Origin of the sequence: Phenylobacterium sp., from assembly GCF_013822795.1 — a bacterium.
GTDB lineage: Bacteria > Pseudomonadota > Alphaproteobacteria > Caulobacterales > Caulobacteraceae > Phenylobacterium.
This window is the reverse complement of record NZ_PNLB01000003.1, coordinates 223,144-276,269: the sequence shown is the minus strand read 5'-3', so window position 1 is coordinate 276,269 and position 53,126 is coordinate 223,144. Positions and strand designations below refer to the sequence as shown.

The window sequence follows — 53,126 nt, the reverse complement described above, 5'->3', positions numbered from 1 at the left end:
GAGCTCGACATAGGTCGCCGGACCGGTGTCGCCGAAGAAGTTGTCCGAGTAGTAGACGGCGGCGCCGAGGGTCGCCGGTCCCACTGGCGTCGAGCCGGCGGCCTTGAACTCGACGAAGTCCTGGTCCGAGCCCGTCGGTGCGTTGATGTAGCCGTAGTAGATGATGCCGAAGTCGAGGTTCACCGGGCCAAGCTGCGGCTTGACGCCGGCGTAGAGGTCGAGCTCGAAGTCCGTATCGTCGCCGAAGTCGACGTTCGATAGCCAGGCGCCGCCGTAGACCATGCCGCCGACAGTCGCGTCGACGCCGCCCGAGATCTGCGGGTTCTCGTCGGTCTGGCTGACGCCGCGCCAGACATAGTCGGTGGCGGCTCCGACGTTGAACGAAAGGTCGAGCGGGCCACTGTCATCCTGGGCGAAGGCGGGGAGGGAGAACAGCGACGCGGCGGACAGGCTGGCGGCGGCGAGGCTGAGGCGGAACGAAAACATTAAGCGGGTCCTAGATTGGATTTCTGAAGGGGCGTTCAGATGACCGCGCCCAGGAAGGCGCAGGCGAAGAGCAGGGCGATCAGCCCGAGCGAGACGAGGGTTTCGCGCATGACCATCAGGCGAGCCCCAGGCCGGAGATGGCGAGGTCGATCAGCTTGATGCCGACGAACGGGGCGACGAGGCCGCCCAGGCCGTAGAGCAGCAGGTTGCGCGACAGCAGCTTGGCTGCGCCGATCGCCTGGTATCGCACGCCGCGAAGCGCGAGCGGGATCAGCGCCACGATGATCAGGGCGTTGAAGATCACCGCTGACAGGATGGCGCTCTCCGGGCTCGACAGGCCCATGATGTTAAGGGCTCCCAACGCGGGTAGAGCGGCCACAAACATCGCCGGGATGATCGCGAAGTACTTGGCCACGTCGTTGGCGATCGAGAAGGTGGTCAGCGCGCCACGGGTGATCAGCATCTGCTTCCCGACCTCGACGATCTCGATGACCTTGGTCGGGTCGCTGTCCAGGTCGACCATGTTGCCGGCCTCGCGGGCAGCCTGGGCCCCGGTTTGCATGGCCACGCCGACGTCGGATTGCGCCAGGGCGGGGGCGTCGTTGGCGCCGTCGCCGCACATGGCGACCAGCCGGCCTTTGGCCTGCTCCTCGCGGATCAGCCGCAGCTTGTCCTCCGGCGTGGCCTCGGCCAGGAAATCGTCGACCCCGGCTTCGGAGGCGATGGCCGCGGCGGTGACTGGATTGTCGCCGGTGATCATCACCGTCCGCAGGCCCATGCGGCGGAGGTCGGCGAACCGCTCCTTCACGTTGGGCTTCACCACGTCCTTGAGGTGGATCACCCCGACCAGGACGCCGTTCTCGCTGACCGCGAGCGGCGTGCCGCCCGAGCGGGCGATGCGGTCGACGCTCGCCGACAGTTCGGCCGGAACCTGCTCGGGGGCGAGGTCCAGGCTGCGGATCACCGCGTCCACCGCGCCCTTGCGCCACGACTGACCGTCGGCGTCGAGCCCAGATTGGCGGGTCGTGGCGCTGAACGGGATGATCGTGCCGTGCGCGGGCGCTTCGTGGTCAAAGCCCTCGGCGCGGGCCAGCTCGACGATCGAGCGGCCTTCCGGGGTCTCGTCGCCGAGCGAGGCCATCAGGGTGGCGCGCATGGCGACTTCCGGGCGCACGCCGGGGGCGGGGATGACCTCGGTGGCCATGCGGTTGCCGAAGGTGATCGTGCCGGTCTTGTCGAGCAGCAGGGTGTCGACGTCGCCGGCCGCCTCGACGGCCCGACCCGACGTGGCCAGCACGTTGACCTTCAGCAGCCGGTCCATGCCGGCGATGCCGACGGCCGACAGCAGCCCGCCGATGGTCGTGGGGATCAAGGTGATGAAGAGGGCGCCCAGCACCATCGGCGACAGCACCACGCCGGAGTACTTGCCCAGGCCCAGCAGGGTCGCCACCGCGATCAGGAAGATCAGGGTCAGGCCGGCCAGCAGCACGGCCAGGGCGACCTCGTTGGGCGTCTTGCGGCGGTCGGCGCCCTCGACCATCGCGATCATGCGGTCGAGGAAGGTCTGGCCGGCCTCCGAGGTGATGCGGACCTTGATCCAGTCCGAGACGACAGTGGTGCCGCCGGTGACGGCCGAGCGGTCACCGCCGCTTTCCCGGATCACCGGCGCGGACTCGCCGGTGATGGCGGCCTCATTGACCGAGGCGACGCCCTCGATGATCTCGCCGTCGGCGGGGATCACGTCGCCGGCCTCGACCAGCACCACCTCGCCGACGCCCAGCTTGTGGGCCGGGGTGGGAACGACCGTGCCGGTCGTCGGGTCGACGATCAGCTTGGCCTTGGTGGTGACGCGGGCGGCGCGCAGGGAGTCGGCCGCCGCCTTGCCCCGGCCCTCGGCGACGCTCTCGGCCAGGTTGGCGAAGAGCACGGTGGCCCAGAGCCAGAGCGCGATCTGGATCTCGAAGCCGAAGTCCCGGCCAGCGGCGATCTCGTTGATCGTCGAGGCGGTGGCCAGCAGGGCCACGATCCAGGTGGCGAAGATCACCGGGTTGCCGGTCAACTTGCGGGGGTCGAGCTTGACCACCGCATCGCGCGCGGCGCGGGCGATCATCGGACCCGAAAGGCTGGTGGCGAGGGTCGAGGCCTTGCGGCGGCTCTCGCCTTGCGGTGCGTAGGACGCGGTCATTTTCTGACGCCTTGCGAAGATTAGCGGCCGGCCACGGCGCCGAGCACTTGGAAGTGCTCGACGATCGGGCCGAGGGCGAGGGCCGGGAAGAACTGCAGCCCGCCGAGGATGAGGATCACGCCGATCAGCAGGCCGACGAACTGGCCGCTGTCGGTGGGCAGGGTGCCGGCGGACGGGGCCAGCTTGGGCTTGGCGACCAGCGAGCCGGCGATGGCCAGCACCGCCACGATCGGCACGAAGCGGCCCATCAGCATGGCCAGGCCGAGCGTGGTGTTCCACCAGGGCGCATTGGCCGTCAGGCCGGCGAAGGCCGAGCCGTTGTTGGCCGTGGTCGAGACGTAGGCGTAGAGGATCTCCGACAGGCCGTGGGGGCCTTGGTTCAGCAAACCCTTGAGCGCCTCCGGCAGCACCGCGGCGATGGCCGAGAAGCCGAGCATCGACAGCGGCACGACCAGCACCGCCAGCATGGCCAGCTTGATCTCCTTGGCCTCGACCTTCTTGCCCAGATACTCGGGCGTGCGGCCGACCATCAGCCCGGCGATGAACACCGCCAGCAAGGCCATCACCACCATGATGGCGATGCCCGAACCGATGCCGCCGGGCAAGATCTCGCCCAGCATCATCAGGAACATCGCGATGCCGCCGCCCAGCGGCATGTAGCTGCCGTGCATGGCGTTGACCGAGCCGTTCGAGGCGCCGGTGGTCTGGGCGGTCCAGGCGGCCGAGGCGGCAGGACCAAAGCGGACCTCCTTGCCTTCCATGTTGGCGCTGGCGTCGACGTGGGCGGCGACCAGAGCTGGCGGGGCCTGGGTCTCGGCGGCATAGATTCCGGACGCGCCGAGCGAGAGCAGCACGGCTGCGGCGGCGACTAGGGCGCGGATGTCCTTGAAGGCGCGGGCTGAGCGGCCGAAGGCGAAGAACGCGGCCCAGCCGAGGACGTTGATCGAAACCGCGGTCAGGAAGTTGGTGAGCGGGGTCGGGTTCTCGAACGGGTGGGCCGAGTTGACGTTGAAGATGCCGCCGCCGTTGATGCCGAGCTGCTTGATCGCCAGTTGGCTGGCGACGGCGAACAGCGACAGCTTCTGCTCGCCGCCTTCGACCGTCGAAGCGATGGCCGAGGCTTGCAGGGTCTGCGGCACGCCCAGGGCGACCAGCGTCAGGGCCAGCACGATCGAGCAGGGCAGCAGGACGTAGAGCGTGGTGCGGACGAGGTCGGCCCAGAAGTTGCCGACGCCCTCGGCGCGATGGCCGATGAAGGCGCGGGCCAGGGCCGCGGCGATCGCCGCGCCGGTGGCGGCGGAGACGAAGTTCTGCACTGTCAGGGCGGCCATCTGGCTGAACTGAGACATGGTCGTCTCGCCGCCATAGGACTGCCAGTTGGTGTTGGTGACGAAACTCACCGCGGTGTTAAAGGCCAGGTGCTCGCTGACGCCCGAGAACCCCTGCGGGTTCAGCGGCAGTCCGCCCTGCAGCCGCAGGATCGCGTACACCAGGAAGAAGCCGGCAGCGTTGAACGCCAGCAGCGCGGCGGCATATCCGAACCAGGTCTGGCTCTTGTTCGCATCCACGCCGCAGCCGGCATAGACCAGCCGCTCGACGGGACGCAGCACCGGGTCGAGCCAGGTGCGTTCCCCATTCCAGACCCGGGACATATAGACGCCGAGAGGCCAGCCGAGCCCAATGGCCACGGCCAGCGTCAGGGCGATCTCCGCCCATCCTTGCCAAGTCATGTCAGTGATCCGTCAGAAGCGCTCGGGGCGCAGCAGCGCGGCGAGCATGTAGACGGCCACGGCGATCGCGCCGCCCGCCCAGAGAAGATCGACGAGCATCTTCAGATGCGCCTCAATCCGACGACGAACAGCGCGAACAGGGCGAACGCCCCCGCGCCGACGCCGAGAAAAATGAGATCCGCCAAGGCAGAAGCCTCCATAGCCAGGTTCAGGCCAGGAGGATGCGCCCCTCAAGCGTCAGGGTTCGAGACGGGACCCGCCCGCCGCGCATAAGGGAAACGTAAAGGTCGGGTGCTCAGCCGTTGCGCGCGAAGGTGAAGCGGCGGTGGCCGATCCAGCTGGTCGCCACCGGCACGGCGATCGCCATGGCGTGGCCGATGGTCTCTGCGTGCCAGGTGAAGCCGATCATCGGGAACACTCCGCGCACCAGCAGCGTGGCGGTCAGGAAGGTCAGGGTCGCGCCGATCGCGTTGACGATCAGGAAGTTGCGCGCCTGCACGGCGATTGGCAGCGGCGAGCCGGGGAACACCAGGACCCGGAACAGCACGAAGGCGAGCGCCATGCCGGTGGCGTAGGCGCAGATCACAGCCGCCTCGAACGGCAGCACCAGGCTCCAGGCGAAGCGCGAGGTGAAGTTCGTGCCCGCAGCCAGGCCACCGACGCCCAGGAACCGCGCAAAGCGCAGCAGGTCGAAGCTCGCCAGCTTCCAGCTGGGGGCCGCTGTCAGAACGTCTTGATGGTCGTTTTGGGACGCCATGACGCAATCCTGGCGCGTAGAGGTTGAGAAATCGCTCACGCCCGCACAGATTTTCACTCAAGGCATTACTACGCGTCGCGCCGCCCGCCGCCCAGCTCCAGGCCGGTTAGACTGGATCGGCGCGGAAGTAGCGCTCGGCCTGCTCGCTCCATCCGTAGGCGGTGTCGTTCAACTGCTCGCGGTCGTAGGCCGGGCTGTTCTTCAGCAGGTCCTTGGTCAGGTCGGTGAGATAGCTGTCCGACGGCTCGTCGTAGCGCAACGCCCGCCAGGGGATCGGGTGGAACTTGCCGCTCGTCCCGAACAGCCCGCCGAACTCCAGCGCCACGAAGCGCGCCTTGCCGGTGTCGCGCTCGAAGTAGATCTCGCGGATCGTGCCTAGCTTCTTGCCGGAAGCGTCCTTCAACGGCGCGCCCAGCAGGTTGGCGCTACGGATCATCAGGCTGTCCAGGCTCATGGCGTCCCTCCATTTCGCGTGGGGAACGCCTAGCTAGGCTGTTCGATCCCGCGGCGCGCTAGGCCGCGCTGGCCTTGCGGTCCTTGGTTCGACGCTCGGTCACCGTCTCGGGGGTGAGCGGGTGACGGCACTCGCTGCAGATGACCACGCTGTCGACGGGGTGGCCGCACTGGTTGTGGGTGACTATGACCGGCGGCTGATCGTCTTCCAGCAGCCACTTGTCGGCCCAGACCAGCAGGGCCAGGGCGTGCGGATAGAGGTCCTTGCCCTTCTTGGTCAGCCAGTACTCGTAGCGCGGCGGCGACATCTCGTAGAGCCGCCGCTCGAACACGCCATTGGTCACCAACACGCGCAGCCGGTCGGTCAGGATGTTGGTGGCGATGTCCAGCATCGACTGGATGTCATCGAACCGGTGAATGCCGAAGTACTGGGTCGAGATGACCAGGCCCGTCCAGCGGTCGCCGGTCATGTCGACGACGTCGGCCACCGGTCGAGCGGCGTCCTCCGCGCCTGACTGGCGGCGGCGGTGCAGGCGAGCGATCTCGACCTCTTCGTAGCCGGCTCCCGGTCCCGGATGATGGCTGCAGGTATGCAGCGAGATGTCGCCGCCGCAGTGGCGGCAGACCATCATCGGCAGCATCGACTTGCCGCACTCTGTGTGGACCAGCCCGGCCGGGCCATTGGGCGCGGTGGCGTCCCAGCGAATGCCCCAGCACCAGGCGATCAGCACCGAGTCGAACAGGTCCAGGCCCATCGGCGTCAGGTGGTACGACTGACGGGCCGCGCCCTCGCGATGGGCGCGTTGTTCGAAGATGCCGCTGGCGACCAGGCCACGCAGGCGGTTGGACAGGGTGTTGCGCGGCGCGCCGGTGCGGGCGCGGAATTCCTCATAGCGGGTCGCCCCGCGGAACGCCTCCTGGATGATCAGCTGACTCCAGCGGTCGCCGATCGTGTTCAGCGCTCGGTGGACGGAGTTCTTGATGATCTTGCGGGTGCGGGCCATGGGTCTCCTGCATCCAGGCGTATAGCCGCACAACCCCTATGTCCAGTTGGGATTGGCCGCCGCGAGGCCCCAACTGGACACTGAAAGTCCATTTTTGAAAGCAAATCCGGCGGGCCCGTAGGCTGGCGACCTCGAGGCCCGCCGACGCCTCAGAACCCGAGCTGCCGTCCGGCCAGATCGCGCAGAATCTCTTCCGAGCCCCCGCCGATCACGAAGATGCGGGCCTCGCGATAGATCCGCTCGACGCGGTTGTCGCCGGTATAGGCGCGACCGCCCAGCACCTGCAGGCTCTCGCGGGCGACGAACTCCAGGGTCGTCGTCGCCTGGACTTTCATCATGGCCAGTTCGGCCACTGGGGTCTCGCCGCGGTGGAAGCGCCAGACCAGGATGTCGAGGAAGGCGTAGCAGGCGTTCACCCGCTGGATCATCTCGACGATCTTGTGGCGGATGGCCTGGTGGTCGATCAGCCGTTGGCCGAAGGTGTGACGTTGGCGGGACCAGTCGATGGCCTCGGCGATGGCGGTGCGGGCCATGGCCAGGGTGGCGGCGATGCCGCTGAAGCGCTCGATGTTGAACTGATTGGCCAGCCCCGCGAAGCCGCGGTTCTCGACGCCGATCAGGTTGGCGGCCGGCACCTCGACATTGTCGAAGGTGAGCGTTCCGTTGTTGCCGTTGTACCAGCCGAGGCCCTTGACCGGGGCGCTGGAGACGCCAGGGCGGTCAGCCTCGATCATCAGCAGCGACAGCCCGCCGACGCCAGGACCGCCGGTACGCACTGCTGTCAGTAGGAAGTCGGCGCGGGTGGCGCCCGAGATCAGTGTCTTGCCGCCGTTGACGATGTAGGTGTCGCCGCGCTTCTCGGCGGTGGTCTGGAAGGCGCCAACGTCCGATCCGCCGGACGGCTCGGTGACCGCGAAGGCGATCTTCTTCTCGCCGCGCAGGATCGGCTTGGCGACGCGCTCGCGCATCTCTTCGGGGCCGAAGGCGATGATCGGCGGCAGGGCGATCCAGTGGGTGGCCAGGTCGGCGAACACCACGCCCGAGCCGGCCCGGAAGAACTCTTCGGCGAAGATGATGCGATGGTAGAGGTCGATGTCCTCGCCTGTGCCGCCCAGGTCCTCGGAGAAGCCCATGCCCAGGACCCCGGCCTTGGCGGCCTTCACGTAGAGCTCGTCGGGGAAAGTCGCCGCCGCGTCCCAGGCGTCGAGGTTCGGGTTGATCTCCGCCTCGATGAAGGTGCGCAGCTGCTGGCGCCAGGCGTCGTGCTTCTCAGTCAGGAACGGGCTCGGCGGGCGCAGCCCATCGAAATCCAGGCGAGGTTTGTCCGCCGCAGCCATCAGTTCGTCCTCCCGACTTGTTACTTGCGAAATGATACTAATGGCGCGCACGGGGTGGGGCAATGGGTGAGGCCCCTCGCTGGCGACATTTCTAAGGGTGTCATCCCGGAAAGCGCGCAGCGCTTGTCCGGGACCCATTCGCTCATGTGTGGGCCGGCCGTGGCGCGGTCGTGCTGCTGACTGCCAGTACGGTGTTCATGGGTCCCGGTCTTGCTTCGCAAACCGGGATGGCACATGGCGCTAGACCAGCGTCGCCCGCAGGTCGCGCTTCAGCACCTTGCCGACCGGATTGCGGGGCAGGGCGGGCAGAATCTCCAGCCGCTCGATCTGCTTGAACACCGCAACCTTGCGCTCGTCGGTCAGGAAGGCGTTGATCGCCTCGCGGTCCAGGGCCTTGCCCGGCCGCGGCACGACGAAGGCGCAGACCCGCTCGCCCAGCCGCGCGTCGGGCGAACCGACCACCGCGGCGTCGGCCACCTCCGGGTGGGCCATCAGGTGGCTCTCGATCTCCTCGGACGAGATGTTCATCCCGCCCCGAATGATGATGTCCTTCAACCGCCCGACGAAGCGGTAGTACTGCGCCTGGTCGCCGGCGATCTCGAACAGGTCGCCGGTGCGGAACCAGCCGTCGGCGTCGAACGCCTTGGCGGTCAGCTCTGGCGCGCGCCAGTAGCCGGCGAAGACGGTCGGCCCCTTGATCCGCATCTCGCTGTGACGGCCGGGCTGCGTGATCTCTTCCTCGGTGTCCGGATCGACGAGACGGGTGAAGAACCGGTCGTTGAGCGGGTAGGCCCAGTCGAAGCCCGGCGCGCCGACCCGCGGGAAGAACGTCGCCCGCTCGCCGTGCCCGGGAATGTCGTCGGACGTGCCGCACAGCGACATGCCCTCGTTGGAGCCGAAGTAATTGACGATCTCGACGTCGTAGCGGTCATGGAAGGCGCGGATCATCGCTTCCGACAGCGGCGCTGAGCCTGAGCCGATCGCGCGCAGACGGCCGAAGTCCACGCCCTCCAGCAGCTTGGGGTCGTGCGCCAGCAGGTTCAGCACCGCCGGCGGCGCCACAGTGTAGTCGATGGCGTGCTCGCGCATCTGCTGCAGCATCACGGCCAGGTCGAACGGATGGTGCTGGATCAGGGTCCCGCCGATCAGCAGCCAGCCGGCCAGCGCCGTCGAGACGCCGCCCATATTGACCATCGGAAACGGGTTCAGCAGCCGCGCGCCTGTCGACAGGCGGCCGGCGGCGACCACGCCCTGCGCCATGATCAGCCACTCGTTGTGGCTGCGCGGCACGCCCTTGGGCTCGGCCTCGGTGCCGGAGGTCCAGCAGATGGTCGCCACGTCGTCGGCGGTGATCGCGGCGGCTGAGGCGGCGGCCTGGGCCGCGGCAAGCAGTTCAGGGGGCGCGCCGGCCATGGCCGCGCCGAGCTCCTGCGCGCCGGGCGCCGCGCCGACGCTGAAGATATGGTCCAGCGGCAGGCCGCGAAGCTGGGCGACGTGGTCGTGCCCGCCGATAACGGCGCCGGTGATCGCTGCCTTGGCCGCGGTGCGGCGCACGATGCTGGAGAGCTCGTTCTCGCGGTATTGCACCGGGGCAGGGGTGACGATGACCCCCAGCTTGAAGGCGGCGAGGTAGGCGAGGGTCAGTTCGACCACGTTGGGCAACTGGACCAGTAGGATATCGTCCTTGGCCAGCCCCGCGCAGTGCAACACAGCGGACAGACGATCGACTTCGGCGCCGAGCTCGCGCCAGGTCAGGCGGCGCGGAGGTCGGCCGATAATGGCCCCGGTGTTCGGCGGATCGATCAGCGCGTCGTCGCCGGGCCGTTCGGCTACGTGGCGGTCCAGCAGGTCAACCATCGTGGTCTCGCCCCACCAGCCCTTGGCGCGGTACGCGGCGATGTGGTCGGCAGGAACAAGGATCATCGTCGGCTCCGATCAGGCGAGGCGTTCGACCACCATGGCCGCGCCGACCCCGGCCGCGCCGGTGGCGACGACAAGGCCCAGGCGGCCCTCGGCGGCGTCCAGGGCGTCCAGTAGCGACGACAGCAGGATCGCGCCGGTCGCCCCCATCGGGTGGCCCTTGGCCAGGTGGCCGCCGCCGACATTGACCTTGGCCGGGTCAGCGGGGCGATCGCGTAGGAACTTGGCGATGGTGACGGCGAAGGCCTCCATGAACTCGATGCGGTCCATGTCGCCCAGGTTCAGACCGGCTCTCTCCAGCGCCTTGTCCATCGCCGAGAACCCGGCCAGCAGCGAGGCCTGCGGGTCGCCGCCGGATTCGGCGTAGGCGAGGATGCGGGCGCGGGCCTTGCGGCCGCCGCTCGGTGCGCCGCCGACGAGCGCCAGTCCAGCGCCGTCGCAGACCGGTGGGGCGTGGGCGATGGTGTGGCGGTGGTCGATCGGGCCTTCCAGCGCCTGCGCATAGGTCGCCGCCAGCGGGGCGAAGGCGGCGGGCATGGCGGCGAGGGACACGGCGGTCGTCTGCGGCCGAGCGCACTCCTCGACGCCGGCCGCGCCGACGGCGATGCGCGAGGCGATCAGGGCCGGGTTCGCCTCCGCCTGGCCGGTGCGGACCTGGGAGGCGAGGGCGACGGCGTCCAATGCCTCGCGTGTGACGCCCTCGGCCTGGGCCAGCCGGTCCGCGGCGACCACCACCGGGATGTAGCGCGAGCGCTTCGGGAAGCTGTCGTCGGTATAGTAGCCGGCGTTGTCGCCCATGAACGGCACGCGCGACATCATCTCGACGCCGCCGGCCAACGCGCGGTCGATCGCGCCGCCGGCGACCATGGTCGCCGCATGGCCGATCGCGGTCAGGCCCGAGACGCAGTAGTTGTTGAGCGTGAAGGCGTAAGCGTCCTCGGAGACGCCGGAATGCAGCTTGGACACCAGGGCGATATTGGCCCCCTGGTCGCCGACCTGGCCGACGCAGCCCAGCACCATGGCCTGGCTGGCGCGGGGATCGTGGCCGCGGGCCTCCAGGGCATCGACAAGCGCTCCTACCAGTTCCTGCGGCTTGTTGGCGGCCAGCGATCCGTCCGGGCGGGCCTTGCCGCGCGGGGTGCGGACGGCGTCGTAGATCCAGGCGTCCACGTGCGTGTTTCCTCCCGGCCGCGCCCTTGATCGGGCGTCTGGCCATGCTCCGGCTTGCCACGATAAGTCTTGGAATGCAAGCTAACGAAAGGTGAGCGGGGAGCGGGCATGGCGCGCAAGGCTAGGGTCGTGCAGTGGGCGACCGGATCGATGGGGAAGACCTGCCTGCGGGCCGTGCTGGACGCGCCCGATCTGGAGCTTGTCGGGCTCTATGTCTATTCGCCCGCGAAGGCGGGCGTCGACGCCGGCGAGATCGCCCGACGGCCGGCGACGGGCGTCGTGGCGACTAGCTCGATCGACGAGATCCTCGCCCTCGACGCCGACGTCGTGCTGCACTGTCCGATGTTGGCCAGCCCTTATGACGGCCACGACGCCGACGTGAAGCGGCTGCTGGAAAGCGGCAAGAACGTCATCTCGATCAACAACTACTTCCACCCCTGGGCGCTGGGCGCGGCCTATGCGCAGGACCTGGAGACTAGCGCGCGCAGGGGCGGGGCGACCCTGGCCGGCGTCGGCGTCAATCCCGGCTGGGCGGCCGAAAAGGTCGCCGCGGCGGTGGCTGGGATCTCGCTGCGGATGGACCACGTCACGACGAGCGAAGTCATCGACTGCTCGGGCATCCCCAACGCCGCCTATGTGTTCGGCGCGCTGGGCATGGGCGCCGATCCCGCTGGCCTGGACCTCAAGGACGGTCCGCTCGCCCGGACCTTCACCGACATGTACGCCCAGTCGGTCGCGGCCCTGGCTCAGAGGCTCGGGATCGAACTCGACGCCATCGAGGCCGACCACGCCGTCACCCTGGCTGACCACGACCTCGACGTCCGCGCCGGGGTCGTGCGGGCCGGGACGGTGGCGGCGACCACCTGGCGCATGCACGGTCTAGTCGGCGGCGTGCGACGCATCACCCATGCGGTCAACTGGGTGATGGACATGAGCCTGCCGGCCTTCGCCAGCAAACCGCACTGGGCGATCGAAGTGACTGGCTTGCCCGGCGTGCGTCTCTCCATGGATCTGACCGAGACTCCGGATCCAGGCGTCCGCACCAAACCCGAGCAGTACGCCGTTGCCGGCATGGTCCTGGCCGCGATCCCCCAGGTGATCGCCGCGCCGCCGGGGCTGTGGCGGGGCTAGGCCAAAATTGCTCCCCCGCTGGGGGAGCTGTCAGCGAAGCTGACTGAGGGGGCTTGATGACTCAGCAGTCCCCCTCCGTCGCGCTTTGCGCGCCACCTCCCCCAGCGGGGGAGGAATTGGGAGCTACCCCGCCCGCCCGACGACGAAGCTGACCACGGTGCCCAGCGAGCCGCCGATGTTCAGGGTCTGGTAGGTGCGCGCGCCCTCGACCTGGTAGTCGCCGGCGGTGCCGGTGACCTGGCGGCCGGCGTCCAGCAGCATCCGGGCGCCGGTGGCCCCGACCGGGTGGCCGACGCCGATCAGCCCACCGGAGGCGTTGACCGGGCACTTGCCGCCCAGCTCGATCAGGCCGCTCTCCACCGCCTGCCAGGATTGCCCGGGCGCGGTCAGGCCCAGGTGGTCGATGGCCATGTACTCGGTCGAGGTGAAGCAGTCGTGGGTCTCGACGCCCGACAGATCCTGCGGCCCGGCGATGCCGGCCCGGCCCCAGGCGTCGGTGATCGCCTTGCGCACGTGCGGGAAGATGTAGTCCTGGCCCTTCGAGCGCTCGATCTTGTCGAGGAAGCGGATGCCGGCGTTGGTGTGGCCCCAGCCGAGGATCTGCGGGAAGTCGCTCGCCTTCACCCCGCGGCGGGCCGCGTAGCGCTCCATGAAGCGGTCCGAGCACAGCACGATGGCGCTGGTCCCGTCGGTGATCTGGCCGCAGTCCATGCGCCGGGTGCCCGGCTCGATGATCGGGTTGGCCGCATCGTCGTCGGTGAAGTTCTCGGGCGTGAACGCCCACTTGCGGGTCTGCGACAGCGGATTGCGCTTGGCGTTGGTCAGGTTGATCTCGGCGATCCGGTTCAGGTGCCGCCGGTCCAGGCCGTAGCGCTCGCCGTACTCCTGGGAGAGGCGACCGAACACCGCCGGCCACATGAAGCGGCAGTCGATGCCTTCGCGGCCCTGCCAGGAGGCGGCGTTCTGGACCTTGGAGGCCTCGTCGCCCGGCAGGTTCTTCTCTTCCTCGGCGCCGACGATCAGCACGCAGTCGTAGCGGCCGGCTTCGATCTCGGCGGTGGCGGTCAGCACGGCGATGGAGGCCGAGGCGCAGGCCGCTTCGTGGCGCATGGCCGGAACGCCGTGCAACTCGGGAACCACCTGAGCGACCATCGCCGCCAGGTGGCCCTGGCCGCGATAGAGCTCGCCGAAGGCGTTGCCGACGTGGACGGCGTCGATGTCGGAGGCGTCCAGCTTACAGGCGTCCAGCGCGCCCAGGATGCCGTCGCGCAGGATGTCCGACAGGTCGAGGCCCTCGCGCGACCAGGCGCGGGCGAAGTCGCTCTGATGACCGCCCAGAAGATAGATCGCCATGGCTTCCTCCAACCTGATCTTTCGTGATCTTGCCGGCGAGCCTAAGGTATCGGTTCGTAAATGCAAGTTATAGGGAGGCCGGCATGCGGGATTTCGAGGGCAGGACAGGCGTGGTCACCGGGGCGGCCGGCGGCATGGGCGCGGCGGCGGTGCGGCTGTTCGCGCAGCGCGGGGCCAAGGTCGTGGCCCTCGACCGGCGGCTGGAGGACCTGAGCGAGCTGGCCGAAACTTGGCGCGGGGAGGGGCTCTCCGTCGAGATCGCCGGCTACGACCAGGGCGATCCGGACAGCATCGCGGCGGTGTTCGAGCAGGTGGACGGCTTCACCGGCGCGCGGCTCGACTTCTGCTTCGCCAACGCCGGCTACGGCCGCTATCGCCCGGTCATGGAGATCGAGGCCAAGGAGTGGAAGCGGCACACCGCGATCAACCTCGACGGCACGTTCCTGGTCGTCCAGGCGGCGGCGCGGCGGATGCGCCAGAGCGGCGGCGCCATCGTCATCAACGCCTCGTCCGGGGCGGCGTTTCCGACCGATCTGCTCTCAGCATACTGCGCCTCCAAGGCCGGGCTGGTGATGCTGGCCAAGATCCTGGCTTCCGAGCTCGGGGCCTATGGAATCAGGGTCAACGCCGTGCTGCCCGGCGTTATCGAGACCCCGATGACCGAGAGCCTGCTGGCCGAGCCCGGCGTCTCCGAGACCCTGGCCAAGGCCACGCCGCTCGGTCGCGCCGGCCGCCCGGAGGAGGTGGCGCAGGCCTCCGCCTTCCTGTGCAGTTCGGCGTCCGGCTACGTCACCGGGACCAGCCTGCTGGTCGACGGCGGCCAGACCCTGCACGGCTTCCCGCGCTGGTTCAGCACCGACCACCGCGACCCGGCCGCGCCGTGGACCGCGTACGTGGATCGCTAGCCCAAGCCCCTTGCACCGCAGCATCGTTCGTGTAGCTTTCATATAAAGACTAAAAACGGCGCGGGGAGGAAACGCGCGCTCATGCAGCTTGAGGGGCCTTCATGCAGGTCAAGGATTCCGTCGCCCTGGTCACCGGGGCTAACCGCGGCATCGGCGAGGCGTTCGTGCGCGAATTGGTCGCCGCCGGCGCTGCCCACGTCTACGCCGCCGCGCGCGACCCGGCCTCGGCCAAGCATCTGGAGGCCGACTACCCCGGCAAGGTGACGGCGGTCGGGCTCGACGTCAGCCAGCCTGACCAGATCGCGGCGATCGCCGCCGCGCGGCCCGACGTTTCGTTGATCGTCAACAACGCCGGGGCCTTCACTCACGGTCTGCTGATCGGCTCCGACACCCTGGCCGGCGCGCGCGAGGAGATGGAGGTCAACTACTTCGGCCCCGTCGCCATGTGCCGCGCTTTCGCGCCTGCGCTCGCCAAGCACGGCGGCGGCGGGATCATCAACGTGCTGTCGGTCGGCGGCATTCTGGCGGCCCCGAACATGGGCGGCTACAGCCCCTCGAAGTTCGCCATGCGCGCCGCCACCCAGTGCATCCGCGCCGAGCTGGCCGACCAGGGCACCACCGTCTCGGCGCTGATCGTCGGCTCGGTCGACACCCGCATGGCCGAGCACGTGAAGGGCGCCAAGGAGCCGCCCTCGGTGATCGCCAAGGCCGGCATCAAGGCCGTCGAGCGCGGCCAGGACGAGGTCGACACCGACCGCATGGCCATTGAGACGCGCGCCGCCCAGGCCCGCGATCCGAAGGGCCTGGAGCGCCAGATGGCCAAGATGCTCAAGGCGACTGAAATTTCGACCGGCCGGTAGGGGGAAACGCCGATGCCTGAACTCACTCAGATCGCGACCTTGCTCGCGGTCAACTTCGGCCTTCTGGTCGCCGGCTTCCTGATCCTCTGGATGATCGGGACGGCGATCAAGGATGTCACCTTCGTCGACGCCTGCTGGGGCCTGGGTCTGGCCAGCATGGCGGTGGCGAGCTTCTTCCAGACGCCGGACGGTGCGCAGACGCGCCGCTATCTGCTGACTGGCCTGGCGCTGCTCTGGGGCCTGCGGCTGGGCCTGCACATCCTCGGCCGCTGGCGCCACGAGGGGCCGGACCGCCGCTATGTGAAGATGATGGACCGGGCCAAGGCCGACAAAGGCTGGAGCTACGCCCACGCCTCGCTGCGCATGGTCTTCGCCTTCCAGGCGCCGCTGCTCTGGGTGGTCAGCCTGCCGGTCCAGCTCGGCCAGATCTCGGCCCAGCCGGCCGCCATTGGCGCCCTCGGCTGGATCGGCGCGGGGCTGTCGCTGTTCGGCATCGCCTTCGAAACCACCGCCGACTCCCAGCTCAAGCGCTTCAAGGCGAACCCGGCCAACAAGGGCCAGGTGCTCGCCTCCGGCCTCTGGCGCTACACCCGTCACCCCAACTACTTCGGCGACATCTGCACCTGGGTGGGCTTCTACCTGATCGCCGCGGAGACGCAGCTCGGCCTGTGGGCGCTGCCCGGTCCGCTGCTGCTGATCTTCCTGCTGACCCGCTGGAGCGGGGGCCCGTCGTACGAGAAGCGCCTGACCCACCAGCGGCCGGGCTATGACGACTACATCCGCCGCACCAGCTCCCTGATCCCCTGGCCGCCGAAGCGCCTCGACGGGAGCGCCTCGTGAGGACTCTGCTGTCGCCCACCATCGCCCCGCCGGCCCCACGTCCGATCGGGACCCTGCCGGGCCTGCATGCGGCCCGCGACCCGGACGCCCCGGCTATCACCTGCGAGGGCAAGACCCTGACCCGCGCGCAGTTCGCCGCACGGGTGAACCGCCGCGCCCGCGGGCTGGCCGCTCACGGCGTGCGGGAAGGGGACTTTGTCGCCATCGCCCTGCCCAACGGCCCGGCCTTCCTGGAACTGGCCTTCGCGGCCTGGACCCTGGGCGCGACGCCGGCGCCGGTCTCCTACCGCCTGCCGGCGCCCGAGCTGAAGGCGATCATCGAGCTGATGCAGCCGCGCGTCGTCATCGGCGGTGAGGCCACCCGCGCCGCGGGCGTCGACTTCCTGGACGAGGCGACGACCCACGACGAGGCGACCTCCGCCGATCCGCTGCCCGAGCTGACCGCCAAGCACGTCAAAGCGATCGCCAGCGGCGGCAGCACCGGCCGCCCCAAGGTCATCGTCGACCACGCCCCCTCGATCATCGACCCGGACGCCGCCTCGCTCGGCATGCAGCTCGGCGACACGGTGATCATCCCCGGGCCGCTCTATCACGCCGCCCCGTTCGGCCTGGCCTACATGGCGCTGTGTTGGGGCTGCCATCTGGTGGTCACCAAGCGCTTTGAGCCCTCCGAGACCCTGCGCCTGATTGGCGAGCACAAGGTCCAGTGGGCCTATCTGGTCCCGACCATGATGCACCGCATCTGGCGGCTGCCGGACGCCGAGCGCGCCGCCGCCGACGTCTCCAGCCTGGAGATGATCGTCCACATCGCCTCGGCCTGTCCGGTCTGGCTCAAGGAGAAGTGGATCGAGTGGCTGGGCCCCGACGCGGTCTGGGAGGTCTATTCCGGCACCGAGGCCATGGGCGGCACCTCGATCGGCGGCCGTGAATGGCTGACCCATAAGGGCTCGGTCGGCCGACTGATGCCCGGCAGCGAGATCCGCATCCTGCGCGAGGACGGGACCCAGGCTCCAGCGGGCGAAGTCGGTGAGGTGTTCTTCCTACCGGCCGGCGGCCGCGGCGCGACCTACCACTACATCGGCGCCGAACCGCGGGCGAAGGGCGAGTGGGAGACCTTCGGCGACATGGGCCACATCGACGAGGAGGGCTACCTCTACCTCGCCGACCGGCGCACTGACCTGATCATCTCCGGCGGGGCGAACATCTACCCGGCTGAGGTCGAGGCCGCTGTCGACGCCTATCCGGGCGTGCTCTCCAGCGTCGTCGTCGGCCTGCCGCATGACGACCTGGGCCAGGCTGTCCACGCGATCCTCGAGATGGCGCCTGGCGGCCCGCCGCTGGACGAGGCGCAGGTCAAGGCGTTCCTGGCCGAGCGCATCGCCCCCTACAAGATCCCGCGCAGCCTGGAGGTCACCCACGAGCGCCTGCGCGACGACGCCGGCAAGGTCCGCCGCAGCGCCCTGCGTGACCAGCGCGCCAAGACCGAGGCCTGATTGCGCGTTCGGCCATGACCTCGCAGGTCATGGCCGCGGCGAGGGCCCGCGCCTAGCCTGCTCCAAACTCAACGGAGCAGGCGATGAACGGGTTCTGGCGGAAGTGGTTGAACGGGTGGTGCGCGGTGGTGGCGCTGTTCGGGGTCGTGCTGGCCGGCGGCGCAGCGGAGGCGACCAGCGGTCCGGTTCGTGCCTTGCTCGACCTGCTCAATGGGCCTGAGCCCCTGCAGATCGAAGGCCCAATGCGCTTTGGCCTGGCCGTGCTCGGCGCGGTGACCATCGGCTGGAGCCTGACGCTCTTCGCCGCCATCGACGCCGCGATGCGGCTGGGGCCCCTGGGTGCGCCGGTCTGGCGGATGATCCTGGCGAGCGGTCTCGTCTGGTTCGTCATCGACAGCGCGCTGTCGCTCGCCACCGGCTTTGGCCTCAACCTGATCCCCAACACGATCTTCATCGCCGGCCTGATCGCGCCGTTGGCGGCGAGCGGGGCGCTGGACCGGGGCGCCGTTCAAGCTCTGCCATAATTCCACCTTCAGCCGTCGCGAGCATCCGGGCGTAAGTTCGCGAGAGGGTGGAAATGGCGCGCGCGCAGCAACGGCTTCTGCTGCTGGCCGTGTCGGTCGGCGCGCATGCTGTCGTTCTGGGCTGGCTGATGGTCCAGCGCCATGTGCCGACGCCCCGGGAAACGCCCGCCATGGAAGTGCTGCTCGCGCCGCCGATCTTCCGTCGTCTGCCACACGAGCCCCAGCGACGCGCTGAGCCGCCGCCGCGGCCGCACCCAGCCAGGTCACCTGAACGCGCGCCCGTGCAACGCCAGGACCAAGATGTCGCCGCCCGGCCAGCCGGCTCGGGCGAGGCCGCGCCGCCTGCGCCGCCGGCCTTGCGGCGGGCGCTGCGCGGTCTGATCGCTTGCCGTCTCGCCGACCTCACCGACGAGGAACGCCAGCGCTGCGACGAGCGCCTGGCCGCGGTCGAGGACCGGATCGGCCGTAAGCTCGACCTCGATGTCCGCGGCGACTTCGACCGCGACCCCGATCCCTACCTGGCCCGCCGGCCGAAGAACGGCTGCAAGGCGCGGGCAGGGGGCGACGCCGATCCGGCCGGCAAGCAGGGCGCCGCCGTCGGCATAGGCTGCGCCTGGGCCTTCTAGGGGCGGCCGGTGACCGCGTCGGCGGCCGCCTGCTGGCGCGGATCGAGCCGACCGCTGCGAAAGCCTTCCAGGTACATCCGGCCCAGCAGGTGGATCGCCTTGGCGCCGCCGGGTGCAAGCTCATCACTGGCGACGTCGCGCTCGATGGTCTCTGCGTCCGGCGCGTCGATCTCGCTCTCCAGCAGCGGGTGTCCGGCCGACGCCGCGGCGTTGATCAGGAAGCAGGCGTAGTAGAGCCGGGTCATACGCCGGGTCAGGTTGAGCTTCTCGCGCAGCGCGGGGTCCGGCGGGCGGCCCAGCCAGCCGGCCAGCAGCCGCTCCGTCAATTCGGGCGTCGGCGCCAGGCCGTCTGCCAGGATGGCGAGGTCGATCAGCGGATCGTTGCGATAGGCCGACTCCCAGTCGATCAGCCACAGCCGGCGGCCGTCGAACAGGACATTGCCGGGGTTGGGGTCGTTGTGGCTCGACCGCGCCGTATCCTCGCGCCAGTTGTAGCGGGCGCGAAGATCGGCGAGCTGGGCGAGGTGATCATCGAGCAGGCCGTCCGCGAAGGCGCGCGAGGCGTGGACCTTGCCCAGCATGTCTTCGAGCAGGTCGCGATAGTCGATCAGCGGCGGAAAGGTCGTGCTCGCCTGCAATCGGCCGACCAGCTCGCCGAGCGCCTGCGCAAGGGCCGCGCCGCCGCCCGGAAAAGCGCTCAGCGGTTGTTGGGCGATGAAGTCGGTGACCGCGACGCCGGCCGCCGCGTCGACATGGTGCACCGGCGGCGCGATCCCGGCCTCGGCGGCGGCGATCAGGCAGGTGTAGCGGTGGGGATTACGGCGCAGCAGCGGGCTCTCTGGCCCGTCCACCCGCAGCAGCAGCGGCCGGCGGCCGGCCGCCTCGATCCGATAGAGCGCCGCCCCCGACGCGCCGCCGCTGATCGGCGTTACGTCGAGCACCGCGGCCTGGCCGATCGCTGCGCGCAGCGTCGCCTCAGCCACGTCCCGCTGCGCGTCCGCGATGAGGTTCAAAGGATCGCCCGCCATGATCGGGCGATCGCGCACGTGTTCGCCGCGCAGGTCAATCGGCGTGGACGCGTCGGCGCGGGCGCCGCCTAATCGGGCCATGCGCCTCTTTCATTTCAGCGAGGATCCGGGGATCGCGCGGTTCGAACCGCGGCCGGTGCGCACGCCGTCGGCGCGGCCGCCGGGCCGAGAGTGGCTGAACGGCCCGCTGGTCTGGGCGATCGATGAGCCACATCAGGCGATGTACCTGTTTCCGCGCGACTGCCCGCGCATCCTGCTCTGGCCGACCGCGGCCACCACGCCGCAGGATCGCGCCGCCTGGTGGGGCGAGAGCGCGGCGCGCATGTTGGCTCATGTCGAGCAGCGCTGGCTGGAGGTCCTGACGAGCGCGCGCCTCTATCGCTACGAACTGCCGCCCGACTCGTTCGACTGCCTGGACGACGCCGGCATGTGGGTGTCGCGCGAGCCGGTTACGCCGTTCTCCGTCGAAGAGATCGCCGACCTGCCGGCCGCGCTGGCCGCCTGTGACGCCGAGCTGCGGGTCGTCGACAGCCTGACGCCCCTGCGCGGGGTCTGGGACACGACGCTGCACGCCAGCGGGATCCGGCTGCGCAACGCCGCCGGCTGGTAGGCCTGTCTTCCGCGCGGCGGAAGACAGGCCCGCTGGTCAGTGCGTGGCGTTCGGGTCGGCCATCTGGAAGTAGTCGCGCCAGCCGATGATCTTGCCGTCCGGCTTGAACTCGATGATCCCCATATAGGGGTGGGTCACGGTCTGGCCGCTGGCGTTGACGTACTCCTCGCGGCCCTCGGTGAAGAGATGGGTGTCGGTCTCGGCATGGCGCTCGATCACCCAGGTCGAGCCCGAGTTGTCGGCCCAGTACTTGGTGATGAACTTTTCGACCCAGTCGCGGCCCATCAGCGGGCGGGTGCCGACGTGATAGTGGTACTCCACCTCCGGGGCGAAGAAGTCGAGGAAGCCGGCCTTGTCCTTGGCGGCGATGGCCTGCTGCAGACGGCGGATGAGGTCGATCTTGGCTTCGCTCACGCGGCGCTCTCCTGGTTGGGGGCGGCCTGGAAACGGGCCGAGTCGTAGTAGTCACGCAGCTTGCGGACCTTGCCCTCGCGGAACTCGATGGCCTGCATGAAGGGGTTGTCGATCAGCACCTTGCGGGCGCGGTCGTAGAGCTGCTCCAGCCCCTCGACCAACAGCGTGTCGCCCTTTTCGGCCCAGTTCAGCACGGTCCATTCGCGCTGGTCGAAGCCCTGCTCGTAGTTGCGGATGAACTTGAGCATGGTGGCCTTGTCGGAGATCGGCTTGGTCCCGACGCGCCAGTGATACTCGAAGTCGTCGGCGAGCGTGGCGAGGAAGGCGTCGTGATCCTTCCTTTTGGAGGCGGCGATCATCGCCTCCAGCGTCTTCATGTTTTCGCTCATGACCGCGTCCCTCCTGCGTTTCTTTGGCCGCAGGCTATTGGCATAAGTTCGATTATGCAAGTAACAACGCTGGAGCGGTTGACGCCGCTGCGAGCGGCCAATAAGTTGCTATTTGCAAGTCAAGGCTTGCGGCTTTTGGAGGCGCGGGGGGTTCGCGCCTGGGGATGTAAGGATACGCGATGCAGGATCTGGTTTCGCTCAAGGGGCGGCTGCGGCTGCCGGCCATCGCCGCGCCGATGTTCCTGGTCTCGGGGCCGGAGCTGGTGCTGGCGGCGTGCAAGGCCGGGATCGTCGGCTCGTTCCCTGCCAACAACGCCCGCACCATCGAGGTGCTCGACCAGTGGCTGGTCGACATCAAGGCCGCCGTCGGCGACGCGCCGTGGGCGATCAACATCATGGTCCACCGGACCTATGAGCGCATGGCCGAAGAGCTCGAGCTGGTCATGAAGCACAAGCCGCCGATCGTGATCACCGCGCTCGGCAGCCCTAAGGAACTGGTGGCGCAGGTGCAGGCCTACGGCGGCAAGGTGCTGGCCGACGTCAACTCGATCTCCTACGCCAGGAAGGCGGCCGAGGCGGGCGTCGACGGCCTGGTGCTGATCTCCGCCGGCGCCGGCGGCCACACCGGCCAGCTCTCGGCCTTCGCCTTCGTGCCGGCGGTGCGCGAGTTCTTTGATGGGGTCATCGTGCTGGGCGGGGCCATCGGCTCGGGCGAGGCGGTGCGCGCCGCCGAGATCCTCGGCGCCGACTACGCCTATCTCGGAACCCGGCTGATCGCCTCGGAAGAGAGCATGGCGCACCCCGACTACAAGACCATGCTGGTCGAGGCGAGCGCCGACGAGATCATCCTCTCGGCCTCGCTGACCGGCGTGCCGGCCAACTGGCTGAAGGGCAGCCTGGTCGCCGCCGGCTTCGATCCGGCCGCCATGGGCGCCAAGGCCGATATCGATCTCGGACGTCCCGAAGACAACGACGCCAAGCGCTGGAAGGACGTCTGGTCGGCGGGGCAGGGCGTCGGCGCGGTCCGCGCCATCGAGCAGGTCGGCGCCATCGTCGATCAGCTGGTCGACGAATACGCCGCCGCGAAGGCTCGCTAGGCGTCCGCTTCCAGGGGCGGCGGCGAGGCGCCCATCAGCGCGCCGATGACCCGCCGCTGCTCCATCGGCACCGGCTTGTTACCAAACACGTCCGACAGCCACAGGCCATCGGCGACCAGCCGCTGCAGCAGGGCGTCGTCGGCCCCGACCACGTCGTTCGGCTCGTCGCGGGTGATCTGGTCGGTCCACCACTGCCAGCGGTCGGCGAGGCTCGGCTCCAGCAAGCAGGCGACCAGCACCACCTTGCTGGTGCGCACCTCGTCCTCGCTCATGGTCAGCTGCACGGTGGCGGCCAGGTAGGCGCGGGAATAGCGGCCCACCGGGTGCGGGTCCTTGGCGGCCAGCGCCTCGATATTGTTGACGAACTTCTCGCCGGCCTCGTCGACCAGCGCCTTCAGCAGCTCGGCCTTGCTGGGGAAGTGGTGCAGCAGCGCGCCCTTGCTCAGTGGCAGCCGGGCGACCACGGCGTCGAGCGTGAAGCCGGCCGCGCCGCTCTCCTGCAATGTCTGCATCGCCGCCCCCATGATCTGGGCGCGGGTGGCTTCAGGCTGGCGTCGGCGGGGCTGGGTCATGACCGTTACATACCAACTGGACGGTAATTTGCAACGACCGTTGCCGTAACGTCAGGTGGTGGTCGTCAGCCACTGGCGCAAGACCGCGCTGGTCTCGTCCGGCTGTTCGATCGCCGGCAGGTGGCCGCATCGGTGGAACAGGTGGAACGAGGGGCGGGGCAGGGCTCGGAACATCGCCACCGACTCGGCCGGCGGGGTCAGCACGTCGCCGTCGCCCACGGCCACCAGCACCGGAATGTCGAGCGAGCTCAGCAGCGGGCGGCTGTCGGGCCGGTTGAGGATCGCCGTCTGTTGCCGCACGAACGCCGCGCCGCCGACCCGCTGGGCCATGGCCTTCAACTCCTCGCCGACCGGGCCGCCCAGGTGCTGCTCGTCGACCAGCCGCGGCAGCAGCCGGTCGGTGACGCCGGCGAACCGGCCGCGCGACAGCGAGGCCAGCGCCGCCTCGCGCTCGGCCGAGCGCCCCGGCGCGTCGGGCGCGGCGCTGGTGTCGAGCAACGCGGCCGCCGCGACCCGATCGCGCGCCTGGCGCAGCACTTCAAAGGCGACGTAGCCGCCCATCGACAGGGCGACCAACGTGAAGCGGGGCGGGGCGGCGGCCAGCAACCGGCCGGCCATGGCCTCGACGCTGTCGTCCAGCGTCACGTCGGCGATGCTCGACGGGGCCATATCCGACAGGGAATCGCGTTGGTCGCGCCACAGCCGCTCGTCGCAGAGCAGGCCGGGGATGAAGACGATGGGGAGCATGCCGCGGTTCTAACGCGGGCCGGCCTTAGCTGTCGCCCTCGACCAGCACTGGCGGCGTGTTGGGCCAGCCGGCTCGACGGCGCCGGCATGGCGCGGCTAGTTTCCCCTGGCCGGCGGCGGCGTGCGCCGCGGGCGAAGGGGCGAGCGATGGCGAGGCAGGCGGAACGACGGGCGGCGACCAGCGCGGCGATCCTGGCGGCGGCGCGCGACCTCTTCCGGGCCGAGGGCTACGAGGCCGTCAGCATCGACGACATCGCCGCGGCGGCCGGTTGCACCAAGGGCGCCTTCTACCACCACTTTCCGACCAAGCAGGCGATCTTCGACCAGTTGGTCGACGACGTTCAGGCCGAGATCGCCGCCGAAGTCTCCAGCCGGCCGCCGGCGACGGGCGAGGGCGAGGACGTCATGGCCGGCGCCATCGGCGCCTATCTCGCCGCGGCCAACCGGCCGGACGTGCGACGGATCCTGCTGATCGACGGGCCGGTGGTGCTCGGCTGGCGGCGCTGGCGGCAGATCGACGACGCCCACTTCGCCGGCATGGTGCGCGCCGGGGCGGCGCGGCTGATGGGACCGCAGGCCTCGGCCGTCGAGGTCGACGCCGCCGCGCGTCTCGTGCTCGGCGCGGTCATGGAGGCGGCGCTGGCGCTCGGCGACGCCGCCGACGAGGGGGCTTCGGCGGTCGATTACGGGGTCTCGCTGACCCGTCTGCTGCGCGGGCTTCGACCCGCCTGAACGGTCTTTCGTTGACTTGCATACCGACGGTCTGCAAAAACAGACTGAAAGTATGCAACCTAACGGAGGAGACGTCATGGCTATCGACACCGCGGCCCTGTTCGCCCGCTACCACGCTGCGTGGGAGGCCAAGGATCCGGCCCGCATCGCATCGCTGCATTCCGAGGATTCCGGCTTCATCCTGCACGACGGCTCGGCCCGCGTGCATGGCCGCGCGGCGCTGGAAGCCGACTTCGCCGAACTGTTCCGCAAGCTGCCCGGCTTCGGCTTCGAGATGCGCCGGACGATCTTCGGCGAACGCCACTGGGTGTTCGAGTGGGCGATGACCATGCCGCTGCCGGGCGGCGGATCCGCCAGCGTCGACCTGCTGGACGTCGTCGACGTCAATGACGCCGGCGAGGTGACCCGCAAGGACGTCTACATCAACGGCGCCCAACAGGCGGCGTTCTATGCGCGGATGGAGGCCGCCGCGGCGTGAGCCGCTAGGCCGCGAGCAGCGCCGCGACGCGGTCGGTCATGTGCCCCATCGCGGTGCCGACATTGTCCAGGTGGCAGTGCTGCTCGCCACCGTCCTGCGCCGTATAGACATGCAGTTCGGTGCTGCGCGCCTTCATCGCCTCGGCGACGACCTGCCGGGCCTGGGCGACCGGCACCTGCATGTCGGCCGCGCCGTGGAACACCACCAGGTCGCAGGCCAGCTCGCCGATCACCGGGGTCAGCGTGAAGCGCGGAACCTTGGCGACGATGTCCTCGAGGCTCTTGGCGCCGAAGAACCAGGCCATGGTCCTGGCGTCCAGGCCGTTCATCCCGGCCGAACCTTCGCCGCCGTCCTGGGCCGGCTTGATGCCGTAAAGCGCGCCCCAGGCCAGGCACATGCGATAGCGAGGGTCTGTCGACGCCGCCCGCACGGTCCGATAGCCGCCGAAGCTGCAGCCGACCGCCGCCACCCGGTCCGGATCGACGTCGTGGCGCGACAGCACATAGTCCATCGCCGGCTTGGCGTAGCGCTCGGTCTCCGGCTCCATGTGGACGTCCAGATGGAAGCGGGAGGTTCCCGAGCCTGGGCAATCGAACACCAGCACCGACACCCCGCGCCGGTTCAGTTCACGGATCAGCCCAACCTGCCAGAACCACTCCATCGACGAGTGCAGCCCATTGAAACAGACCGCCGTCGGGCGTCTGCCGCCGCCCGGCGCGGGCCAGAACATGCCTTCCAGTTCAACGCCCTGATAGGGGATTTTCACCGCCTCGAAGCGTTCTCCCGACAGTTCGATGGCGGCCAGGCAGAGCTCGCGCCCGCGATCAAAGGCTTTGTACTTCTCGGGGCTCAGCAGCATCGTCCACTCGGCATAGGCGATCAGCGCTGAGGCTCGACGGTAGATGTCCGCCGCCGTCAGGTTCTGGCCCTTGGCGCGGAAGCCGTCAGCGATGGCGGCCAGCCGCTCGCCCTCGGCCAGCCAGCCGGCGCACCAGATTGGATTGCCCTCCAGCAGCACCGGCGTCACGTCGGGCGGGACCGCGGCCGCGCGGCCGTCGAAGGTCAGCGGCGCCACGGCCTTGGCCCGTTCGAACACCGCCCGATTGGCCTCCACGTGGGCCAGATAGGGCCGCATCGCGCGCTCCAGATCGCCCATGGTCGCGCCCGCCGCCGAGGCGTTGTGGGCCGCGTAGTTCAGCCAATAGGTCGCCGCCGAGAAGGGCACGAGTTCGAGCATCGCAATCATCCGCCGCTGGTGTGAAGTTCACTATTGATCAATTGATCAATAAGAAATGAGTGTCAAGGCTGCGGCGCGGGCGTGGTAGGGCCAGGGCATGTCGGGAACGCAGGGCGATGAAACCGGACGGCGACGCACGCGGCTGTCGCCGGAGGCGCGCGAGCACGAGATCGTGCGCGCGGCCATCGGCTTCTTCGCGGAAAACGGCTTTGGCGGGCAGACGCGCGAACTGGCCCGGGCGATGGGCGTCTCCCAGGCGCTGATCTTCCGCTACTTCCCGACCAAGGAAGACCTGATCGAGCGGGTCTACGAGGAGGTCTTCAGCAAGGAGTGGAGGCCGAATCTCAGCCTGGTGGCCGACCGGTCACAGCCGCTTGAGACGCGGCTGATCGCCTTCTATCGCGACTATGCCGGGCTGATCCTCGGCCACGACTACACGCGTCTGCTGATGTTCTCGGCGCTGGGCGGCGTGAACTACCACGAGCGCCTGTTCGCCAGGATCGCGGCCGAGATCTATCCGGTCGTCATCGACGAGCTGCGCGCACACTACGGCCGCCCGTCGCTCGCAGAGCGCCCGGCCTCACAGAACGAGGTCGAAGCCGTCTGGGGCCTGCATGCGGCGATCTTCTTCGTCGGCATCCGCGAACATGTCTTCGGGCTCGGCGTCCCGCCGGCGGACGGGATGGTCGAACTGAAGGTCCGGACCTTCCTGCAGGGCGTTGCAGCGGCGCTAGCGGAGTAACAAACCCCGCTCATCCCGGCGAAGGCCGGGACCCAAGCTGAATCGCAAACAAGCCAGCGGCGCTCCAGCTTTGGCCAAGGGGCCGCTTGGGCCCCGGCCTTCGCCGGGGTGAGCGGAGGTGGGATCAAACCCCTAGTGCGTCGACAGCTTCTCGCGCTTGACGCGGATGCCGGCGGCCTCGCGATCCCAGGTCTGGGCGGTGACGCCTTCCTTGCGCAGCTCGACCTTCTGGATCTTGTTGGTCGGGGTCTTGGGCAGCTCTGCCTCGACCCGCACATACCGCGGCACCATGAAGTGGGCCATGCGCGGAATCAGGAACTCGATCAACGCCTTGGGGTCGACTGTTGAACCTTCGCGCGGAGCCACGCAGATCATCACCTCTTGCTCGCCGCCCGGCAGGTCGACGCCATAGGCGGCCACTTCGCGCACGTGCTCATAGGCGCTGACCTCGATCTCGATCTCCAGCGACGACATGTTCTCGCCGCGGCGGCGGATCGCGTCCTTCTTGCGGTCGACGAAGTAGAACAGCCCCTCGGCGTCGCGCCACAACAGGTCGCCGGTGTGGAACCAGCCGTTGCGCCAGGCCTCGGCGGTGGCGGCGGGATCGCCCAGATACTCCTTGAACAGCTCCCAAGGCCGGTCGGTGCGGATGGTCAGCTCGCCGACCTCGCCGACCGGAACTTCCTGGTCGAAGGCGTCGACCAGCCGGCACTGCACGCCGGCCCGCGGTCGCCCGCAGCTGCGCATGGTCTTCTCGTTGACTTCGCTGATCAGCGGCGAGGAGACCTCGGTCATGTTGAAGCCGGAGACGTATTCGAAGCCGAACCGCTCGGCCAAGGCCACCGTCTCCTCGGACACTGGCGACAGGGTGCAGATCCGCAGCGGATTGTCCTTGTCGTCGGCGCGCGGCGGCTCCTTGTGCAGGAAGCTGGTCAGCGCCCCGATGAACCCGCTGCAGGTGGTCGATCCGGTCTCGCGCACCAGGTCCCAGAAGCGGCGCGTGTCGAATGCCTCGAACAGGGCGATCGACCCGCCGCTGGCCAGCGCGGCCATGATCCCGCTGATCCCGCCGACATGGAACATCGGCAGGTTGACCAGCATCCGGTCGTCGGCGCGCATGTAGCCGTAGGTGACGCGGGCCGTGGTCCATTCCTGGACGTAGGAGGTGACCACCGCCTTCGAGGGCCCGGTGGTGCCGGACGTGAAGATGATCACCGGCGTGTCCCAGGGCTGCGGATCGGCTGGCGCCGCCTGGCGGGCGTCTCCGTTCAGCGCCGACGGCGGCTCGATCGCCTGGCTCAGATCCAGCGCATTGGGGCCCGGCGCGGTCAGGATCACTCGCTCCAGCGCCGGCAGGTTCAGGCCCGCCAGCCGTGGGGCCAGGTCAGGGTGGATCACCGCCACCTTCGCCCCGGTCTTGTTGACCGCGTGCTCCAGCAGCCGGCCGCGGAAGCTGGTGTTGATCGGGGCCAGCGCCGCCCCGGCGTAGTTGGCCCCGAACCAGGCCCGGCAGAGGGCGGCGGAGTTGGGCGCCCAGGCCGCCACGATGTCGCCGGGCTTCACGCCGCGCGCCTGCAGCGCTGCGGCCGTGGCCAGTGCGATTTCGCGGGTCTGGGCCCAGGTCCATTCCTCGCCGGTCTCGAACCGCAGGAACACCTTGTCGGGCGTCGCCTTCGCGTGCCGGTCGATCAGTCGGGGGACGACGCAGTCGGCGGCGCTCGGCGCGGCTTTCTGGTCGAACCAGACGGGATGGGACATGGGTTTCCTCCAACCAGACTCTGGCGCCAGGCGGCCGCTTCGGTCGGCGGCGCTGCCCTCGCGCTTGATTTGAGATACATCAAATCAGTTTCAAAATGAAAGTGATATTCGGTGCGGCGATCGGCTCAGATGTCGGCTTGTCGGAATCAAACTGGCAAATTGAAACTAAATGCGCCTATCATGCGCCAATGAGGATGGCCGCGAGCCGTCCAGCAAGGGAGAGCGACATGCCCGTCGAACTGGTGAACCGGGTCCACAGCACCATCGAGCCGAACGACCACCCCTATATGAACGGCGCCTGGACCCCGCAGCACGAGGAGTTCAACGGCGAGGGGCTGGAAGTGATCGGCCAGATCCCGGCCGACATCGACGGCGTCTATGTCCGCAACACCGAGAACCCGGTCCACGAGCCGCTTGGCCGCTATCACCCGTTCGACGGCGACGGCATGCTGCACGTGATGAGCTTCAAGGACGGCAAGGCGGCCTATCGCAACCGCTTCGTCCGCACCAAGGGCTTCCAGGCCGAGGCGGAGGCTGGCCGCGCGCTGTGGGCGGGCCTCGCCGAAAACCCCGCCAAGTCGACCCGCCCGGGCTGGGGCGCGCACGAGCGGCTGAAGGACTCGTCCTCGACCGACGTCGTCGTTCACGCCGGCAAGATCCTCTCGACCTTCTACCAGTGCGGCGAAGGCTACCGCCTCGACCCCTATTCGCTGGAGCAGGAGGGCATCGAGAGCTGGACGCCGATCGACGGCATCTCCGCCCACCCCAAGGTCGACGAGCACACCGGCGAGCTGCTGTTCTTCAACTACTCCAAGCACGCGCCCTACATGCACTACGGCGTGGTCGGCGCGGACAACAAGCTCAAGCACTACATCCCCGTGCCGCTGCCGGGCCCGCGCCTGCCGCACGACATGGCCTTCACCACCAACTACTCGATCCTCAACGACCTGCCGGTGTTCTGGGAGCCCGAACTGCTGGAGAAGAACCTGCACGTGGTGCGGTTCCACCGCGAGATGCGCTCGCGCTTCGGCATCCTGCCGCGCTACGGCAAGCCGGAAGACATCAAGTGGTTCGAGGCCGATCCGACCTACGTGCTGCACTTCCTCAACGCCTTCGAGGACGGCGACGAGGTCGTGCTCGACGGCTACTTCGAGGAGAACCCGGAGCCGAAGTCGTCCAACAGCGCCCCGGCCGGCTATGAGCGGATCATGGCCTTCCTCGACCAGAACGAGCTGCGGCCGAAGCTGCACCGCTGGCGCTTCAACATGAAGACCGGTGAGACCCAGGAACAGCGCCTCGACGACCGCATCCTCGAGTTCGGGGTCATCAACAACCAATACGCCGGCCTGCCGTACCGCTACGGCTACAGCGCCGTGTCGAAGCCGGGCTGGTTCCTGTTCACCGGCCTCGTCAAGCACGACCTGAAGTCCGGCGAGAGCTGGGCGATCGACTTCGGCGAGGAGCGCTACGGCAGCGAGCCGGGCTTCGCCCCCCGCGTCGGCGCCGTGGACGAGGACGACGGCTATCTCGTCACCTTCGTCACCGACATGATCGCCGACCGCTCGGAATGCGTGGTCTACGACGCCAAGAAGCTGGCCGAGGGTCCGGTCTGCCGGATCGTGCTGCCGGGGCGCATGTCCAGCGGCACCCACGCGACCTGGGGGCAGGGGCAGGCGATCCGCGCGGCGCAAGGGAAGTAGGCATCAGCAAGTCCGGGGTCTGCTCGACGGCTCCGGGCGACTGGTCGGGTCCCGGTCTGTGCTGCGCAGGCCGGGACTTCTTGTGTCCGCCTACCAGGTCTTCAGCGGCTTCACGGCCATCGGGGCCTTGTAGATGTAGAGCTGCGGCTTGGCGGCGCTGGCCGGCTTGGCGGTGAACCTGACGGTGTTGTCGGTCGTGGTCCTGGCTGGCGCGGTCTTATAGGTGGCGGCCATCAGCAGGCCGCTCGACTTCACGTCGTGGCGCACCTGTCCGCTGCTCTGCGCGGACGCCGTCCCGGCGGCTATCAGGCCGAGGGCGGCGATCAAGGCGACGAATCTCACGCGCCTTCCTCCCATGTATTTGTCTAGTCACGGACCTTCTTGCGGGTCCGTTCAGCAGGCTGCACCGCTTTCGCTGGCGGTGCAAACTCGCAATCTACAAACGTCAGTGATCGGACGCTTCGGCGGCCTCTTCCTGCGCGGCGCGGACATAGGGCTTGATCGCCGCGATCAGCGCTGTGACCCCAAGTGGCAGCACCACGGCGGTGACCACAGCCACGGCGACGCCGATCTTTTTGGGATCCTTCAGCCAGTGGTCGCTGATCAGCGCCACCGCCGTCGGCCCGACCGTGAAGGCGACGATGTTGCCGATCAGCAGGTAGAGGGCGATCACCCGGGCGCGCACGCGGTTGGGCGTCACCGCCTGGAACGAGACCGCCGGCAGGCCCTGGGTCAGGCCAAAGCCCAGGCACATCAGCGCCAGCATCGCCGCCGCCAGCTCGCCGGTCGCCATCATCGGCGCCGCCAAGGCGAACGGGAAGGCGAGGGTCGCGCCGATGATCGCCACGCGCAGCACCGCGTCCTTGCGGCCGGCGGCGGCGAAGCGGTCGGTCCACCAGCCGCCGATCAGCACGCCGAGCGTGCTGCCGACCAGCAGGATGGTCCCGTAGACGGCGCCGACCTTGCCGACCGGCCAGCCGTGCGCGCGCATCAGGAAGGCCGGCGCCCAGGTCAGGTAGGCGGCGATCACCACCCCGACCAGCGAGTAGCCGGCCGCCAGCAGGGTGAACACCAGCCAGCGGCGGCGCAGGTAGGGGCCGAGCGGAGCGGATGGCGCCGCGCCCGCGCCCTGGCGGGCCGGTTCGCGCAGGAACAGCATCGCGGCGATCAGCACGGGCCCGGGCAGGCTGACCAGCATGAACGCGATCTGCCAGCCCTTCAGCAGTCCGACCAGCGGCAAGCTGACCGGCGGGGCGGTGGCCGCCCATTCGATCACCGCGCCGCCGATGATCAGCGCCATGCCGACCCCGGCGATCGAGCCGATCGCATAGACCCCCATCGCCCGCGCCCGCTTGGCCGGGGGAAAGGAGTCGGCGATCATCGAATAGGCGGCCGGCGACAGCCCGGCCTCGCCGATGCCGACGCCGACGCGCGCGGCGAACAGCGACACAAACGACCCGGCCAGGCCGCAGGCCGCGGTCATCGCGCTCCACACCCCGATGCTGACCATGATCAGGTTACGGCGCGAGCCGCGGTCGGCCAGCCAGGCCAGCGGCACGCCCATCAGGGTGTAGAACAACGTGAAGGCCAGCCCGCTCAGCAGGCTGAACTGGGTGTCGGTGATGCCGAGGTCGCGGCGCAGCGGCTCGACCAGCAGAGTCAGGATCTGGCGGTCGACGAACCCCACCGCATAGGCGGCCATGAGCACCAGCACCATCGTCCAGGCGCGGGCAGGGGCGGGCCAGGCGACGGCCGTGACCTGCGTCGCACGCAGGGAAGAATCCGTTGCCGGATCTCGGGCCGGAGCTGTGGTCGACATCGACTTTTGAAGCATTACCCGGCCCCCAATGGCACCGCCGTCTGCGCGGCGTCGACCGCACCGTCACCTCGATGGTATCAAAATGCAAGCCAATCTAATGAGACTTTCAAAAAAGGACTTGTGCGGTTCAGTTCAGTAATGCAAGTCTCTCGTCACGGGCCGCAGAGCCCAGTGGATCGGCGCCGGCGGCGCTGCACGTACGGGGGAAACTCAATGACCAGGCAAGCGCTCATTCTGTTGGCTACCTGCGCCGTCGGGGCGCTTTCGACCGGGACCACGGCGGTCGCCCAGACCGCGCCGGCCGCCAGCGCCCGGCCCGTCGCCGTCGAGGAAGTGATCGTCACCGCCGACCGCCGCGAGCGGAAGCTGCAGGACGTCCCCTCGGCGATCAGCGCGATCACCGAGCAGGCGCTGGAACGCAGCCGCATCGTCGATCTCAGCTCGCTGTCGACCACGGTGCCGTCGTTCTCGATGACTGAGAGCTCGGCCCTGGGCAAGGAGCTCAGCATCCGCGGCGTGACCAGCGTGCGGATCCTCGACGCCACCGCCGAGCCGTCGGTCGGGATGTTCGTCGACGAAGTCTACCTCTCGCGGATGGGCTCGGCCTTCACCGACTTCTACGACCTGGAGCGGGTCGAGGTGATCCGCGGCCCGCAGGGCGTGCTGCTGGGCAAGAACGTGGTCGGCGGCGCGATCAGCGTCATCACCGCCAAGCCCAAGTTCGACCCGTCCGGGGCGACCACCGTCTCGTTCGGCAACTACGACTCGGTGATGGCCAACGGCTACGTGACCGGGCCGCTGACCGACGACCTGGCCGGCCGTGTCGCCTTCCAGGTCCGCAACCGCTCGGGCTACAGCCAGAACGTCATCCTCGGCGGCGACATGGACAACCTGAAGTCCTATCAGGGGCGCGGCGAGCTGCTGTATCGCGCGCCAGACGCCGACCTTCAGGTGCTGGCGACGTTTGACTACGGCCGGGATGAGACCGACGGCACGGCGCGGGTGATGACCGACGACCCGTTCGCCGCCGGCACCGGCGTGGTTGCGGCCTGGCGCGCGGCGCGGGGCCTCGGCCCGCGCGACGGCACCAGCCCAGAGCATGAGTACAGCCGCCGGATCACCCGCGGGGCCATGCTGCGCGTCGATTGGGGCGTGTTCGAGGGCGCCAAGCTGACCTCGATCACCGGCTACCGCTCGTCCAAGGGCGTGATGGGCTTCAATCAGCTGGGCATCGGCTCGCCTCCCGGCCTGGCCGACACCTTCTATTCGACCACCGAGAAGCCTGAGACGATCAGCCAGGAACTGCGGCTGGTGTCGGACAATCCTGACAGCCGCTTCGACTGGATCATCGGGGCGTTCCACCAGAGCGACGACGTTACGCGCTACGACTCCAACGTCGCCACCACCTACACGGCGATCCCGGCGCTCAGCGGCACCTTCCTCTACACCAACAAGGCCGACCTCAAGACGTCCGCGGTCTTCGGCCAGGTCGGCTACAAGTTCACCGACCAGCTCAAGGCCACGGTCGGCCTGCGCTACACCATGGACGACAAGAGCGGCACGCGCCTGGCCCAGTGTCTCGAGGACGGCGGCGACGGCCTCTGCGTGGCGGCCCTGGTGCTGGCCAAGGGCCAGTCCTTCACCGTCAACTACGGCAAGGACTGGAACGCCCTGACCCCGCAGGGGATCATCGAGTACCGCCCCAACGACAACGTCATGATCTACGGCAGCGTCGCCAAGGGCTTCAAGGGCGGCGGCTGGGACCACCTGCCGTCGACCGCCGCGGCCGCCGCCATCGGCTATGACCCGGAAAAGGCCACCAACTACGAGATCGGCGTGAAGTCGGACCTGTTCGACCGCCGGGTGCGGCTGAACCTCGCCGCCTTCAAGATGGACTACAAGGACCTGCAGTCCCAGCAGCTGGTCCTGGAATGCCTCTGCCTGATCACCAGCAACGCCGGCACCGCCGAGATCAAGGGCCTGGAAGCCGAAGGCACCTGGGCGGTCAACGAGGACCTGACCCTGACCGCCTCGGGCTCGTGGCTCGACGCCAAGTACAAGAACTTCGTCGACGGGGCCGGGGTGGTGTTCTCGGGCAACCAGATCCAGCGCTCGCCGGAGTACAAGTTCGACATCGGCGCCAACTACGTGTTCGGCATCGGCGAGTGGGACCAGGCCTTCAGCCTGCAGACCAACTACACCAAGCAGGGCAAGAGCTACTGGACGCCGGCCAACACCTTTGCCCAGGAGCCGTTCGGCCTGTGGGACGCCTCGCTCCGCGTCCAACCGCCCGGTGCGGCCTGGTCGGTCACGGTGTGGGGCAAGAACCTCACTGACGAACTCTACGCCGTCGCGGCCCAGACCTTCTTCGGCGATCTGATGAACTACTACGCCCCGCCCAAGACCTACGGCGTGGACCTGAAGTACGAGTTCTAGCAGCCCGCCTCCCGGGGCTGACGACTGAGCCGGCGCCGTTCCCCTGGCGCCGGCTTTTTCGTGTCCGCGGCTGCGGGTTCGTTGACAACGGCGCGGCGCGCGCTCTGAGATTTGGCGCAAGAGCCACGTGCGATGGCTCAAGCAGCCCAGGGAGTGACGCCATGACGGAAGCAACTCAGGTCGAGGGCGCCGCGGGCCCGGCCAGGAAAATCACCATCTATCGGGCCGAGGAGGGCAAGCACCTCCTTGAGGCGATGCAGTTCGCGCCCATGAACGACATCCAGGCCCGCGGCCTGCAGAACGTCGTCGAGGCGGGCTACGAAGGCGGCAACGTCGTCAAGGTGCTGTTCTCCAGTGAGGAGCTTGGCCTCAGCCTGACCTACGCGTGGTTCAAACAGGGCTTCCCCTTGCCCCGCCACAGCCACAGCGCCGATTGCCTCTACTACGTCATCTCCGGCGCCCTTCAGTACGGCAGCGAAGTTCTGAGGGCCGGGGACGGCATGTTCGTTCCCGCCGGCGCGGTCTACACCTTCGAGACGCTCGAGGACGGCGTCGAGTTCGTCGAGTTCCGCAAGGCCGCCAGGTACGACATCAACTACCAGACGTCCGAGAAGGTCTGGGAACGTCAGCTGCAGCAGACCAAGGACAACGTCGAAGCCTGGCGCGTCGCCGAAGCGCCGCCGGCGGCGCGCCGCATGTTGGGGTTGGCGTAGGGCGTCCGCCGTCGGCGATCAGGTCCGCGACCGCAATCGACCCATTGCGGACGATCAGAACATTGGCTTGTGGCCCGTGGACCTGCGGCTAAGGTCGTAACCATGCTCCACCAATTTGTGCCCGCTACGGTGCTTTTCGGCTGCTCGTTACTTGCGGCCTGCTCGCCACGAGTGGATGTTCTCGCCCGCCTACCTAGCCCGGATGGACGACTGGATGCGGTGCATGCGCAGCCTAAGACCGGCGCGACCGTGGGCTTTGTCGATTGGGTCTACATCGTACCGCATGGCGCGAACCCAAAAGGCGAACCAATCTTTGTCGCCGACAAGGTGAGCCCCGCCCTCAACATACAGTGGTCCGGTCCAAGCCTGATGATCGAGGCGCAGACCGCGCGGGTGTTCACGTCGGCATCCGGCGCGAAGGTGGGGGGCAGCGTCGTCCCCGTCCGAGTGCAGGTCGCCAATCGGGTGGATTGATGTCGGCTAACCACCCACTTTGGACCTTCCAGACGTCTGCCTTCGGCCGAGGCCTCCAACTTTGGCGTACGGGGAGCCGCGGGGGGGCTGGGTGAACCCGTCTGGCGGGTTCCCGCGGCTCCCCGTCGCCCCGCGAGCGCGCCCCGAAAGGCTCGCCCCCAGAACTCGGCGGGTCGCTGGCGCGTGTTATCAGGCGGTCAGGGCCGGTACGCGGCGCGCCCGGCGGTCATGACGGAGCAGGGCGCCCGCGCTCACGAAACCCAGGATCATGGCGCTCCAGATGATCGACACCTCGGCCGCGCGCGCGGCGCTCACGGCGGCGTCCTGGCCGCCAACGGCCGGGCTGGCGGAGGCCGCCATGGCGACGGCGAAAGCCAGCGTCGCCGGCAAGTGCTTCAACATCTGCGTCACGTCCTGACAAGCCGCCGGGAAGCGGCCTTCATGGACGCGGGTATGGCGCGCTTTGATATGTGTGCGCCAACAAGTATTTGAAAAATAACGTAAACGAATGTAACGCCCGCGACCCCAAGGTAGGCTGCGGGCGCCACCTGTGGGGTCAGAGTTCGACGAAGCTCTCGAACCCGCCAAAAATCATCCGCTTGCCGTCGAACGGCATCAGGGCCGGATCCATCTTGATGCGCGGATCGGCCATGACCTTGGCGTTGATCTCGTCGCGGCTGGCGCGCGAGGCGTAGACGATCCACGAGAACACCACGACTTCGTCGTCCTTGGCCTGGACGGCGCGCGGGAACGAGGTCACCTCGCCATAGGGCGTGTCGTCGCCGATGCATTCGACATAGGCCAGCGCGCCGTGATCCTTCCAGACGTCACCGGCGTTGCGGGCGATGTCCTTGTAGGCCTCGATCTTGGCCTTCGGCACGGCGAGCACGAAACCGTCGACATAGGGCATGGGACTTCCTCCTTTGGGTTGTGCAGACCAAAGGACGTTCGCGCGGCGTCCGATCCGACAGCCGCGCGATTTATTCTGCGAGGCGCCTAGTGAGACGCGCCTGGCTTGCGCCAGCGCCAGATCAACAGCACCAGCGCCGTGATGATCAGGATCGCAAAGCCCGACAGCATCCAGGCGTTCAGGTACCAGTGCTCGCCCCAGGTGAACTTGCCGGACATGATCTTCGCCCAGCCACGGAAGTGCTGCGTCGAGCCGACCGACAGGCCGAAGATCGCGAAGACCGCCGACAGGTAGCGGACCATCCAATGGGCCGGGTTCGGCAGCAGGAGCAGCAGCCCCAGCAGGCCGATCACCGTGCGCTGCGTGCGGCAGTAGGGGCAGTGATAGACGAGCCCCGCCCAATCGACGCCCCAGGTCGCGATGGCGACGGCGATAGCGAGCAGTCCGACGATCCGCCGGTGACGCAGCAGAATGTCGGGAAGGTTGTCGAACATGGGCGCCCCCTCAGCCTGGAAACACGGCCAAAGCGGGCCTGACCAGCGACCATAGGCGCCGTCGCCGCGCGGGTCGAACAAATAGCCCCGCTCGGGGGCTATCCGCTGTTGCGCAGCCCGGCGGCGACCCCGTTGATGGTCAGGTGGATGCCCTCGCGGACGGCCTCGGCCTCGTCGCCGGCGCGGCGGCGGCGGATCAGCTCGATCTGCAGGTGGTTCAGCGGATCGATGTAGGGCAGGCGGGTGCGCAGCGCCTCGGCCAGGTCCGGGTGGCGGTCCAGCAGCGCGCTCTGGCCGCTGATGGTCAGCAGCGCTTCGACCGTCTTGTTCCACTCGCCTTCGATACGGCCGAAGATCGTCTGCGCCAGGGCCTTGTCCTCGACCAAGCCGGCATAGCGGCGGGCGATCAGCATGTCGCTCTTGGCCAGCACCATCTCCATGTTGGCCAGCGTCGTGGCGAAGAACGGCCACGCTTCGTGCAGTTCGTTCAGTTCGCTCAGCGACGCGCCGGACGCCTCGATGGCCGAGCCGAAGCCGTACCAGCCGGGCAGCATGGTCCGCGATTGCGACCACGAGAACACCCACGGGATGGCGCGCAGGCCCTCGATGCTGCGGGTCGGCTGGCGCGAGGCCGGCCGGCTGCCGATGTTCAGCTCGACGATCTCGGTCAGCGGCGTGGCGCCATAGAAATAGTCCACGAATCCAGGGGTTTCGTAGACCAGGTTGCGATAGGCCTCCATCGAGGCCTGGGACAGCTTGTCCAGCACCGGGGCGTGCTTCTCGCCCTGCCGTTCGGCCGAGGCCTTGCGCAGCGAGGCCAGCACCACGCCGGCGGTGATGGTCTCCAGGCTCTGGTCGGCCAGCTGCGGGTCGGCGTACTTGTTGGCGACGACTTCGCCCTGCTCGGTGATGCGGATGCGGCCGCGCACGGTGCCTTCGGGCTGGGCCAGCAGCGCCTCGTAGCTCGAGCCGCCGCCGCGGCCGACCGTGCCGCCGCGGCCGTGGAACAGCTGCAGGCGAAGGCCCATCGCCTCGGTGGTGGCCAGCAGCGCCCGCGAGGCCTGGTGCAGTTCCCAGGTCGAAGTCAGGTAGCTGCCGTCCTTATTGGAGTCCGAATAGCCGATCATCACTTCCTGCAGCCGGCCCTCGGCCAGCAGCGACTTGATCAGCGGCAGCGACAGGTACTCGCGCATCGTCTCCGGCGCGGCGCGCAGGTCGCCGATGGTTTCGAACAGCGGCTCGGCGAACACTTCGGTGCGCGGGGTCCGGCCCGGATGGAACAGGCCGACCTCCTTGAGCAGGATGTAGACCTCCAGCAGGTCCGAGACCGAGGTGGTGTTGGAGACGATGTAGGCGACGATCGCCTGGCGGCCGTACTGCTGGCGCGAGCGCGCCGCCTGGGCCAGCACCGCGTACTCGCGGCGGGTCTCCTCGCTGTATTCGGCATAGGGCGAGTAGAGCAGCCGACCGTGCGCCAGCTCCGAGAGCAGCAGGTCCTGGCGGGTCTGTTCGTCCAGCGCCTGATAGTCGGGGCAGACACCGGCCACCGCCATCAGCTCGGCGATCGTGCGCGCGTGGACCGCCGAGTTCTGGCGCAGGTCCAGCGTCGCCAGGTGGAAGCCGAAGCAATCGACCGCCCGGATCAGCTCGGGCAGCGGGCCGTTCGCGAAGGTGTCGCCGTGGTTGGCGACCAAGCTGTCGAGGATGGTCTGCAGGTCGGCCTTCAGCGCCTGGGCGTTGGCGTAGGGCGCGGCAGCCAGCGGCGAGGGGCGGGGCGGGGCCTCGCCGGTCAGGATCGGATAGGTCGCCGCCAAGCGCGCATAGACGCCGCGCAGCGCCCGGCGATAGGGCTCGTCGCCGCGCTGCGGCGAGACGTCGCCCGAAGCGTCCGCCAGCGCCTGCAGCGCCGGCGTCACCTGGGCCAGGGTGCTGGACAGCGACAGCTCTGCGCCCAGGGCGTGGATCCGTTCCAGATAGTTCAGCAGCGCGGCCTGCGACTGGCGGGCGAACGCCTGGCGCTGGACCGCATCGGTGACGAACGGATTGCCGTCGCGGTCGCCGCCGACCCACGAGCCGATGCGCAGGAAGCTGGGCAGCTGGGCGTCCAACTGGCGGGTCCAGCGGGCGTAGAGCTTGGGCAGCTCGGCCAGGAAGCTGCGCTCGAAATACGAGACTGCGGTCTCGATCTCATCGATTACACCCAGGCGAACGCCGCGCAGCAGCCGGGTGCGCCAGAAGATCGCCACTTCGCGCAGCAGCTCCAGCTCGCGGTCGTGCCGCGCAGCTTCGCCGTTCGCCTGCTCCAGGGCGCTCAGCGCCGCGGCGATGGCGCCGGTGCGGTCCAGCACGCTCTTGCGCCGCACCTCGGTCGGGTGGGCGGTGATCACCGGGGCGATGAACGCTGTCTGCAGCATCTTGGCGACCTGCGCCGTCGAGACGCCTTCCTTGGCCAGCGCCTCCAGGCTGCCGGCCAGGTTGTCGGGGCGCGGGTCGCCGGCCTTGCGGCGCTGAACATAGTCCTCGGCGATGTTGGTGATCTGCAGGAAGCACGCGAACGAGTGGGCGAAGCGCACCGTCTCGCGCAGGTCCAGGCTGCGCAGCCGCTCCTCCAGCAGCGCAGCGTTCGCCGCCCCGCCTTCGCGATGGAATGCGACGGAGGTTTTGCGGATGTCCTCGATGCGGTCGAACAGCGTCTGGCCGTCCTGGGATTTGATCACGTCCCCCAGCACGCGGCCCAAAACCCGAACCCTGGCCCTCAGCTCCGAGGGCGGCGACTTGGCAGCTCTTTCCGGCACGCGCGCACTTTCAGAATGTCGTTACGTCAATTCGATGCACGGCGTTCTCTACAGGCGATTTGGCGCGCCGTCGCGGGCGAGTTTGAGCGCCTCAGGCGCGGACCGGAAACCAGACCTCGATCGCCGGCCGGCCGGTGTTGCCGGCGTCGTCGCCATAGACCTCGATGAAGTCGGGGGTCAGGCTGTCGCCGGCCGAGCGCAGGCCCAGGTTCGGCAGCCAGCCGTACCAGGCGGTCCAGATCGTGCTGCGCAGCCGGCTCACCGGTCCGAGATGGGCGAACACCGCATAGCGGCGGCTCGGAACCTGCAGCTGCTCGAAGGCGGCCGGCCGGCGGGCCTCGTCGTCGGTGGCCACCGCGGCGATCATCTCGAACCCGTCGCGCTGGGCGAACAGGTCGTAGTAGAGCCCGTATCCCGCGCCGCCCTTGCGCCCGCCGACCTTGGCGAAGCGTTCGGAGGCCGCGCACCAGTGCTCGTCCAATGCGTTCCAAACGCCTTCTTTGCGGGCATGGCGGCGGCGTAGGCCCGCAAAGGTCCATGGGCGCTCCTCGAAACGCGGGGCCTCGATGGCTGCCGGCTGAAGTCTCTCCATTGTCCCTCTCGTCAGTCTGGCGCGGCGAGCACCGCGGCTTTGCCGCGTCGCGCGCCTGCATCCAGATCGTGTGAAGGCCGCGCGAAGGAACGCCTGAGCGTGTCCGGACGGTGAGCGACCGTGTGGCCATACAGCCTAGCTGCGCGATGTCGCCGGCGTTTTGCCGCCCATGACCGCTGCGAAATGCTGATGGCGAAAATGCGCGCGACGTCAGGTTTCGACGCAATAGAGCCTGTTCGTCCGACCGCCATCTGATAGTCCGAACGGACTAGTTTGGTCGGGTATTGGACGATCTGAACTTAGTAAAAACAACTGTCAGGGGAAGTGTTCAGATCAATTGTAAAATGTTAAGCAATGTTGTTGTGCGTGGCGGAATTGTGGCGCAAATCGACTGCCATCTAGAACAACAACAAGGTGGGTTTGCGTGAATATGCTCAAATTTCAGGTCAAGGCGCCGGCCGTGATTTCGGCGCTGGTTCTCGCGGCCGCGATCGCGACTCCGGCCGCCGCGGCGGTGCAGGTCGAATTCAAGAACGTCGCGGGAGTGTGGTTCGACCCGGTCGGCGGCGTGAACCTCAACACCTCTGCGAACGGCGGCGACGGCACGATCCGCTGGGGCTATTCGACCGGCTACGGCCAGAGCGGCTACAACTTCGTCGGCACCGACTTCTCGGCCAGCCTCGACCAGGCCATCGACTCTTCGGGCTCGGTGAACATCGGCGAGTTCCAGCACGTGAACTTCCCGATCAGCAGCGGCGGGGCGATCACCGGCGTCGGCCTGCGCTTCACCACCGACGTCTGGGCCGACGGCTCGTTCCTCGGCACGAAGACCTTCGAGTACAATTTCTCGCACAACGAGACGACGAACCAGTCGAACCCGTGCGCCAACGGTCAGCCGAACAACAGCGGCATCAATGTGAACGGCTGCGCCGACCGCGTGACCATGAACTTCAACTCGAACTCGCAGGTCTTCCAGATCGGCGGCAAGCAGTACACGCTGAACCTCGACGGCTTCCTGGTTGACGGCTCGCCCAGCGGCGGCTTCTGGACCAAGGAGAGCGCGGTCAACAGCGCCTACATCCGCGGCAAGATCGACCTCTACAGCGTCGCCAGCGGCGTGCCGGAACCGGCCACCTGGGCGATGATGATCATCGGCTTCGGCGGCGTGGGGACCATGGTCCGTTCGGCCCGTCGCCGTCAGATGCTGGCGGTCTGACCCCAGCCTGCGACTTGATTGTGAAAGGCCCGCTCGAACGAGCGGGCCTTTTTCGTGGGGTTCAGCGGTCGAGGTATTCGCGGATCAGGGCGCGCGCCGTCCGCGGCAACATGCGGTCGGGGCCTTCGCCGCCCAAGGTGATGCGGGCCATGTGCGAGCCTTCGAGCAACAGCAGCAGCCCGTCGCCGAGCTCGTCGTCGGCGGCGCCCGCGGCGCGGGCCAGCTCGATCAGCCGCCGCCGCGTCTCCATCTTGTGGGCCTTGGCGACCAGGAACGCCGGATGGTCGGGTTCGTGCAGCTCGACCGCAGCGTTGCACAGCGCGCAGCCATGCGTCTGCGAACTCTCGGCGAAGGCGTCGAACAGTCCCTCCAGCTGGGCCCGCGGCGTGTCGAAGCGCGCGATGATCTCCTCCCACCAGGCCCAGCCTTCCTTCGACTGCTCGCGCAGCACCGCGGCGACCAACTCGTCCTTGGAGGGGAAGTTGCGATAGAGGCTCATCTTGGTCGCCCCGGCCTCGGCGGCGATGCTCTCGACGCCGACCGCGCGGATGCCCTTGCGATAGAACATGTCCCGGGCCGCCTCGAAGATGCGGTCGCGCGCCGAGCGCGGCGCGGTGTCCGTCGTCTTGGATGGTCTCGCCGCCATGTCCCGCCTTTCAGTGAGCGACCGGTCTGTATCGAGTTACATCACCGCGCGTCTTCCACAGGGTCAAGCGGGCAGGCGGCTGAGCTTCGCCTTATCGGCCGCGATGCTGCACGATCAGGCGGATGTTGCGCTGGCGGGTCAGCCAGCTCCACAGCCAGTCGAAGGCCACCGCGATGCGATTGCGCAGGCCGATCAGGAAGTAGACGTGGGCCACGCCCCAGAACACCCAGCCGATGAAGCCGGTCAGCTTGACCTGCCCGATCTGCACCGCCGCCGCGTGCCGGCCGATGGTGGCCAGGTCTCCGGCGTGCATATAGCTGAACGGCGCCTCGCCGGGCCGTCCGTTCAGCCGCTCGGCGATCTGCCGGGCCGCGTGTTTGCCGGCCTGCTTGGCGGCCGGGGCGATGCCGGGTACGGGCTTGCCGCCGCTGGCCATGGCCGCAGCGTCGCCGACCACGAACACCTCCGGATGGCCGGGCAGCGACAGGTCGGCGGCGACTTTCACCCGTCCGGCGCGGTCGTGCTCGGCCGCCAGCTCTGCGGCCAGCGGCGAGGCGGCGACCCCGGCCGCCCAGACGATGGTGCGGGCCGCGACCCGGGTCTCGCCCAGGACCACGCCCCCGGCGTCGACGTCGGTGACCATCGCCCCGGTGCGCACCTCCACGCCGAGGCCTTCCAGCGCCCGCTCGGCATAGGCCGAGAGGTCGGGCGACAGGGCCGGCAACACCCGCGGTCCGCCCTCGACCAGCAGCACCCGCGCCTGGCCCGGATCGATCTGGCGGAAGTCGCGGCTCAGGGCGTCGCGCGCCAGTTCGGCCACCGCCCCGGCCATTTCCACACCCGTCGCCCCGCCGCCGACCACCACGAAGGTCAGCAGCGCCGCGCGGCGCTCCGGCGGGGCGGTCTCGGCCTCCTCGAACGCCGACAGCACCCGGCGGCGCAACTCGGTGGCGTCCTCCAGGCTCTTCAGGCCAGGCGCGTGCGTCTCCCACTGCGGCTTGCCGAAGTACGAGTGGGCGGCCCCGGTGGCGACGATCAGGTAGTCATAGGGAAACTCCCCCGCCTCGGTGACCACCCTGCGGGCTGCGAGGTCGACGCGCGTGGCCCGGGTCATCACCACCCGCGCATTGGCCTGCCGGGTCAGCACGTGGCGCAGCGGCCAGGCGATCTCCGACGGCGACAGCGCCGCGGTCGCCACCTGATAGAGCAGGGGCTGAAACAGGTGATAGTTGCGCTGGTCGATAAGGGTGATCTGGCAGTCGGCCCGCGCCAGGGCCCGCGCCGCCTCCAGTCCGCCAAAGCCGCCGCCCACGATCACGACGCGGGGTTTGTCGGCCTGGGACATGGAAATCTCCGGTTGCGGCGCACACCCATCTAGAGGCCGTGCGGCTGCATCCGGCAAGGCGTCGAACCGCATTTGGCGAACGCTGTCCGAGAGCGCATGATGTCGAACAACTGTTTGAGGAATCCTGGCCGGGGGGCCGGGACGCGATTTCATAGGTGACATTGGTGGGCAGCGAACATTTCGACGTGCTGATCGTCGGGGCCGGGCTCTCGGGCATTGGCGCGGGCTATCATCTGCAGGCCAATTGCCCGGGGAAGACCTACGCCATCCTGGAAGGCCGCGAGGCCAGCGGCGGCACCTGGGACCTGTTCCGCTATCCGGGCATCCGTTCCGACAGCGACATGTACACCCTGGGCTACGCCTTCAAGCCCTGGCGCGAGGCCAAGGCCATCGCCGATGGTCCCTCGATCCTGAAGTACGTGCGCGACACCGCCATCGAGAACGGCATCGACCGCCATATCCGCTTCGGCCACCAGGTGAAGCGCGCCTCGTGGTCCTCGGCCGACGCCCGCTGGACGATCGAGGCGGAGGTCGGCCCGAACAAGGACGCGGTCCGCCTGACCTGCAACTTCCTTTTCATGTGCACCGGCTACTACGACTACGCCGAGGGCTACACCCCGCAGTTCGCTGGGACCGACCAGTTCCAGGGCCAGATCGTCCATCCCCAGAAGTGGCCGGAAGACCTCGACTATTCGGGCAAGAAGGTCGTGGTGATCGGCAGCGGCGCCACCGCCGTCACCCTGGTGCCGGAAATGGCCAAGACCGCGGCCCACGTGACCATGCTGCAGCGCTCGCCGACCTACGTGGTCTCGCGCCCGGCCGAGGACGCCGCCGCCAACTGGCTGCGCGCCAAGCTGCCGGCCAAGCTGGCCTATGGCATCACCCGTTGGCGCAACGTGCTGTTCGGCATGCTGTTCTTCAACCTGGCCCGCAAGAAGCCGGAAAAGACCAAGCAGCAGATCATCGACATGGTGCGCCAGCACCTGGGCCCGGACTACGACGTCGCGACCCACTTCACCCCGCGCTACAACCCCTGGGACCAGCGCCTGTGCCTGGTGCCGGACGCCGACCTGTTCGACGCGATCAAGGACGGCTCGGCCTCGGTGGTCACCGACCAGATCGACGGCTTCACCAAGACCGGCCTGAAGCTGAAGTCCGGCCAGGAGCTCGACGCCGACGTGGTCGTCACCGCCACGGGCCTGAAGCTGCAACTGCTCAGCGGTCTGCAGGTCAGCGTCGACGGCGAGCCGGTCAATATGGCCAGCACCATGAGCTACAAGGGCATGATGTACAGCGGCGTGCCGAACCTGGCCTCGGCCTTCGGCTACACCAACGCCTCGTGGACGCTGAAGTGCGACCTGACCTGCGAGTACGTTTGCCGCCTGCTCAACCACATGGACCGCACCGGCCAGCCGATCTGCACGCCCAAGCCCGATCCCACCGTCGGCGAGGCGCCCTGGCTCGACTTCTCTTCCGGCTACGTCCAGCGCTCCATCGACCAGTTCCCCAAGCAGGGAACCAGGAAGCCGTGGAAGCTGCACCAGAACTACGCCCTGGACCTCGTCAGCCTGCGCTTCGGCTCGGTCGACGACGGCGTCATGCAGTTCTCCAAGCCCCAGGCGCGGGCCAGTCAGGATCTTGCCGCCTGATCGAACGTCGATATGCGGCGGCTTGCCAAGCCGCCGCCCCGTGGCTCTGATAGCCCCGCCGGCCGCTGACGCCGGCCGGGGCGCGGGGAGGCGGCCATGGGGACGTTTGCGGGGCGTGCGTTGCCGGGCTGGTATGACGACGCCAAGTTCGGCGTCTTCATCCATTGGGGCCTGTTCTCGATCCCCGCCTTCGCGCCCAAGGTCGGCAAGATCTCCGACATCTTCAAGACCGACTACCGCCGGGCGGTGGCGCTTTCGCCCTATACCGAGTGGTACGAGAACGCGATCAAGTCGCCTGACACGCCCTCGGCCGCGTTCCACCGCGACACCTATGGCGGCGCGCCCTATCGCGACTTCCGCGAGCCGTTCCTGGCGGGTTTGAGCCAGTGGGATCCCGACGCTTGGGCTGAGGCGATCGCCGGTTCCGGGGCGCGCTACGTCGTGTTGGTCACCAAACACCACGACGGCTACTGCCTGTGGCCCTCGCGGGTGGCCCATCCGCACGCTCAGGGCTGGCGCACCGAGCGCGACGTGGTCGGCGAGCTGGCCGCCGCCGTGCGCCGCGCCGGCCTGCGCTTCGGCGTCTACTATTCGGGCGGCATCGACTGGAGCTTCAATCCCGAGCCGCTGCGCACGCTGATGGACTTCGTCGGCTCGGTGCCCGGCGGCCGCTACCCGGCCTACGCCACGGCCCAGACCCGCGAGTTGGTCGAGCGCTACGAGCCTAGCGTGCTGTGGAACGACATCTCCTGGCCGACCGCCCAGGGCGAGCTCGACGCGCTGTTCGACGACTACTACGCCGCCGTGCCCGACGGCGTGGTCAACGATCGCTGGAAAACCCCGACCTTCACCGCGCGGTTGCTGCGCCATAAGCTGCCCCGGCTGGTGCTCGACCGGATGATCGAGTCCCGCGCCGCCAAGTCCGGCGGCGGGGCCGACGGCGTCGTGCCGCCGCCGGTGCCGCACAGCGACTTCCGCACCCCCGAATACGTCCGCTTCGCCGACATTCAGGACCGCAAGTGGGAGGCGACGCGCGGCATGAGCCACTCGTTCGGTTTCAACCGCAATGACGGCGAGAGCGACTACGAAAGCGTCGAGCACCTGCTGCTGGAACTGGTCGACAGCGTCTCCAAGGGCGGCAACCTGCTGCTCAATATCGGCCCGCGCGGCGACGACGCCCAGATTCCCACGCCGCAGATCGAGCGGCTCAACGCCATCGGCGCTTGGCTGCGCGACAACGGCGAGGCGGTCTACGCGACCCGGCCCTGGCGCATCGCAGAGGCGCAGACGCAGGACGGCGCGCCCGTCCGCTTCACCACCCGCGGCGGGCGGCTCAACATCATCCCGCTGACCGCCGTCGAGGGCCGCGAACTGCTCGTGCGCGGCGTAACGCTCAGCGGCCTCGGCGCGCGTCTGTCCGACGGATGCCCGGTCGAGCTGCGGCCCGAGGGCGAGGACACCCGGATGATCTTCGCGCGGCCCCGGGCCGGCGCCTACGCTCCAGCGGTGGCGATCGACGGCGGCGCGTTCGAGAACCCCGGGGTGGGGAGTCCGACGCCTTGACGGCCAAGCCTGCGGCTGGACCAATGGGCGCATGAAGCCTGCGCGCACCCGGGCCATCTATGCCGGCTCGTTCGACCCGATCACGTTCGGTCACCTGGACATCATCCAGAAGGCGCTGCTCACCTTCGACGTCGTGCACGTGGCGGTCGGTATCAATCCGCTCAAGGCCGGCCTGTTCGACGTCGACGAGCGGCTGGACCTGATCGCCCAGTCGGTCATCGATCTAGGCTTGGCCGGGCAGGGGACCTTGCCGCCCCAGGTCGAGATCGGCGCCTTCGAGGGCGAGAGCGTCATCAAGTACGCCCACCGCATCGGCGCCACCCACATCGTCCGCGGCCTGCGCCAGTCGTCCGACTTCGACGACGAGTTCCGCTATCACGGCATCCTTGGCCGGCTCGAGCCGAACATGCCGATGATCCACATCATCTGCCGCGAGACCTTCCTGCACGTCAGCTCCAGCACCGCCCGCGAACTGGCCAGCCTCGGCGAAGACGTCTCCTGGCTGGTGACCCCCAGCGTCGAGCGGGCGCTGCGGGCCAAGTTCGGCGAGCCGGCGGGCTAGTTCGCCTCGGTCTCGGAGCCAGGCTTCCGCCGGCTCCGATGCAGCCCCATTCCGATTGTCCAGGCGGTGGTGAACATCAGAAGTATCGAGGCCTCGGGGGCCTGCAGGACCATGCAGACAAAAAGACCGGCGAAGGTGACGTAAAGCAGGATCGTCAGGCGTCGATCGAAACCCTTGTTCGACGCCTCCCAGGCGCCGCTGAACAGCGGGACGCGAGGACCCGTACGGGTGAAGTCCCTGGCCATCCACAGCAGCAGGGCGGGCAACCCAAGCAGCATCGTCGCTCCCGCCAGGATCATCAGCAGAATTTCCATGCGCCCGTCCAAGGCCCAGTTGCCGGCGACGAAGGCGGCGTTGGTCACCAATAGCCGCCCGGCGTGAGCTTCGACCTTGATGGCGAAGGCGCGTAGCCAGAACTCCTTTGGCTCGGCCATGGACGGCCGCCCCTAGCCCAGCCGCAGCCGCACCGGGTCCAGCTCGGTGCGCGGCGCATAGTGGTCGCCCAGCAGCCGGCTGCCCTCGATCGACAGTCCCACCGGAATGACCAGCTCGCCCGACGCCTCGGTCGTCGCCGCGGCCAGGTCCAGCCGCGCGACCTCGACCCGATAGTCGCGCTTGGGGGTGTCGGCGACGGTCAGCGCCGCGCCCTTGTCGTCGACCTCGATCGCCGGGTCGGCCAGGAACACCGACAGCATGCCGCCATGGGCCTGGAATTTCACCTCGCCAAGAAAGCCGCCGCGCCCCTGCAGCCGGCCGTCGGCGTCCAGGCTGAGCCCGCCATCCGCCGCGGCGAAGACGAACGCCCCGTCCTCGGCGGTCTGTGCGCCGCCGCCGACCTCCGTGGTGCCGCCGGTCATGGCGACATAGTTCCGAAAGCTCTGCTTGACGCCCCACTGCAGCGACGCCGCCGGCTTGTTCTGGTCGCTCATCGTCGACTCCCTCCCCATACCGAGCCCGGAAAGTAACATCTCTCGCCAAACCCGCAGCGGTTGCTTGCCGGCGTCGTGACAATTCCTTTGCTGTGCGACAGTTTGCCGGCCGCCGGACGATGGGTCGGCGCGGAGTGGGTATGGTCGACCTTCTGTCGTCGCGCGCCGAGGTTCGCGACATCTATGACGGGTTCAACGGACACGTGGTCGAAGGGCCGCGTTCGCCGCGCCATGGGCCGGCGGCCTCGGCGCGGCTGCCGGTCGAGCACGGCGCCGGCCATTGGGACGTCGTGCGGCTCTACGACTACCTGCTCGTCTGCGTCGCCGACAGCAGCTACGACGACCATTACACCCTGCCGATCCGCGCGCCGGAGGATCTGGTCTCCCTGCGCTTCGTGCTGGCCGGCGGCATCGGCGTGCACGACGACGGGCCCAATGCGGTGCGGGTCGAGAAGGGCTACGCCTCGGTGCTCACCCTGCCGGCTGGGCGCGACTACGACCTGCATATCCACGGCCGCGAGCGGCTGGCTTCGCTGACTCTCCACTTCCACGCCGGCAATCTGGCCCGGATCATGGGGCTGGCCCCCGACGAACTGCCCAAGCTGCTGCGTGATCTCGACCGCACAGGGCAGGGGTTCAATCACCTGGGCATGCGTCTGACCCCGGCCATGCACAGCGCGGTCGGCGACATTGTCGGGGCCTCGTTCAAGGGCGCGCTGCGCCAGCGCTATCTCGAGGCCAAGGTCATGGAGATGCTCTGCCTGCTCGTCGACTCGGTCGAGAGCGGCGAGCAGGGGCCCCGCGCCGCCTCGCCGGTCCGCCGCAGCGAGCGCGACAGCCTCTACCAGGCGCGCGAGATCCTGATGGCCGAGTTCGCCGACCCGCCGACCATCGAGGCGCTGGCCCGCCGCGTCGGCCTCAATCGCACCAAGCTGCAGGGCGGCTTCAAGGAGACGTTCGGGACCACGGTTTTCGACTTCTGCCAGGGACGGCGCATGGAACGGGCCAAGGATCTGCTGCGCGAGGGCGGCATGACCATCGCCGAGATCGCCGAATCGGTCGGCTACGAGCACCCGACCAACTTCACCGCCGCGTTCCGCCGCAGGTTCGCCGCCGCGCCCAAGGACTTCCGCCGAAGGTAGCGCGGCGGGGGTGCTGCACCTGCGGTTGCCGTTCGGCGACGACTGATTGCATCGCGCATCAGAATGGCTGCTTGGCGCATCATTCGCAGAAGCGTCACACGCCTATGGTCCCGCCTCGAAAATTCGCGCGCGCCGGCTGGAGCGGCGTCGCGCGCCTGTCATTCGGGAGGGGATTCCTATGATGAGCACCAAGACGCGCCTGCTGGCCGCTTCGGTTCTGATTTCGGCGACGGCGCTGACCGCCGCGCCGTCCTACGCGCAGTCGGCTCGCGACAGCGCCGTCGTCGACGAGCTGGTCGTCACCGCCCGTAAGCGCACCGAAAGCGTGCTCGACGTGCCGATGAGCATCAACGTGGTCGGCGAGCAGGCCCTTCAGAACATGGGCGCCGAGAGCTACACCGCGCTGCTGGGCTCGGTCCCCAGCCTGACCGCCTACCAGAACGGTCCGGGCCGCACGCGCCTGTCGATCCGCGGCGTCACCAATGGCGGCGGCAACGACAACGACACCCAGAACCAGGAAACCGTCGGCATCTACATCGACGAAATCCCGATCTCGATGGGCGCCCTGAACCCGGAACTGGCGCTGTTCGACCTGGAGCGCATCGAAGTGCTGCGCGGTCCGCAAGGCACCCTCTACGGCGCCGGCTCCATGACCGGCACCGTGCGGATGATCACCCATCGTCCGCAGTTCAACGTCTTCGACGGCAAGGTCGAGTACGGCGTGTCGAGCGTCAACGAAGGCGGCGACGGCTTCTCGCTCAAGGGCCTGGTCAACGTTCCGCTGATCAACGACCGCCTCGCGATCCGCGCCTCGGGCTACTACACCAAGACCCCCGGCTACATCGACAACGTCACCACCGGCGAGAAGGACCTCAATGACGGTCTGGCCCGCGGCGGCCGCGTTGAGGCCCGCCTGCAGGTCACCGACGACTTCACGGCCGACCTGTCGTACTTCAAGCACCACTACAAGGACGGCGGCCGCCCCGAGGACCTGGAGCGCGTGCCTGGCCTGGCCCGCGACTACACCTCGAGCGACGGCTTCGACGACAAGCTCGACATCTACAACCTGACCCTGAACTACGACCTCGGTTTCGCGAACCTGGTCTCGTCGACCTCGTATTTCGACCGCACGACCGTCAACAAGCGCTCGCTCGACGGCCTGCTGTCGGTGTTCCCGGGCGTGAAGCCCAGCCCGCTGGTCGACACCACGGACTCGACCTACTTCGCCCAGGAGATCCGCCTGGCCTCGCAGGGCGATGGTCCGTTCAGCTGGGTCGTCGGCGCGTTCGCCGACAAGAAGGATATCTTCTACCTGAACACCGTCCCGGTGCCGGGCTTCGATGCGGCCATGGGCATCGACTCGAACGACTTCGGCGCCCCGACCGACAACCCCTATTGGGGCTACGACGACCTCGAGGTGAGCACCTACGCCCTGTTCGGCGAACTGACCTACGAGATCGGCAAGTGGAGCGTCACCGGCGGCCTGCGCTATTTCAACTGGGAACAGAAGTACAAGCTGTACGCCTCGGGCTTCTTCAACGGCGCCGTCCCCAGCGACCCGCCGCGCCGCACCTCCAAGGAGGACGGCTACAACCCGAAGCTCAACGTCTCCTATGACGTGAACGACGACTTCATGGTCTACGCCCAGGCTGCGCGCGGCTTCCGCTACGGTGGCATCAACACCCCGGTGCCGCAGGACGTCTGCGCCGCCGAGCTGGCCGACTTCAGCCGCACCGGCACTGACCCGAACGTCTTCGAGGCCGACAAGGTCTGGAACTACGAAGTTGGCGGCAAGGGCTCCTTCGCCGACGGCCGCGTCCGCGTGAACGGCGCCTACTTCCACCTGGTCTGGGACGACATGCAGACCCAGCGCCGTCTCGACTGCGGCTTCGGCTTCCGTGAGAACGTCGGCGGCGCGACCAGCGACGGCGTCGAACTGGAACTCACCGCCAACCCGATCCAGGGCCTGACCCTGACCGCCGGCGGCGCCTACATCGACTCCAAGCTGTCGACCGACGTGGCGAACCTCAACGCCAAGAAGGGCGACAAGGCGCCGTTCGTGCCCGAGTTCACCTTCAGCGGCTCGGCCGAGTACGTGTTCCCGATCAGCGACGAGCTCGACGGCTTCGTCTACGCCGGCTACCAGTACATGGGCGAGCGCGCCACGGAGTTCAGCGAGACCCAGTCCGCCTACCGCAAGATGGACGCCTACAACGTCGTCAACCTGCGCGCGGGCCTGACCCACGAGGGCATCGAGTTCTCGGTCTACGCGAACAACGCGCTCGACAGCCGCGGCGTGATCCGCGCGCTGCCGGCCAGCCCGTTCGATCCCGAGGCGCGCATCCGCATCGTGCCGCGCACCGTCGGGGCGAACATCCGGGTGCCGTTCTAAAACTGCCGGCCGGCGGGGCGACCCGCCGGCCATCGACCTGACTAGGGGAGGGCCCGCCTTGGCCGTGACACTCGTTCGACGCGCCATGCTCGGCGCGGCTCTGACCCTGGCGATGGCGGGCCATGCGCTCGCCGCGACGGCTGTTCCGGTGGTGATGACCACCGACCTCGGCGTCGTGGAGCTGGAGCTCTATCCGGACAAGGCGCCCGTCACCGTCGCCAACTTCCTGCGCTATGTGGACGAGGGCCGCTTCGACGGCGCGACCTTCTACCGGGTCGTCCGCGCCGGGACCGATCCGAACCCCAAGGCCCCGATCCAGGTGATCCAGGGCGGCATCGACACCGACGCCCATCGCGGCCAGATGCTGCCGCCGATCGCCCACGAGACCACCGCCAAGACCGGCCTTACCCACACCGACGGCGTCATCTCGATGGCGCGGGATGGTCCCGGCACCGCGACCTCCGAGTTCTTCATCACGGTCGGCGATAACACCAGCCTCGACTTCGGCGGCGCCCGCAATCCCGACGGCCAGGGCTACGCCGCCTTCGGCCGGGTGACCCAGGGCATGGACGTGGTCCGCAAGATCCAGTCCCAGCCGTCCGACGCGCCGCCGCCGGTGGTGTTCGTAAAAGGACAGATTCTGGAACGTCCCGTCGAAATCCTGACGATACGGCGCAAATAGGAGCCCGATTGTGAAGTTCAGCGCACTTTCCGCCATCGCCCTGACGATAGCTCTCGCAGCCGGTCCGGCCCTCGCCGACGACCGCGCCGACGTCGCCAAGGTGCTGGCCGACGCCAGCGCCGGCTGGAGCCGCGGCGAGCTCGACACCTTCATGGCCAGCTACGAAAAAGCGCCGCAAATCAACTATGTTAGCGGTGGAAAGGTCATCCAGGGCTATGACGCGATCCGGGCCATGTACGCCCCGCGTTTCGCCGATCCCAAGGCCATGCCCAAGCTCTCGACCGAGGTCGTCGACTTCGATCCGCTGGGCGCCGACTACGCCGCCGTGATCGGCAGGTTCAATCTCGACATGCCGAATGGCGAGAAGGCCACTGGCCTGTTCAGCCTGGTGTTCCACAAGACCGCCGACGGCTGGCGGATCGTCTCCGATCACTCGGGCTGAGGCTTCGGCGGCCCGGCCTTACGCGCCCGGGCGACCGCCGCATCCAG

General features: G+C 68.5%; 54 protein-coding genes (1 of these 54 running past the window's edge). 24 read left to right on the top strand and 30 right to left on the bottom strand.

Features of this window, described 5'->3' with window-relative positions:
• From C0481_RS04415 to C0481_RS04375, 10 genes are all read right to left on the bottom strand, one after another.
• Window positions 1-486, bottom strand: a 486-nt coding sequence (locus C0481_RS04415; protein ID WP_293401046.1) for a TorF family putative porin, incomplete at its 3' end; no start/stop codon positions are given.
• Window positions 487-601: 115 nt separating this feature from the next.
• A complete protein-coding gene (gene kdpB, locus C0481_RS04410) occupies window positions 602-2,671 on the bottom strand; it encodes a potassium-transporting ATPase subunit KdpB (RefSeq protein ID WP_293401045.1) in 2,070 nt (689 codons plus the stop codon).
• A 20-nt stretch (window positions 2,672-2,691) separates the two neighbouring features.
• The gene (gene kdpA, locus C0481_RS04405; RefSeq protein ID WP_293401044.1) at window positions 2,692-4,401 is read right to left on the bottom strand and encodes a potassium-transporting ATPase subunit KdpA; all 1,710 of its coding nucleotides are present in this window, start codon (window positions 4,399-4,401) and stop codon (window positions 2,692-2,694) included.
• Window positions 4,402-4,413: 12 nt separating this feature from the next.
• Window positions 4,414-4,500, bottom strand: coding sequence for a potassium-transporting ATPase subunit F (locus tag C0481_RS21865; RefSeq protein WP_363223149.1), 87 nt, complete (start codon window positions 4,498-4,500; stop codon window positions 4,414-4,416).
• 196 nt (window positions 4,501-4,696) lie between these two features.
• The gene (locus tag C0481_RS04400) at window positions 4,697-5,158 is read right to left on the bottom strand and encodes a GtrA family protein (protein ID WP_293401043.1); all 462 of its coding nucleotides are present in this window, start codon (window positions 5,156-5,158) and stop codon (window positions 4,697-4,699) included.
• A gap of 106 nt (window positions 5,159-5,264) precedes the next feature.
• Window positions 5,265-5,612 carry a PRC-barrel domain-containing protein gene (locus C0481_RS04395; protein ID WP_293401041.1) on the bottom strand — a complete coding sequence of 116 codons (348 nt, stop codon included), beginning with the start codon at window positions 5,610-5,612 and terminating at the stop codon, window positions 5,265-5,267.
• 58 nt (window positions 5,613-5,670) lie between these two features.
• On the bottom strand, window positions 5,671-6,615 hold the full coding sequence (locus C0481_RS04390; protein ID WP_293401039.1) for a helix-turn-helix domain-containing protein: 945 nt from the start codon (window positions 6,613-6,615) through the stop codon (window positions 5,671-5,673).
• 149 nt (window positions 6,616-6,764) lie between these two features.
• Window positions 6,765-7,952, bottom strand: coding sequence for an acyl-CoA dehydrogenase family protein (locus tag C0481_RS04385; protein ID WP_293401037.1), 1,188 nt, complete (start codon window positions 7,950-7,952; stop codon window positions 6,765-6,767).
• Between the two features lie 240 nt (window positions 7,953-8,192).
• Window positions 8,193-9,875, bottom strand: coding sequence for a class I adenylate-forming enzyme family protein (locus C0481_RS04380; RefSeq protein ID WP_293401035.1), 1,683 nt, complete (start codon window positions 9,873-9,875; stop codon window positions 8,193-8,195).
• 12 nt (window positions 9,876-9,887) lie between these two features.
• Entirely contained in the window at window positions 9,888-11,042 is a 1,155-nt protein-coding gene (locus tag C0481_RS04375; protein ID WP_293401033.1) for an acyl-CoA thiolase, read from the bottom strand.
• A gap of 108 nt (window positions 11,043-11,150) precedes the next feature.
• Between C0481_RS04375 and C0481_RS04370 the strand changes: the two genes are divergently transcribed.
• Window positions 11,151-12,173, top strand: coding sequence for a hypothetical protein (locus C0481_RS04370; RefSeq protein ID WP_293401031.1), 1,023 nt, complete (start codon window positions 11,151-11,153; stop codon window positions 12,171-12,173).
• Between the two features lie 123 nt (window positions 12,174-12,296).
• On the opposite strand, the gene C0481_RS04365 is transcribed toward C0481_RS04370, so the two are convergent.
• On the bottom strand, window positions 12,297-13,526 hold the full coding sequence (locus C0481_RS04365; RefSeq protein ID WP_293401029.1) for an acetyl-CoA acetyltransferase: 1,230 nt from the start codon (window positions 13,524-13,526) through the stop codon (window positions 12,297-12,299).
• Between the two features lie 83 nt (window positions 13,527-13,609).
• On the opposite strand from C0481_RS04365, the gene C0481_RS04360 reads away from it, so the two are divergent.
• The 6 genes from C0481_RS04360 to C0481_RS04335 all read left to right on the top strand — a co-directional run bounded on the left by C0481_RS04360 (window position 13,610) and on the right by C0481_RS04335 (window position 18,774).
• Window positions 13,610-14,431, top strand: a complete 822-nt coding sequence (locus C0481_RS04360) for an SDR family NAD(P)-dependent oxidoreductase (RefSeq protein ID WP_293401027.1) — start codon at window positions 13,610-13,612, stop codon at window positions 14,429-14,431.
• A 101-nt stretch (window positions 14,432-14,532) separates the two neighbouring features.
• Window positions 14,533-15,291: an SDR family oxidoreductase gene (locus tag C0481_RS04355; protein WP_293401025.1), complete on the top strand. Its 759-nt coding sequence runs from the start codon at window positions 14,533-14,535 to the stop codon at window positions 15,289-15,291.
• A gap of 12 nt (window positions 15,292-15,303) precedes the next feature.
• Window positions 15,304-16,131 carry a DUF1295 domain-containing protein gene (locus C0481_RS04350; RefSeq protein WP_293401023.1) on the top strand — a complete coding sequence of 276 codons (828 nt, stop codon included), beginning with the start codon at window positions 15,304-15,306 and terminating at the stop codon, window positions 16,129-16,131.
• Window positions 16,128-17,624, top strand: coding sequence for an AMP-binding protein (locus C0481_RS04345; RefSeq protein ID WP_293401021.1), 1,497 nt, complete (start codon window positions 16,128-16,130; stop codon window positions 17,622-17,624). The genes C0481_RS04350 and C0481_RS04345 overlap by 4 nt, the downstream gene beginning before the upstream one ends.
• 83 nt (window positions 17,625-17,707) lie before the next feature.
• Window positions 17,708-18,148, top strand: coding sequence for a hypothetical protein (locus C0481_RS04340; RefSeq protein WP_293401019.1), 441 nt, complete (start codon window positions 17,708-17,710; stop codon window positions 18,146-18,148).
• 53 nt (window positions 18,149-18,201) lie between these two features.
• Window positions 18,202-18,774 (top strand): hypothetical protein, encoded by a 573-nt coding sequence (locus C0481_RS04335; protein ID WP_293401017.1) that lies wholly within the window; start codon window positions 18,202-18,204, stop codon window positions 18,772-18,774.
• Here C0481_RS04335 and C0481_RS04330 read toward each other — a convergent pair.
• Window positions 18,771-19,883, bottom strand: a complete 1,113-nt coding sequence (locus tag C0481_RS04330) for a phosphotransferase (RefSeq protein ID WP_293401015.1) — start codon at window positions 19,881-19,883, stop codon at window positions 18,771-18,773. The genes C0481_RS04335 and C0481_RS04330 overlap by 4 nt on opposite strands.
• On the opposite strand from C0481_RS04330, the gene C0481_RS04325 reads away from it, so the two are divergent.
• On the top strand, window positions 19,882-20,412 hold the full coding sequence (locus tag C0481_RS04325) for a DUF6886 family protein (RefSeq protein ID WP_293401013.1): 531 nt from the start codon (window positions 19,882-19,884) through the stop codon (window positions 20,410-20,412). The two genes, C0481_RS04330 and C0481_RS04325, sit on opposite strands and share 2 nt — an antisense overlap.
• 36 nt (window positions 20,413-20,448) lie before the next feature.
• Here C0481_RS04325 and C0481_RS04320 read toward each other — a convergent pair whose 3' ends face one another.
• Both C0481_RS04320 and C0481_RS04315 read right to left on the bottom strand, forming a co-directional pair.
• Window positions 20,449-20,826: a nuclear transport factor 2 family protein gene (locus tag C0481_RS04320; protein WP_293401011.1), complete on the bottom strand. Its 378-nt coding sequence runs from the start codon at window positions 20,824-20,826 to the stop codon at window positions 20,449-20,451.
• A complete protein-coding gene (locus C0481_RS04315) occupies window positions 20,823-21,215 on the bottom strand; it encodes a nuclear transport factor 2 family protein (RefSeq protein WP_293401010.1) in 393 nt (130 codons plus the stop codon). The genes C0481_RS04320 and C0481_RS04315 overlap by 4 nt, the downstream gene beginning before the upstream one ends.
• 179 nt (window positions 21,216-21,394) lie before the next feature.
• Between C0481_RS04315 and C0481_RS04310 the strand changes: the two genes are divergently transcribed.
• The gene (locus C0481_RS04310; RefSeq protein ID WP_293401009.1) at window positions 21,395-22,312 is read left to right on the top strand and encodes a nitronate monooxygenase; all 918 of its coding nucleotides are present in this window, start codon (window positions 21,395-21,397) and stop codon (window positions 22,310-22,312) included.
• Here C0481_RS04310 and C0481_RS04305 read toward each other — a convergent pair.
• The gene (locus tag C0481_RS04305; protein WP_293401007.1) at window positions 22,309-22,884 is read right to left on the bottom strand and encodes a TetR/AcrR family transcriptional regulator; all 576 of its coding nucleotides are present in this window, start codon (window positions 22,882-22,884) and stop codon (window positions 22,309-22,311) included. The genes C0481_RS04310 and C0481_RS04305 overlap by 4 nt on opposite strands.
• Before the next feature lie 51 nt (window positions 22,885-22,935).
• On the bottom strand, window positions 22,936-23,631 hold the full coding sequence (locus C0481_RS04300; protein WP_293401005.1) for an alpha/beta hydrolase: 696 nt from the start codon (window positions 23,629-23,631) through the stop codon (window positions 22,936-22,938).
• A gap of 147 nt (window positions 23,632-23,778) precedes the next feature.
• Here C0481_RS04300 and C0481_RS04295 point away from each other — a divergent pair, with 147 nt between their 5' ends.
• Together C0481_RS04295 and C0481_RS04290 are read left to right on the top strand one after the other, a co-directional pair.
• A complete protein-coding gene (locus C0481_RS04295) occupies window positions 23,779-24,363 on the top strand; it encodes a TetR/AcrR family transcriptional regulator (protein WP_293401003.1) in 585 nt (194 codons plus the stop codon).
• Window positions 24,364-24,439: 76 nt separating this feature from the next.
• Window positions 24,440-24,841 (top strand): nuclear transport factor 2 family protein, encoded by a 402-nt coding sequence (locus C0481_RS04290; RefSeq protein ID WP_293401001.1) that lies wholly within the window; start codon window positions 24,440-24,442, stop codon window positions 24,839-24,841.
• A gap of 4 nt (window positions 24,842-24,845) precedes the next feature.
• On the opposite strand, the gene C0481_RS04285 is transcribed toward C0481_RS04290, so the two are convergent.
• Complete coding sequence (locus C0481_RS04285) at window positions 24,846-26,078, bottom strand: alpha/beta fold hydrolase (protein ID WP_293400999.1); 1,233 nt, start codon at window positions 26,076-26,078, stop codon at window positions 24,846-24,848.
• 97 nt (window positions 26,079-26,175) lie between these two features.
• Between C0481_RS04285 and C0481_RS04280 the strand changes: the two genes are divergently transcribed.
• Window positions 26,176-26,820, top strand: a complete 645-nt coding sequence (locus C0481_RS04280) for a TetR/AcrR family transcriptional regulator (RefSeq protein WP_293400997.1) — start codon at window positions 26,176-26,178, stop codon at window positions 26,818-26,820.
• A gap of 132 nt (window positions 26,821-26,952) precedes the next feature.
• On the opposite strand, the gene C0481_RS04275 is transcribed toward C0481_RS04280, so the two are convergent.
• Window positions 26,953-28,578, bottom strand: coding sequence for an AMP-binding protein (locus C0481_RS04275; protein WP_293400995.1), 1,626 nt, complete (start codon window positions 28,576-28,578; stop codon window positions 26,953-26,955).
• 227 nt (window positions 28,579-28,805) lie between these two features.
• Between C0481_RS04275 and C0481_RS04270 the strand changes: the two genes are divergently transcribed.
• The gene (locus C0481_RS04270; protein WP_293400993.1) at window positions 28,806-30,278 is read left to right on the top strand and encodes a carotenoid oxygenase family protein; all 1,473 of its coding nucleotides are present in this window, start codon (window positions 28,806-28,808) and stop codon (window positions 30,276-30,278) included.
• A 90-nt stretch (window positions 30,279-30,368) separates the two neighbouring features.
• Here C0481_RS04270 and C0481_RS04265 read toward each other — a convergent pair whose 3' ends face one another.
• Together C0481_RS04265 and C0481_RS04260 are read right to left on the bottom strand one after the other, a co-directional pair.
• Window positions 30,369-30,620, bottom strand: coding sequence for a hypothetical protein (locus C0481_RS04265; RefSeq protein WP_293400991.1), 252 nt, complete (start codon window positions 30,618-30,620; stop codon window positions 30,369-30,371).
• 103 nt (window positions 30,621-30,723) lie between these two features.
• On the bottom strand, window positions 30,724-32,112 hold the full coding sequence (locus C0481_RS04260; protein WP_293400989.1) for an MFS transporter: 1,389 nt from the start codon (window positions 32,110-32,112) through the stop codon (window positions 30,724-30,726).
• Between the two features lie 198 nt (window positions 32,113-32,310).
• Here C0481_RS04260 and C0481_RS04255 point away from each other — a divergent pair, with 198 nt between their 5' ends.
• The 3 genes from C0481_RS04255 (at window position 32,311) to C0481_RS04245 (ending at window position 35,720) form a co-directional block, all read left to right on the top strand.
• Complete coding sequence (locus C0481_RS04255; RefSeq protein ID WP_293400987.1) at window positions 32,311-34,533, top strand: TonB-dependent receptor; 2,223 nt, start codon at window positions 32,311-32,313, stop codon at window positions 34,531-34,533.
• A gap of 161 nt (window positions 34,534-34,694) precedes the next feature.
• The gene (locus C0481_RS04250; protein WP_293400985.1) at window positions 34,695-35,246 is read left to right on the top strand and encodes a hypothetical protein; all 552 of its coding nucleotides are present in this window, start codon (window positions 34,695-34,697) and stop codon (window positions 35,244-35,246) included.
• A gap of 102 nt (window positions 35,247-35,348) precedes the next feature.
• Window positions 35,349-35,720 carry a hypothetical protein gene (locus C0481_RS04245; RefSeq protein WP_293400983.1) on the top strand — a complete coding sequence of 124 codons (372 nt, stop codon included), beginning with the start codon at window positions 35,349-35,351 and terminating at the stop codon, window positions 35,718-35,720.
• Window positions 35,721-35,909: 189 nt separating this feature from the next.
• On the opposite strand, the gene C0481_RS04240 is transcribed toward C0481_RS04245, so the two are convergent.
• The 5 genes from C0481_RS04240 to C0481_RS04220 form a co-directional block, all read right to left on the bottom strand.
• Window positions 35,910-36,122, bottom strand: a complete 213-nt coding sequence (locus C0481_RS04240) for a hypothetical protein (RefSeq protein WP_293400981.1) — start codon at window positions 36,120-36,122, stop codon at window positions 35,910-35,912.
• Between the two features lie 154 nt (window positions 36,123-36,276).
• Window positions 36,277-36,630 (bottom strand): DUF1428 family protein, encoded by a 354-nt coding sequence (locus tag C0481_RS04235; protein ID WP_293400979.1) that lies wholly within the window; start codon window positions 36,628-36,630, stop codon window positions 36,277-36,279.
• Window positions 36,631-36,716: 86 nt separating this feature from the next.
• The gene (locus tag C0481_RS04230; protein ID WP_293400977.1) at window positions 36,717-37,124 is read right to left on the bottom strand and encodes a hypothetical protein; all 408 of its coding nucleotides are present in this window, start codon (window positions 37,122-37,124) and stop codon (window positions 36,717-36,719) included.
• A gap of 98 nt (window positions 37,125-37,222) precedes the next feature.
• Window positions 37,223-39,919, bottom strand: coding sequence for a phosphoenolpyruvate carboxylase (gene ppc, locus C0481_RS04225; RefSeq protein ID WP_293400974.1), 2,697 nt, complete (start codon window positions 39,917-39,919; stop codon window positions 37,223-37,225).
• 91 nt (window positions 39,920-40,010) lie between these two features.
• Window positions 40,011-40,511 carry a GyrI-like domain-containing protein gene (locus C0481_RS04220; protein WP_293400972.1) on the bottom strand — a complete coding sequence of 167 codons (501 nt, stop codon included), beginning with the start codon at window positions 40,509-40,511 and terminating at the stop codon, window positions 40,011-40,013.
• Between the two features lie 430 nt (window positions 40,512-40,941).
• Between C0481_RS04220 and C0481_RS04215 the strand changes: the two genes are divergently transcribed.
• Window positions 40,942-41,727 carry a THxN family PEP-CTERM protein gene (locus C0481_RS04215; RefSeq protein WP_293401054.1) on the top strand — a complete coding sequence of 262 codons (786 nt, stop codon included), beginning with the start codon at window positions 40,942-40,944 and terminating at the stop codon, window positions 41,725-41,727.
• Between the two features lie 61 nt (window positions 41,728-41,788).
• On the opposite strand, the gene C0481_RS04210 is transcribed toward C0481_RS04215, so the two are convergent.
• Both C0481_RS04210 and C0481_RS04205 read right to left on the bottom strand, forming a co-directional pair.
• Window positions 41,789-42,373: a TetR/AcrR family transcriptional regulator gene (locus C0481_RS04210; protein WP_293400970.1), complete on the bottom strand. Its 585-nt coding sequence runs from the start codon at window positions 42,371-42,373 to the stop codon at window positions 41,789-41,791.
• Window positions 42,374-42,464: 91 nt separating this feature from the next.
• On the bottom strand, window positions 42,465-43,718 hold the full coding sequence (locus C0481_RS04205) for an NAD(P)/FAD-dependent oxidoreductase (RefSeq protein ID WP_293400968.1): 1,254 nt from the start codon (window positions 43,716-43,718) through the stop codon (window positions 42,465-42,467).
• Between the two features lie 164 nt (window positions 43,719-43,882).
• On the opposite strand from C0481_RS04205, the gene C0481_RS04200 reads away from it, so the two are divergent.
• The 3 genes from C0481_RS04200 (at window position 43,883) to coaD (ending at window position 47,492) form a co-directional block, all read left to right on the top strand.
• A complete protein-coding gene (locus C0481_RS04200; RefSeq protein ID WP_293400966.1) occupies window positions 43,883-45,367 on the top strand; it encodes an NAD(P)/FAD-dependent oxidoreductase in 1,485 nt (494 codons plus the stop codon).
• A gap of 96 nt (window positions 45,368-45,463) precedes the next feature.
• Window positions 45,464-46,930 carry an alpha-L-fucosidase gene (locus C0481_RS04195; RefSeq protein ID WP_293400964.1) on the top strand — a complete coding sequence of 489 codons (1,467 nt, stop codon included), beginning with the start codon at window positions 45,464-45,466 and terminating at the stop codon, window positions 46,928-46,930.
• Window positions 46,931-46,961: 31 nt separating this feature from the next.
• Window positions 46,962-47,492, top strand: coding sequence for a pantetheine-phosphate adenylyltransferase (coaD, locus tag C0481_RS04190; protein ID WP_293400962.1), 531 nt, complete (start codon window positions 46,962-46,964; stop codon window positions 47,490-47,492).
• Here the strand turns inward: coaD and C0481_RS04185 are convergent.
• Window positions 47,489-47,926, bottom strand: coding sequence for a hypothetical protein (locus C0481_RS04185; RefSeq protein ID WP_293400961.1), 438 nt, complete (start codon window positions 47,924-47,926; stop codon window positions 47,489-47,491). The genes coaD and C0481_RS04185 overlap by 4 nt on opposite strands.
• A gap of 12 nt (window positions 47,927-47,938) precedes the next feature.
• Window positions 47,939-48,421: an HtaA domain-containing protein gene (locus C0481_RS04180; RefSeq protein ID WP_293400960.1), complete on the bottom strand. Its 483-nt coding sequence runs from the start codon at window positions 48,419-48,421 to the stop codon at window positions 47,939-47,941.
• 140 nt (window positions 48,422-48,561) lie between these two features.
• Here C0481_RS04180 and C0481_RS04175 point away from each other — a divergent pair, with 140 nt between their 5' ends.
• The 4 genes from C0481_RS04175 to C0481_RS04160 all read left to right on the top strand — a co-directional run bounded on the left by C0481_RS04175 (window position 48,562) and on the right by C0481_RS04160 (window position 53,079).
• Window positions 48,562-49,563: an AraC family transcriptional regulator gene (locus C0481_RS04175; RefSeq protein WP_293400958.1), complete on the top strand. Its 1,002-nt coding sequence runs from the start codon at window positions 48,562-48,564 to the stop codon at window positions 49,561-49,563.
• Between the two features lie 181 nt (window positions 49,564-49,744).
• Window positions 49,745-51,955, top strand: a complete 2,211-nt coding sequence (locus tag C0481_RS04170) for a TonB-dependent receptor (RefSeq protein WP_293400957.1) — start codon at window positions 49,745-49,747, stop codon at window positions 51,953-51,955.
• Between the two features lie 64 nt (window positions 51,956-52,019).
• The gene (locus tag C0481_RS04165; protein WP_293401053.1) at window positions 52,020-52,637 is read left to right on the top strand and encodes a peptidylprolyl isomerase; all 618 of its coding nucleotides are present in this window, start codon (window positions 52,020-52,022) and stop codon (window positions 52,635-52,637) included.
• A 10-nt stretch (window positions 52,638-52,647) separates the two neighbouring features.
• Complete coding sequence (locus tag C0481_RS04160; protein ID WP_293400956.1) at window positions 52,648-53,079, top strand: nuclear transport factor 2 family protein; 432 nt, start codon at window positions 52,648-52,650, stop codon at window positions 53,077-53,079.
• Here C0481_RS04160 and C0481_RS04155 read toward each other — a convergent pair.
• On the bottom strand, window positions 53,067-53,126 hold the final stretch of the coding sequence (locus tag C0481_RS04155) for a thioredoxin domain-containing protein (RefSeq protein WP_293400955.1). It continues 630 nt past the right edge of the window; only the last 60 of its 690 coding nucleotides appear in the window; the start codon falls outside the window, past its right edge — the gene reads right to left on this strand; its stop codon occupies window positions 53,067-53,069. The two genes, C0481_RS04160 and C0481_RS04155, sit on opposite strands and share 13 nt — an antisense overlap.

Coding starts and splice junctions, on each gene's coding strand:
- C0481_RS04290 (WP_293401001.1), top strand. CDS start 24,440: ATGGCTATCGACACCGCGGCCCTGTTCGCCCGCTACCACGCTGCGTGG.
- C0481_RS04240 (WP_293400981.1), bottom strand. CDS start 36,122: ATGTTGAAGCACTTGCCGGCGACGCTGGCTTTCGCCGTCGCCATGGCG.
- C0481_RS04285 (WP_293400999.1), bottom strand. CDS start 26,078: ATGCTCGAACTCGTGCCCTTCTCGGCGGCGACCTATTGGCTGAACTAC.
- C0481_RS04260 (WP_293400989.1), bottom strand. CDS start 32,112: ATGCTTCAAAAGTCGATGTCGACCACAGCTCCGGCCCGAGATCCGGCA.
- C0481_RS04300 (WP_293401005.1), bottom strand. CDS start 23,631: ATGCTCCCCATCGTCTTCATCCCCGGCCTGCTCTGCGACGAGCGGCTG.
- C0481_RS04385 (WP_293401037.1), bottom strand. CDS start 7,952: ATGGCTGCGGCGGACAAACCTCGCCTGGATTTCGATGGGCTGCGCCCG.
- C0481_RS04310 (WP_293401009.1), top strand. CDS start 21,395: ATGCAGGATCTGGTTTCGCTCAAGGGGCGGCTGCGGCTGCCGGCCATC.
- C0481_RS04270 (WP_293400993.1), top strand. CDS start 28,806: ATGCCCGTCGAACTGGTGAACCGGGTCCACAGCACCATCGAGCCGAAC.
- C0481_RS04400 (WP_293401043.1), bottom strand. CDS start 5,158: ATGGCGTCCCAAAACGACCATCAAGACGTTCTGACAGCGGCCCCCAGC.
- C0481_RS04245 (WP_293400983.1), top strand. CDS start 35,349: ATGCTCCACCAATTTGTGCCCGCTACGGTGCTTTTCGGCTGCTCGTTA.
- C0481_RS04220 (WP_293400972.1), bottom strand. CDS start 40,511: ATGGAGAGACTTCAGCCGGCAGCCATCGAGGCCCCGCGTTTCGAGGAG.
- C0481_RS04210 (WP_293400970.1), bottom strand. CDS start 42,373: ATGGCGGCGAGACCATCCAAGACGACGGACACCGCGCCGCGCTCGGCG.
- C0481_RS04205 (WP_293400968.1), bottom strand. CDS start 43,718: ATGTCCCAGGCCGACAAACCCCGCGTCGTGATCGTGGGCGGCGGCTTT.
- C0481_RS04235 (WP_293400979.1), bottom strand. CDS start 36,630: ATGCCCTATGTCGACGGTTTCGTGCTCGCCGTGCCGAAGGCCAAGATC.
- C0481_RS04395 (WP_293401041.1), bottom strand. CDS start 5,612: ATGAGCCTGGACAGCCTGATGATCCGTAGCGCCAACCTGCTGGGCGCG.
- C0481_RS04380 (WP_293401035.1), bottom strand. CDS start 9,875: ATGATCCTTGTTCCTGCCGACCACATCGCCGCGTACCGCGCCAAGGGC.
- kdpA (WP_293401044.1), bottom strand. CDS start 4,401: ATGACTTGGCAAGGATGGGCGGAGATCGCCCTGACGCTGGCCGTGGCC.
- C0481_RS04365 (WP_293401029.1), bottom strand. CDS start 13,526: ATGGCGATCTATCTTCTGGGCGGTCATCAGAGCGACTTCGCCCGCGCC.
- C0481_RS04180 (WP_293400960.1), bottom strand. CDS start 48,421: ATGAGCGACCAGAACAAGCCGGCGGCGTCGCTGCAGTGGGGCGTCAAG.
- C0481_RS04295 (WP_293401003.1), top strand. CDS start 23,779: ATGGCGAGGCAGGCGGAACGACGGGCGGCGACCAGCGCGGCGATCCTG.
- C0481_RS04280 (WP_293400997.1), top strand. CDS start 26,176: ATGTCGGGAACGCAGGGCGATGAAACCGGACGGCGACGCACGCGGCTG.
- C0481_RS04230 (WP_293400977.1), bottom strand. CDS start 37,124: ATGTTCGACAACCTTCCCGACATTCTGCTGCGTCACCGGCGGATCGTC.
- C0481_RS04195 (WP_293400964.1), top strand. CDS start 45,464: ATGGGGACGTTTGCGGGGCGTGCGTTGCCGGGCTGGTATGACGACGCC.
- C0481_RS04390 (WP_293401039.1), bottom strand. CDS start 6,615: ATGGCCCGCACCCGCAAGATCATCAAGAACTCCGTCCACCGAGCGCTG.
- C0481_RS04330 (WP_293401015.1), bottom strand. CDS start 19,883: ATGGCCCGATTAGGCGGCGCCCGCGCCGACGCGTCCACGCCGATTGAC.
- C0481_RS04250 (WP_293400985.1), top strand. CDS start 34,695: ATGACGGAAGCAACTCAGGTCGAGGGCGCCGCGGGCCCGGCCAGGAAA.
- C0481_RS04275 (WP_293400995.1), bottom strand. CDS start 28,578: ATGTCCCATCCCGTCTGGTTCGACCAGAAAGCCGCGCCGAGCGCCGCC.
- coaD (WP_293400962.1), top strand. CDS start 46,962: ATGAAGCCTGCGCGCACCCGGGCCATCTATGCCGGCTCGTTCGACCCG.
- C0481_RS04355 (WP_293401025.1), top strand. CDS start 14,533: ATGCAGGTCAAGGATTCCGTCGCCCTGGTCACCGGGGCTAACCGCGGC.
- C0481_RS04325 (WP_293401013.1), top strand. CDS start 19,882: ATGCGCCTCTTTCATTTCAGCGAGGATCCGGGGATCGCGCGGTTCGAA.
- C0481_RS21865 (WP_363223149.1), bottom strand. CDS start 4,500: ATGCTCGTCGATCTTCTCTGGGCGGGCGGCGCGATCGCCGTGGCCGTC.
- C0481_RS04255 (WP_293400987.1), top strand. CDS start 32,311: ATGACCAGGCAAGCGCTCATTCTGTTGGCTACCTGCGCCGTCGGGGCG.
- kdpB (WP_293401045.1), bottom strand. CDS start 2,671: ATGACCGCGTCCTACGCACCGCAAGGCGAGAGCCGCCGCAAGGCCTCG.
- C0481_RS04215 (WP_293401054.1), top strand. CDS start 40,942: ATGCTCAAATTTCAGGTCAAGGCGCCGGCCGTGATTTCGGCGCTGGTT.
- C0481_RS04335 (WP_293401017.1), top strand. CDS start 18,202: ATGGCGCGCGCGCAGCAACGGCTTCTGCTGCTGGCCGTGTCGGTCGGC.
- C0481_RS04170 (WP_293400957.1), top strand. CDS start 49,745: ATGAGCACCAAGACGCGCCTGCTGGCCGCTTCGGTTCTGATTTCGGCG.
- C0481_RS04185 (WP_293400961.1), bottom strand. CDS start 47,926: ATGGCCGAGCCAAAGGAGTTCTGGCTACGCGCCTTCGCCATCAAGGTC.
- C0481_RS04350 (WP_293401023.1), top strand. CDS start 15,304: ATGCCTGAACTCACTCAGATCGCGACCTTGCTCGCGGTCAACTTCGGC.
- C0481_RS04305 (WP_293401007.1), bottom strand. CDS start 22,884: ATGACCCAGCCCCGCCGACGCCAGCCTGAAGCCACCCGCGCCCAGATC.
- C0481_RS04175 (WP_293400958.1), top strand. CDS start 48,562: ATGGTCGACCTTCTGTCGTCGCGCGCCGAGGTTCGCGACATCTATGAC.
- C0481_RS04340 (WP_293401019.1), top strand. CDS start 17,708: ATGAACGGGTTCTGGCGGAAGTGGTTGAACGGGTGGTGCGCGGTGGTG.
- C0481_RS04315 (WP_293401010.1), bottom strand. CDS start 21,215: ATGAGCGAAAACATGAAGACGCTGGAGGCGATGATCGCCGCCTCCAAA.
- C0481_RS04360 (WP_293401027.1), top strand. CDS start 13,610: ATGCGGGATTTCGAGGGCAGGACAGGCGTGGTCACCGGGGCGGCCGGC.
- C0481_RS04370 (WP_293401031.1), top strand. CDS start 11,151: ATGGCGCGCAAGGCTAGGGTCGTGCAGTGGGCGACCGGATCGATGGGG.